This is a genomic window from Streptacidiphilus sp. ASG 303, from assembly GCF_020991365.1.
Taxonomy (GTDB): Bacteria; Actinomycetota; Actinomycetes; order Streptomycetales; family Streptomycetaceae; genus Peterkaempfera.
In genome coordinates this window covers 1-46877 of record NZ_JAJLRA010000036.1, presented here as the reverse complement: position 1 = coordinate 46877, position 46877 = coordinate 1, and the positions used below count along the sequence as shown (strand labels likewise).

General features: G+C 77.8%; 42 protein-coding genes. 23 read left to right on the top strand and 19 right to left on the bottom strand.

Translation table 11 applies throughout. The features are described from left to right. The first annotated feature begins 153 nt into the window (after positions 1 to 153). Together LO771_RS27545 and LO771_RS27540 are read left to right on the top strand one after the other, a co-directional pair. Positions 154 to 1134 carry an ATP-binding cassette domain-containing protein gene (locus LO771_RS27545; protein WP_230747497.1) on the top strand — a complete coding sequence of 327 codons (981 nt, stop codon included), beginning with the start codon at positions 154 to 156 and terminating at the stop codon, positions 1132 to 1134. Next, the gene (locus tag LO771_RS27540) at positions 1131 to 1907 is read left to right on the top strand and encodes an ABC transporter permease (RefSeq protein WP_230747496.1); all 777 of its coding nucleotides are present in this window, start codon (positions 1131 to 1133) and stop codon (positions 1905 to 1907) included. The genes LO771_RS27545 and LO771_RS27540 overlap by 4 nt, the downstream gene beginning before the upstream one ends. A gap of 234 nt (positions 1908 to 2141) precedes the next feature. On the opposite strand, the gene LO771_RS27535 is transcribed toward LO771_RS27540, so the two are convergent. The 3 genes from LO771_RS27535 to LO771_RS27525 form a co-directional block, all read right to left on the bottom strand. Beyond that, positions 2142 to 2927: a crotonase/enoyl-CoA hydratase family protein gene (locus LO771_RS27535; RefSeq protein ID WP_230747495.1), complete on the bottom strand. Its 786-nt coding sequence runs from the start codon at positions 2925 to 2927 to the stop codon at positions 2142 to 2144. 243 nt (positions 2928 to 3170) lie between these two features. Continuing rightward, complete coding sequence (locus LO771_RS27530) at positions 3171 to 4061, bottom strand: deoxyribonuclease IV (protein WP_230747500.1); 891 nt, start codon at positions 4059 to 4061, stop codon at positions 3171 to 3173. A 154-nt stretch (positions 4062 to 4215) separates the two neighbouring features. Then, positions 4216 to 4674, bottom strand: coding sequence for a VOC family protein (locus tag LO771_RS27525; protein WP_230747493.1), 459 nt, complete (start codon positions 4672 to 4674; stop codon positions 4216 to 4218). A gap of 70 nt (positions 4675 to 4744) precedes the next feature. Here LO771_RS27525 and LO771_RS27520 point away from each other — a divergent pair, with 70 nt between their 5' ends. Both LO771_RS27520 and LO771_RS27515 read left to right on the top strand, forming a co-directional pair. Then, positions 4745 to 5407, top strand: coding sequence for an ABATE domain-containing protein (locus LO771_RS27520; RefSeq protein WP_230747491.1), 663 nt, complete (start codon positions 4745 to 4747; stop codon positions 5405 to 5407). Beyond that, positions 5404 to 5856, top strand: coding sequence for an SRPBCC domain-containing protein (locus LO771_RS27515; protein ID WP_230747489.1), 453 nt, complete (start codon positions 5404 to 5406; stop codon positions 5854 to 5856). Before LO771_RS27520 ends, LO771_RS27515 begins: the two co-directional genes overlap by 4 nt. A gap of 186 nt (positions 5857 to 6042) precedes the next feature. On the opposite strand, the gene LO771_RS27510 is transcribed toward LO771_RS27515, so the two are convergent. Beyond that, positions 6043 to 7758 (bottom strand): MFS transporter, encoded by a 1716-nt coding sequence (locus LO771_RS27510; RefSeq protein ID WP_230747487.1) that lies wholly within the window; start codon positions 7756 to 7758, stop codon positions 6043 to 6045. A 171-nt stretch (positions 7759 to 7929) separates the two neighbouring features. Here LO771_RS27510 and LO771_RS27505 point away from each other — a divergent pair, with 171 nt between their 5' ends. Next, positions 7930 to 8796, top strand: coding sequence for a TetR/AcrR family transcriptional regulator (locus LO771_RS27505; protein WP_230747486.1), 867 nt, complete (start codon positions 7930 to 7932; stop codon positions 8794 to 8796). A gap of 7 nt (positions 8797 to 8803) precedes the next feature. Here the strand turns inward: LO771_RS27505 and LO771_RS27500 are convergent, their stop codons facing one another. Then, on the bottom strand, positions 8804 to 10033 hold the full coding sequence (locus LO771_RS27500) for a cysteine desulfurase-like protein (protein ID WP_230747485.1): 1230 nt from the start codon (positions 10031 to 10033) through the stop codon (positions 8804 to 8806). A 317-nt stretch (positions 10034 to 10350) separates the two neighbouring features. Between LO771_RS27500 and LO771_RS27495 the strand changes: the two genes are divergently transcribed. Both LO771_RS27495 and LO771_RS27490 read left to right on the top strand, forming a co-directional pair. Beyond that, the gene (locus tag LO771_RS27495) at positions 10351 to 11214 is read left to right on the top strand and encodes a universal stress protein (protein WP_230747484.1); all 864 of its coding nucleotides are present in this window, start codon (positions 10351 to 10353) and stop codon (positions 11212 to 11214) included. Positions 11215 to 11425: 211 nt separating this feature from the next. Beyond that, on the top strand, positions 11426 to 11932 hold the full coding sequence (locus LO771_RS27490) for a hypothetical protein (RefSeq protein ID WP_230747483.1): 507 nt from the start codon (positions 11426 to 11428) through the stop codon (positions 11930 to 11932). Here the strand turns inward: LO771_RS27490 and LO771_RS27485 are convergent. The 3 genes from LO771_RS27485 to LO771_RS27475 form a co-directional block, all read right to left on the bottom strand. Next, positions 11905 to 12219, bottom strand: a complete 315-nt coding sequence (locus LO771_RS27485; protein WP_230747482.1) for a hypothetical protein — start codon at positions 12217 to 12219, stop codon at positions 11905 to 11907. The two genes, LO771_RS27490 and LO771_RS27485, sit on opposite strands and share 28 nt — an antisense overlap. An 85-nt stretch (positions 12220 to 12304) precedes the next feature. After that, the gene (locus LO771_RS27480; RefSeq protein ID WP_230747481.1) at positions 12305 to 12802 is read right to left on the bottom strand and encodes a DMT family transporter; all 498 of its coding nucleotides are present in this window, start codon (positions 12800 to 12802) and stop codon (positions 12305 to 12307) included. Between the two features lie 77 nt (positions 12803 to 12879). Then, complete coding sequence (locus LO771_RS27475) at positions 12880 to 13383, bottom strand: FBP domain-containing protein (RefSeq protein ID WP_230747480.1); 504 nt, start codon at positions 13381 to 13383, stop codon at positions 12880 to 12882. Between the two features lie 172 nt (positions 13384 to 13555). Here LO771_RS27475 and LO771_RS27470 point away from each other — a divergent pair, with 172 nt between their 5' ends. Both LO771_RS27470 and LO771_RS27465 read left to right on the top strand, forming a co-directional pair. Further along, positions 13556 to 14524 (top strand): pseudouridine synthase, encoded by a 969-nt coding sequence (locus LO771_RS27470; RefSeq protein WP_230747479.1) that lies wholly within the window; start codon positions 13556 to 13558, stop codon positions 14522 to 14524. 89 nt (positions 14525 to 14613) lie between these two features. Then, complete coding sequence (locus tag LO771_RS27465; protein ID WP_230747478.1) at positions 14614 to 14838, top strand: hypothetical protein; 225 nt, start codon at positions 14614 to 14616, stop codon at positions 14836 to 14838. A gap of 69 nt (positions 14839 to 14907) precedes the next feature. Here LO771_RS27465 and LO771_RS27460 read toward each other — a convergent pair whose 3' ends face one another. The 3 genes from LO771_RS27460 to LO771_RS27450 are packed head-to-tail and all read right to left on the bottom strand — an operon-like array spanning position 14908 to position 19281. Continuing rightward, on the bottom strand, positions 14908 to 16296 hold the full coding sequence (locus tag LO771_RS27460; protein ID WP_230747475.1) for an extracellular solute-binding protein: 1389 nt from the start codon (positions 16294 to 16296) through the stop codon (positions 14908 to 14910). Further along, positions 16293 to 18875: a caspase family protein gene (locus LO771_RS27455; protein ID WP_230747474.1), complete on the bottom strand. Its 2583-nt coding sequence runs from the start codon at positions 18873 to 18875 to the stop codon at positions 16293 to 16295. The genes LO771_RS27460 and LO771_RS27455 overlap by 4 nt, the downstream gene beginning before the upstream one ends. A 7-nt stretch (positions 18876 to 18882) precedes the next feature. Beyond that, complete coding sequence (locus tag LO771_RS27450) at positions 18883 to 19281, bottom strand: hypothetical protein (protein ID WP_230747473.1); 399 nt, start codon at positions 19279 to 19281, stop codon at positions 18883 to 18885. Positions 19282 to 19662: 381 nt separating this feature from the next. Here LO771_RS27450 and LO771_RS27445 point away from each other — a divergent pair, with 381 nt between their 5' ends. Then, on the top strand, positions 19663 to 20406 hold the full coding sequence (locus tag LO771_RS27445) for an HAD family phosphatase (protein ID WP_230747472.1): 744 nt from the start codon (positions 19663 to 19665) through the stop codon (positions 20404 to 20406). Next, positions 20403 to 22748 carry a glycoside hydrolase family 65 protein gene (locus LO771_RS27440; RefSeq protein WP_230747467.1) on the top strand — a complete coding sequence of 782 codons (2346 nt, stop codon included), beginning with the start codon at positions 20403 to 20405 and terminating at the stop codon, positions 22746 to 22748. Before LO771_RS27445 ends, LO771_RS27440 begins: the two co-directional genes overlap by 4 nt. An 87-nt stretch (positions 22749 to 22835) precedes the next feature. Here LO771_RS27440 and LO771_RS27435 read toward each other — a convergent pair whose 3' ends face one another. Both LO771_RS27435 and LO771_RS27430 read right to left on the bottom strand, forming a co-directional pair. Continuing rightward, positions 22836 to 24083: a DUF4032 domain-containing protein gene (locus tag LO771_RS27435; protein ID WP_230747465.1), complete on the bottom strand. Its 1248-nt coding sequence runs from the start codon at positions 24081 to 24083 to the stop codon at positions 22836 to 22838. 106 nt (positions 24084 to 24189) lie between these two features. Next, entirely contained in the window at positions 24190 to 26544 is a 2355-nt protein-coding gene (locus LO771_RS27430; protein ID WP_230747463.1) for an FUSC family protein, read from the bottom strand. A gap of 293 nt (positions 26545 to 26837) precedes the next feature. On the opposite strand from LO771_RS27430, the gene LO771_RS27425 reads away from it, so the two are divergent. From LO771_RS27425 to LO771_RS27400, 6 genes are all read left to right on the top strand, one after another. Beyond that, positions 26838 to 27521, top strand: coding sequence for an alpha-ketoglutarate-dependent dioxygenase AlkB (locus LO771_RS27425; protein ID WP_230747460.1), 684 nt, complete (start codon positions 26838 to 26840; stop codon positions 27519 to 27521). 261 nt (positions 27522 to 27782) lie between these two features. Next, the gene (locus LO771_RS27420; protein WP_230747458.1) at positions 27783 to 29324 is read left to right on the top strand and encodes a M28 family metallopeptidase; all 1542 of its coding nucleotides are present in this window, start codon (positions 27783 to 27785) and stop codon (positions 29322 to 29324) included. Positions 29325 to 29504: 180 nt separating this feature from the next. Then, on the top strand, positions 29505 to 29942 hold the full coding sequence (locus LO771_RS27415) for a YchJ family protein (protein WP_230747456.1): 438 nt from the start codon (positions 29505 to 29507) through the stop codon (positions 29940 to 29942). Positions 29943 to 30060: 118 nt separating this feature from the next. Further along, positions 30061 to 31092 carry a metallophosphoesterase gene (locus LO771_RS27410; RefSeq protein ID WP_230747454.1) on the top strand — a complete coding sequence of 344 codons (1032 nt, stop codon included), beginning with the start codon at positions 30061 to 30063 and terminating at the stop codon, positions 31090 to 31092. A gap of 190 nt (positions 31093 to 31282) precedes the next feature. Then, positions 31283 to 31702 (top strand): CBS domain-containing protein, encoded by a 420-nt coding sequence (locus tag LO771_RS27405; protein ID WP_230747452.1) that lies wholly within the window; start codon positions 31283 to 31285, stop codon positions 31700 to 31702. 208 nt (positions 31703 to 31910) lie between these two features. Next, on the top strand, positions 31911 to 32354 hold the full coding sequence (locus LO771_RS27400) for a VOC family protein (protein ID WP_230747449.1): 444 nt from the start codon (positions 31911 to 31913) through the stop codon (positions 32352 to 32354). Positions 32355 to 32692: 338 nt separating this feature from the next. Here the strand turns inward: LO771_RS27400 and LO771_RS27395 are convergent, their stop codons facing one another. The 3 genes from LO771_RS27395 to LO771_RS27385 all read right to left on the bottom strand — a co-directional run bounded on the left by LO771_RS27395 (position 32693) and on the right by LO771_RS27385 (position 35283). Continuing rightward, complete coding sequence (locus tag LO771_RS27395; RefSeq protein WP_230747447.1) at positions 32693 to 33082, bottom strand: avidin/streptavidin family protein; 390 nt, start codon at positions 33080 to 33082, stop codon at positions 32693 to 32695. 253 nt (positions 33083 to 33335) lie between these two features. Beyond that, the gene (locus LO771_RS27390) at positions 33336 to 33836 is read right to left on the bottom strand and encodes a methylated-DNA--[protein]-cysteine S-methyltransferase (RefSeq protein ID WP_230747445.1); all 501 of its coding nucleotides are present in this window, start codon (positions 33834 to 33836) and stop codon (positions 33336 to 33338) included. 124 nt (positions 33837 to 33960) lie between these two features. Further along, on the bottom strand, positions 33961 to 35283 hold the full coding sequence (locus tag LO771_RS27385) for a serine/threonine-protein kinase (RefSeq protein WP_308189018.1): 1323 nt from the start codon (positions 35281 to 35283) through the stop codon (positions 33961 to 33963). 497 nt (positions 35284 to 35780) lie between these two features. On the opposite strand from LO771_RS27385, the gene LO771_RS27380 reads away from it, so the two are divergent. Continuing rightward, complete coding sequence (locus tag LO771_RS27380) at positions 35781 to 36017, top strand: hypothetical protein (protein WP_230747443.1); 237 nt, start codon at positions 35781 to 35783, stop codon at positions 36015 to 36017. Positions 36018 to 36119: 102 nt separating this feature from the next. On the opposite strand, the gene LO771_RS27375 is transcribed toward LO771_RS27380, so the two are convergent. Next, positions 36120 to 37331: a methyltransferase gene (locus LO771_RS27375; RefSeq protein ID WP_230747442.1), complete on the bottom strand. Its 1212-nt coding sequence runs from the start codon at positions 37329 to 37331 to the stop codon at positions 36120 to 36122. Positions 37332 to 37583: 252 nt separating this feature from the next. Further along, complete coding sequence (locus LO771_RS27370; RefSeq protein ID WP_230747441.1) at positions 37584 to 38582, bottom strand: ADP-ribosylglycohydrolase family protein; 999 nt, start codon at positions 38580 to 38582, stop codon at positions 37584 to 37586. Between the two features lie 192 nt (positions 38583 to 38774). Here LO771_RS27370 and LO771_RS27365 point away from each other — a divergent pair, with 192 nt between their 5' ends. Next, positions 38775 to 40328: a hypothetical protein gene (locus LO771_RS27365; protein ID WP_230747440.1), complete on the top strand. Its 1554-nt coding sequence runs from the start codon at positions 38775 to 38777 to the stop codon at positions 40326 to 40328. A gap of 122 nt (positions 40329 to 40450) precedes the next feature. Here LO771_RS27365 and LO771_RS31175 read toward each other — a convergent pair whose 3' ends face one another. Beyond that, positions 40451 to 41467, bottom strand: a complete 1017-nt coding sequence (locus LO771_RS31175) for a PHB depolymerase family esterase (protein WP_304944874.1) — start codon at positions 41465 to 41467, stop codon at positions 40451 to 40453. 522 nt (positions 41468 to 41989) lie between these two features. Between LO771_RS31175 and LO771_RS27355 the strand changes: the two genes are divergently transcribed. The 4 genes from LO771_RS27355 (at position 41990) to LO771_RS27340 (ending at position 46595) form a co-directional block, all read left to right on the top strand. Continuing rightward, complete coding sequence (locus tag LO771_RS27355) at positions 41990 to 42733, top strand: TetR/AcrR family transcriptional regulator (protein WP_230747439.1); 744 nt, start codon at positions 41990 to 41992, stop codon at positions 42731 to 42733. A 129-nt stretch (positions 42734 to 42862) separates the two neighbouring features. Continuing rightward, positions 42863 to 44356, top strand: a complete 1494-nt coding sequence (locus LO771_RS27350) for a carboxylesterase/lipase family protein (RefSeq protein ID WP_230747438.1) — start codon at positions 42863 to 42865, stop codon at positions 44354 to 44356. 153 nt (positions 44357 to 44509) lie between these two features. Then, positions 44510 to 45223, top strand: coding sequence for an HAD-IA family hydrolase (locus LO771_RS27345; protein ID WP_230747437.1), 714 nt, complete (start codon positions 44510 to 44512; stop codon positions 45221 to 45223). A 421-nt stretch (positions 45224 to 45644) separates the two neighbouring features. After that, positions 45645 to 46595, top strand: a complete 951-nt coding sequence (locus LO771_RS27340; RefSeq protein ID WP_230747436.1) for an HAD family hydrolase — start codon at positions 45645 to 45647, stop codon at positions 46593 to 46595. The last annotated feature ends 282 nt before the right edge of the window (positions 46596 to 46877 follow it).

Here is a 46877-nt window from a genome sequence, read left to right as displayed (position 1 = left end):
GGCCGCCCTCGACGCCGGCACCGGCCACGGCCGCATCAGCAACGCCCTGAGGAACGACGGCACCACCGCACTCGACATCCGCGCCACCACCGACCACGGCGACATCACCGCCCGCAGCCTCTGACCGCCCGCGGCCCCTGAAGGAGCACCCTCATGACCAACCTGGCCATCGCGGCGAACGGGCTGCGGAAGTCCTACGGCGACAAGGTCGTGCTCGACGGCGTCGACCTGGCCGTCCCCGAGGGAACGGTCTTCTCCCTGCTCGGCCCGAACGGCGCCGGCAAGACCACCGTCGTCAAAATCCTCTCGACCCTCGTCCCCGCCGACCCGGGCACCGGCGCCGTCCACGTCGGCGGCCACGACCTGGCTGCCGAGCCCCAGGCGGTACGCGCCGCGATCGGCGTCACCGGCCAGTTCTCCGCCGTCGACAACCTGATCACCGGTGAGGAGAACATGCTCCTCATGGCGGACCTCCACCACCTGCCCCGGTCCGAGGGGCGGCGGGTCGCCGCCGGGCTGCTGGAGCGCTTCGACCTGGCCGAGGCCGCGAGGAAGCCCGCCTCCACCTACTCCGGCGGCATGAAACGCCGCCTCGACATCGCCATGACCCTGGTCGGCTCCCCCCGGATCATCTTCCTCGACGAGCCGACCACCGGCCTCGACCCGCGCAGCCGCCACACCATGTGGCAGATCATCCGCGAGCTCGTCGCAGGCGGGGTCACCGTCTTCCTCACCACCCAGTACCTCGAGGAGGCCGACCAGCTCGCCGACCGCATCGCCGTACTCCACGACGGCAGGATCGCCGCGCAGGGCACCGCCGGGGAGCTCAAGCGGCTCGTCCCCGGCGGGCACGTCCGGCTCCGCTTCACCGACCCGGCCGCCCACCGGTCCGCCGCCCTCGCGCTGCCCGGCGCCGCGCGGGACGACGAGGCGCTGGCGCTGCAGATCCCCAGCGACGGCACCCAGCGCGAGCTGCGCTCCGTCCTCGACCGGCTCGACGCCGCCGGCGTCGAGGCGGACGAGCTGACCGTGCACACCCCCGACCTCGACGACGTGTTCTTCGCCCTGACCGACAGCGGCAGCGCGCCCGACCTGCCGAACCAGCCGAACCGGTCCACGGAGGCCCTGCGATGAGCTCCCTCTCCCTCGCCGTGCGCGACTCGTCCACCATGCTGCGCCGCAACCTGCTGCACGCCCGGCGCTACCCCTCCCTCACGCTGAACCTGCTGCTCACCCCGGTCATGCTGCTGCTGCTCTTCGTCTACGTCTTCGGCAACGCGATGAGCGGCGGCGCGGGCCGCGCGGCCTACATCGCCTACGTCGTGCCGGGCATCCTGCTGCTGACCGTCGGCTCCACCGTGGTCGGCACCGCGGTCTCCGTCTCCACCGACATGGCGGAGGGCATCATCGCCCGCTTCCGCACCATGGCCATCCACCGCCCGTCGGTGCTCGTCGGACACGTCGTCGGCAGCGTCCTGCAGTCGGTCGCCGGCGTGGTCCTCGTCGGCGCCGTCGCCGTGGCGATCGGCTTCCGCTCCGTCGGTGCGACCGCCCCGGAATGGCTCGCGGCGTTCGGGCTGGTCGTCCTGTTCGCCCTGGCGCTCACCTGGATCGCGGTCGGCATGGGCCTGGTCAGCCCGAACGCGGAGGCCGCAAGCAACAACGCGATGCCGCTGATCCTGCTGCCCCTGATCTCCAGCGCCTTCGTCCCGCTGCACTCCATGCCGGGCTGGTTCCAGCCCGTCGCCCGGTACCAGCCCTTCACGCCCGTCATCGAGACCCTGCGCGGGCTCCTCCTCGGCACCCCCGTCGGCAGCAACGGGTGGATCGCCCTGGCCTGGTGCCTCGGCCTCAGCGTGCTCGGCTACCGCTGGTCGGCCTCGACGTTCGACCGGGACGCGCGGTAACGCCCCGCCGGGGGCGGGCCGCCTCCCGCGGCCCCGCACCACCGCACCCGCGTTCCGCCCGGGGCGGCGCACACCGGCACCGCGCCGGCGTGCGCCGCCCCGCCGGCGCTCCCGGCCGCCGCACCGCGGCCCGGCGGACGGCGGCCCGGCGGACGGCGGCCCGGCGGACGGCGGCCCCGAGGCCAGGCGGGCGGCGGCGGACGCTCCGCCGCAGCAGCCGGGCGGGGCCCGCCCTCAGGCGCCGCCCGCACCGTCGAAGGAGCCGCCGCGCCCGGCGCCGGCGGCGAAGCGCGCCGCCCCGGCGCGCGTGTCGGCGGCCAGGGACCGCAGCCCGTGCCGCCACTCCCCGGCCAGGGCCTCCGCCTCGGGCAGTCCCTCCTGCTCCAGGAGGGAGAGCCGGTCCTCGCGCAGGCAGGTCTGCGGGAAGCGGGCGAGGCCGGCCGCCAGCTCCTCCGCCGCCTCCCGCTCGCGGCCCACGGGCACCACGCGGTTGGCCAGTCCGATGCGGTACGCCTCGGCCGCGTCGACGGGGCGGCCGGTGAGCACCATGTCCATCGCGACGCCCGCGCCCACGATCCGGGGCAGCCGCACCGTGCCGCCGTCGATGAGGGGCACGCCCCAGCGGCGGCAGAAGACGCCGAAGACCGCGTCCTCGGCGGCCACCCGCAGGTCGCACCAGAGGGCGAGCTCCAGGCCGCCGGCCACGGCGTGCCCGGCCACGGCGGCGACGACGGGCTTGCCGAGCCGCAGGCGGGTGGGGCCCATCGGGCCGCGGCCGCCGGCCTCCAGGCGGTTGCCGCGCGGGGTGCCCACGGCCTTGAGGTCCGCCCCGGCGCAGAAGGTGCCGCCCTCGCCCCACAGCACCGCGGCCGAGGCCGAGGGGTCCGCGTCGAAGTCCTCGAACGCCTCGGCCAGTGCCTGCGCGGTGGGGCCGTCCACCGCGTTGCGCGCGGCGGGCCGGGAGAGGACGACGGTGGTGACCGGCCCGGCCCGCTCGGTGCGGACGGCCGGCGCGCTCACCGGGCGGCCCCGCGGACGGGACGCGGGCGCGCGGAGGGCCCGTGTGCGGACGGGGGGACGGTACCGCCGCCCCTCCCGCGCTGCTCCCGCCGCCCCGCGGATCCGGGTCCGGGTCCCGGTCCCGGTCCCGGTCCCGGTCCTGGTCCTGGTCCTGGTCCTGGCACGACGGGCAGCGTAGGGCGGCGCCCGCCCCGCGTACAGGGGTGCGGGGGCCGGGGGCCGCCGGGCGGTGCGGCGCGCCGGTCAGCCGCGGTCCCGCAGCTCCTTGAGCCGGGCGACGTCGGCCGCGTGCCCGGCCCCGCCGCCCTCGTGGTCGGGGGTCTCGACGACGAGCGGCACGCCCGCGGTCGCCGGGTGGGCGAACAGCTCGCGGAAGGGCTCGGCGCCGATGTGCCCGCTGCCGATGTTGGCGTGCCGGTCCTTGCGGGCGCCCGCGACGTCCTTCGAGTCGTTGGCGTGGACCAGCCGCAGCCGCCCCTCGCCCGCGGCCGCCGTCAGCAGGTCCAGCGCCTCCTTCATCCCGCCGGGCGCGGCCAGGTCGTGCCCGGCGGCGAAGGCGTGGCAGGTGTCGAGGCAGACGCCGACCCTCGGGTGGCGGTCGAGCGCGTCCGCGTACGCGGCCAGGTGCTCCATGCGGGAGCAGAGCGAGCGGCCCTGGCCGGCGGTGGGCTCCAGCAGCAGCCACGGGGCGTCGTCGCCGAGGCCGTCCAGCTCGTCCAGCAGCGGGCGCACGTCCGCCCGGACCTGCGCCATCGCCTCCGCGTACCGGGAGCCGCCGCCCGGGGCGGTCCCGACGGCCGAGCCGGTGTGGACCACGACGCCGCGCGCCCCGATGGCGTGGGCGCGCAGCAGCGAGTGGCGCAGGGAGGCGGTGGAGCGCTCGCGGGTCGCCGCGTTGTCCGAGCCGAAGTTGATCAGATAGGGGGCGTGGACGAAGGCGGGGATGCCGTCCCGGGCGCAGGCGTCCCGGAAGGCGGCGTCGTGCCCGGGGTCGCCCGGCGGGGTGGCCCAGCCGCGCGGGTTGGCGACGAAGACCTGCACCGCCTCGGCGCCGATCCGGCGCGCGTAGGCCAGTCCGGTCCCGACCAGCCCCCGGCCGGCGACCGGCACGTGGGCGCCGACGGGGTTGCGCAGGGCGGCGGGGCCGCGGTCGGCGGGCGGGGCGGGGGCCGGGAGGGGGCCGCGGTCGGCGGGCGGGGCGGGGGCCGGGTCGGGCGGGGCGTGCATGCCCCCGAGCCTGCCACGTCCTGCGGGGCGCGCCGCCGCCGAGGCGGCGGCCGGCCCGGGTTCACTGCACGCAGAACTCGTTGCCCTCCGGATCGGCGAGGACGACGTGGCTGCCGGACACCTCGTCGACGACTCTGAGGACGGCGGCGCCGAGCCCCTTCAGGCGCTCCACCTCGGCGTCGCGACGCGCGGCCCCGACGTGCAGGTCGAGGTGGAGCCGGTTCTTGGCCCGCTTGTCCTCCCGGGCCTCGGGGACGGCCTGGAAGAGCAGGCGGCGGCCGAGTCCGGTGCCGGTGGCGGGATCGACGGGGTCCTCGGCGTGGCGCACGGCGGCGGCGTGCCGCCACGCTCGGCGGCCGTCGACGAGGACGGTCTGCTCCTCGCCGACGACGCCGGAGGCGAGCAGCCGCTTGACGAGGGCGCTGTTGTCCTCGCGCTCGTAGCCGAGGGCCTCGGCCCAGAAGGCGGCCTGGGCGAGGGGGTCGGCGCAGTCGACGACGAGCTTCCAGTGCACGGCCATGCGGTCCTCCGGCGTCCTGCGGGTCCCGGGATCCTGTCCACCCGACGGTGCAACCACTTATACTGGTGACATGACGGCGGCGGCAAGCACCGGCCTGGTCCTCCGCTCCCCCGAGGGCACCCGGTACCTCTTCGACCCCGGCGCGCTGTGCCTGGAGCTCCTCACCACCGGCGGTCCGGGACCTCTGGCCCGCCACGAGGTGCTGCACGCGCCGGAGGACCTGTCCCGCTGGCTGACCCTGTCCCGGCTCGGTGTCGGCCCCGGCGACGTCCGCGTCTCCCCGGGGGAGCTCGCAACGGCCCGGCGGCTGCGCGACGCCCTGTGGCGGCTGGCCCGCGCCGCGGCGGGCGGCGGCCCCTGGGGACCCGGGGACCTGGCGGAGGTCAACCGCGCCGCGGCCGCCCCGCCGCTCGCCCCGTGCATCGGCGCCGACCGCACCCGCGTCTGGGAGCTGCCCGCCGACGGGACCGGTGCGCTGTCGACCGTCGCCCGCGACGCGGTCGACCTGTTCACCGGTCCGCTCGCCGACCGGATCCGCGAGTGCGCGGCCCACGACTGCTTCCTCGTCTTCGTGGACGCCTCCCGGCCGGGGCGGCGGCGCTGGTGCGCCATGGAGCGCTGCGGGAACCGCAGCAAGACGCGGGCGCTGCGCGCCCGCCGCGCCACCGGGGGGACGGCGGCACCGGCCGGCCCCGCGTCCGAGGACACCGCCGACGGAAGGACCGGACCGTGATCCGCCCCACCGGACCGACCCGCCCCACCGGACTGACCCGGGACGCCGGATTTCAGATCGGCGTCTCCCGCACGCTCCCCCTCCCCCCGGAGGCCGTCTGGCGGTTCCTCGTCTCCCCCGAGGGGACGGCCCTGTGGCTCGGCCACGGGGCCGTCCTCCCCTCGGAGCGCGGGGCGGCGTGGACGGCGGCCGACGGCACGTCAGGCGAACTCCGCTCCCGGCACGAGGGATCGCGTGTCCGCCTCACCCGGCGCCCCGCCGGGCCGGGCGCCGAGTCCACGGTCCAGGTCACCGTCACCCCCCGCGGGGAGGGCGCGACGGTCCGCTTCCACCAGGAGCGCCTCGCCGACGCCGCCGGACGCGAGGAGCGGCGGCGGCACTGGCGGTCCGTCATGGACGCCCTCGAGCAGGCCCTGTCCCCTGCGGCGGACCGGCCGCCCCGCGGCTGACCGGCCGCCCCGCCCCCGGCCCCGGCGGGGCCGGCCTCCGGCAGCGCGGCGGGGCCGGCCTCCGGCAGCGCGGCGGGGCCGGCCTCCGGCAGCGCGGCGGGGCCGGGACACCCTGCGGCGTCCCGGCCCCGCCCTCCGTGCCCGGCCCCGCCATCCGTGCCCGTCCGCGCCCGCCCGCGCCGGCCGTCAGTGGCCGGCCCCCTCGCCGTCCTCGCGGGCCTTCCTCGGCAGCAGGAAGGCGACGAGGAAGGTCAGCAGCAGCATCCCGTCCACGACCCACAGGACCGTCTTCATCGCCGTGCCGAAGCCGACCTGGAAGGCGGACCTGCCGGTGTCCTGCAGGGCCCGGGCGACCGCGGCGCCGGCCTGCGGGGAGGCGGCGGCCGCCCGGGCGTCGCGCTCCAGCCGGGCGCAGGAGGCGGGCGCGGCCTCGGGGTCCTTGGCGGTGGCCCGGTCGCGGCCGCAGTCGTGCAGGCCCCGGACGAGGGCGTCCTGCGCGGCGCCGGTGACCTGGGCCGCGGCCAGCCGCGCCCGCAGGGCGGGCGCGGCGTCGTCGGCGGCCGAGGCGACGCCGCCGCCCAGCAGGCCGAAGAAGACGGTGCCGAGCAGGGCCACGCCGAACGCGCTGCCGAGCTGCTGCATCGCCGTCATGGTGCCCGCCGCGGAGCCGGTCTCGTGCTGCTCCACCCCGGCCAGCACGATGTCGAAGAACGGCGCCATCAGCAGGCCCATGCCGATGCCGGTGACCACCAGGGCGGGGGTGAGCTGCCAGGGGGTGACGCCGGCGCCGGCGCGGTCCAGGGTGAACCAGACGCCGAGGACGCCGAGCGCCATGACGAGTGCGCCGCCGTGCAGGACGCGGCGGCCGAACCGCTGGACCGCCTGGGCCAGCCCGAAGCCGACCACCATGCCGCCCGACCAGGGCACCATGGCGAGTCCGGCGCGGAGCGTGGAGTAGCCGAGGCCCATCTGGGTGTAGAGGCTGAAGACCAGCATGAAGCCGTTCATGGCGGAGAAGAAGACGAGCCCGACGGCCATGCCGCCGCTGAAGCCCCGCTTGCGGAAGAGGGTCGGCACGACCAGGGGGTCGCCGCCGGCCCGGCTGCGCCGGGACTCGTACCGGCCGAAGAGGACGAAGACCGCCGCGGAGGCCGCCAGCATCGCGAACGCCCAGAGCGGCCAGTCGTGCTCGCGCCCCTGGACCAGGGGGAAGACGAGCAGGAAGGCGGCCAGTGAGGCCAGCAGCATGCCGGGGATGTCCAGCCCGGGGGCCTGCGGGGAGCGGCCGCGCGGGAGGAAGCGGAGCGCGCCGAGGAGGGCGGCGGCGCCGAGCGGCAGGTTGATCAGGAAGATCATCCGCCAGCCGGTGCCGGCGTAGTCGGCCTCGACGAGCCAGCCCGCGAGGATGGGGCCGCCGACCGCCGACAGGCCCATGACCGGCCCGAACAGGCCGAACGCGGCCTGCATCTCCTTCGGCGGGAACATCTCCTTGATCATGCCGAGGCCCTGCGGGAGCATCACCGCCCCGAAGAGGCCCTGCACGACGCGGGCGCCGATCAGCATCCCGGGCGACTGCGCGACGGCGCAGAGCAGCGAGCCGGCGGTGAAGCCCGCGGCGCCGACCAGGAACATCAGGCGGCGGCCGTGGATGTCGCCGAGCCGCCCGCCGGTGATGAGCCCGACGGCCATGGCGAGGGTGTAGGCGGCGCCCAGCCACTGGACGGTGCTCGCGCCGCCGCCGAGGTCGGCGCGCATGGAGGGGCCGGCGATGTTGGTGACCACGGCGTCGAGGAGGTCCATCACCTCGGCGGCCAGGATCACGAAGAGGGCTGCCCAGCGCCACCGGTACGGCGCGGGCTGGGTGGCCGGGGCGCTGTCGAGCGCGACACCGGTACTGGTCATGGGGACTCCCCGAGTCGGTGAACGACGTTCACCATAGCCGATCGCTGTTCATTCGGCGAACAACGTTCTCCACGATATAGCGTGACGTGCGCACCAGACAAGATATATCGCTTCTCGGACCGGTGTTCTCCCGCTCCGATCACCGTTCACCGCGCGTCCTACACTGGACCGATGAGCACCGGCCCGGCCAGCGACGACACCCTCCCCGCCACCCCCTGGGAGCGGTCGCCCCGCAGGCGGCCGGCGGCGCGGGTCCCGCTCACCCCCGAGCGCGTCGTCGACGCCGCCTACGAGGTCCTCGACCGCGAGGGCCTCGACGGACTGACCATGCGCCGGGTCGCCGCCGAGCTCGGCACCGCCGTGTCCGCCCTCTACGCCCACGTCAGCAGCAAGGACGAGCTGCTGGAGCTGATGTACCAGCGGATGTTCGCGGGCCTGGAGATCCCCGACCCCGACCCCGACCGGTGGCAGGAGCAGATCAAGGAGTTCGCCCGCGCGGGACGCGCCCGGCTGCTCGCCCACCGCGACATGGCGCGCATCTCCATGGCCCACGTCCCCTTCACCGCCGGCCTGCTCCCCCAGCTGGAGCGGATGCTGGCCCTCTTCCGGAACGCCGGCCTCCCCGACCGGATCACCGCGGTCGTGGGCGACATGCTCTCCACCTACCTGGAGGGCTTCACCCTGGAGGAGGAGATGTGGGCCGCGCGCCTGGCCGCGCAGGACGGCGGGGACGGCACGGCCGCCTGGGAGCGGATGCGGGCCGAGATGGAGGCGTACTTCGCCTCGCTGCCGCCGGACCGCTTCCCCCACCTCACCGCGCTCTCCGGCGTGATGGCCGACGAGGACCAGGACCAGCGCTTCGAGGCCGGCTTGGAGATCATCGTCCGCGGCCTGGCGACCTACCTCGACGAGGACGGCGCCCGCCCGGCCGCCCCCCGGGGCGCGGCGGACACGGCGGACACGGCGGACCGGGGCGCGGGCCCCGGGCGCACGGCGGGCGGGACCGGGCACGGCCGCCCGGCCCCGCCGCAGGACTGACGGGCCGTCAACCGGCCAGTCGCGCCACGCCCTCGACGAGGCGGTCCACGTCCTCCGCGCAGGTGTAGGCCGCGAGGCCGGCCCGGACGGCGCCCGCGTCGCCGAGCCCGGCGTGCCGGGCCGCCTCGACGGCGTAGAAGCTGCCGGCCGGGGCGTTCACCCCCAGCCCGGCCAGGTGCTCGGACACCTGCCGGGGCGCGTGCCCGGCGACGGAGAAGAGCGCGGTGGGGGTGCGCCGCTTCGGCGCGCCGTGCAGCGTGACGCCGGGGAGCGCCGCGAGGCCGTCGAGGAGGCGGCCGAAGAGCTCCTCCTCGTGGGCCTCGACCTGCCGCATCGACTCCAGCACCCGGGCCCGGCGGGACCTGCCGGACTCCCCCGGCTCCCCGGACCCGCCCGCCGGCCCGGCCAGGTCCGCGACGAAGTCGACGGCGGCGGCCGTCCCGGCCAGCAGCTCGTAGGGGAGCGTGCCGAGCTCGAACCGCTCGGGCACGGCGTCGCTGGACGGCAGCAGCTTGTCCGGGCGCACGGTCTCCAGCAGTCCGGGGTCGGCCGCCAGCAGGCCGTGGTGCGGGCCGAAGAACTTGTACGGCGAGCAGGCGTAGAAGTCGGCCCCCAGCTCCGCCGTCGAGACCGCCGCGTGCGGCGTCAGGTGGACGCCGTCCACGTACACCAGCGCGCCGACCGCGTGCGCCGCCTCCGCGATCGCCGGGACGTCCGGGCGGGTGCCGAACAGGTTGGACGCGGCCGTGACGGCCACCAGCCGGGTGCGCGGGGAGAGGACGGCCGCCACGTCGTCCACCGTGAGACCGCCCGTCGCCGGGTCGAAGTCCGCCCACCGCAGGATCGCGCCGCTCGCCTCGGCGGCGGCCTGCCAGGGGCGGATGTTGGCGTCGTGGTCCAGCCGCGTCACCACGACCTCGTCGCCCGCACGCCACTGCCGGGACAGCGCCCGGGCCATGTCGTACGTCGCCTGCGTCATGGACCGCGCGAAGACCACGCCCTCGGCCCGGCAGCCCAGCAGATCGGCGACGGCGGCGCGGGCCCCGGCCACCACGGCCTCGGTGCGCCGCTCGGCGGCGGTGACGGTGCCGCGGTTGGCGAGGCCGCCGCAGAGCGTGTCCGCCACCGCCTGCGCCACCTGCCGGGGGACCTGGGAGCCGCCGGGGCCGTCGAAGTGGGCGGTGCCGGACGCGAGGGCGGGGAAGCAGGCGCGGACGCGGTCGATGTCGAGGCTCATGGGCCCATCCTGCCGGGCCCGCCCCCGCCGTCAAGGGCACGGCCGGTCCGGGCCCGCGGGGGTCCGGCAGGCCCGCGAGGGGGCGGGCAGGCAGGGACGGACGGCCCTGGCGCGGGCAGGTGGGGCGGGTGAGGCTGGAGGGAGCAGGGCGGGACCGGCCACGAGGCGGAGGACGGGATCATGCAGCTGCAGACCGGAGCGCAGGACGGACGACGGGCCGGGCGGCGGACCCCGCAGCGGACCCGGCGGCGGACCGGGCGGGCCGGGCCCGCAGACCGCACCGCGGCCCGCACCGCGACGGCGGCCGGGGGCCGGCCGTGACGGGCGTGGTGGTGGGGGCGGACGGCTCGGCGTGCGGCCTGCAGGCGGTGGCGGTCGCGGCCCGCGAGGCGCTGCTGCGGCACTGCCCGCTGCGCGTGGTGCACGGCTTCCTCTGGCCGTACTTCCCGGTGTCGCTCAGCCCGTCGGCGGTCGGGCCGCCGGAGGGCGGGCTGCGCAACGAGGCGCGGCGCATCGTCGGCGAGGCCCTGGAGCACGCGCGGAAGGCCGCGCCCGGTGTGGAGGCCACCGGCGAGGTGGTGACGGGCTCGGCGGACGCGGTGCTGGTGGAGGAGTCGCGCGGGGCGGACCTGGCGGTGGTCGGCGACCGGGGGCTGGGCGGGTTCGGCGGGCTGCTGCTGGGGTCGACCGGGGTGCAGCTGTCGGCCCACGCGGGCTGCCCGGTCCTCGTGGTCCGCGGACGGCCGGAACCCGACGGTCCGGTCCTGCTCGGTGTGGACGGGTCGCCGGCGAGCGCCCCGGCGGTGGACTTCGCGTTCGCCGAGGCCGAGCTGCGCGGCGTGCCGCTGGTCGCGCTGCACGCCTGGACGGGGCCGGTCTCCGGCGGGCCGGGCGACATGCTGCCGCTGGCGTTCGACGCCGACCTGGTGGCCGCGGAGGAGGAGCGGCTGATGGCGGAGGCCCTGGCGGGCGCCCGGGCGGACCGGCCGGGGGTGGCGGTGGAGGAGCGGCTGCTGCGGACCAGGACGCGCCCGGCGCTGATCGAGGCGTCGCGGGAGGCGCAGCTGCTGGTGGTGGGGGCGCGGGGACGCGGCGGGTTCACGGGGCTGCTGCTCGGGGCGGTGAGCCAGGCGGTCCTGCACCACGCGGAGTGCCCGGTGGCGGTCGTCCACAAGCGGTAGTCCCGGTTCCGGGGGTGTTTTCCGGCCGTTCCGCGGGCGGGGTCGAGCAGGGGTTCCGGGGCCGTGCCCGGTGGGGGGCGGCAGGGGCCCGGCCGGTTCTTGCGCAACTTTCTGCAAGTTGCTGCAAGAAATTGCAGAGCGGCCTAGGGTCGTCGTGACGCCGGGGGACCACCGGCGGACCGGGCACGACCGACCCAGGAGGAGCACTCCCATGCGCAGCTCGACCGCACGACGTTTCGCGGGCCTCGCGGCAGCCGCAGCAGTCACCGCGGCCGCAGCCCTCACCGCCGCACCGGCGCAGGCCGCCCCGGCGGAGACCGTCACCGCGGAGCCGACCCCCGTGCAGAGCGCCACCGCGGCGCCCACGCCGACGCAGGGCGCCACCGCGGAGCCGTCCCCGGACCCGACCGCCACGGCGGAGCCCACGCCCGCGCCGACCGCCACCGCCACCGCCACCGCTACCGCGGAGCCGACGCAGACGCAGACGCCGACCGCGGAGCCGACGCCGACCGCGACCCGGGCTCCGTCCTGCGTGACCTGGGCCGAGAGCTGGCGGTACACCCTCGTCACCAACGGCTGCGCGGAGCACCACACCCTGAAGATCGAGCAGACCGACGGCACGGTGAGCCCCTGCCGGGAGGCCGATCCGGGCGACGTCATCACCTTCGCGGGCTACGGCTTCAACGCCAACTACGTGGTGGCCGTCGAGCTCTGCTGAGCCGCACCCGGCTGCGCACCGCCGCGGACGAGCGGCGGGCGGTCCAGGACGGCGATCCCCGCCACGGCCGGCGCGGCGCCCAGCCCCTGGACGGCGAGGAAGGCCGCCGAGGGAGCCGGCCGCTCGTGGAGGACGGCCGCGCCGACCAGCACGCTGCCGACCGGCTCCAGGGTGTCGACCACGGGCAGGGCGAGGGCCGGCGAACCGGCCTGGAAGGAGCTCCGGGCGAGCAGCAGCCCGAGGACGCCGACGGGGAGCAGCGCGTACGGCTGCCAGCGGCCCAGCACCCAGGGGCCCTCGTCGCGTGCCGGGACCGCGGTGCTCCTCGTGAGGCCGTTCAGCAGGGCGGAGCAGAGCCCGGCCCGCCGCCGCCTACAGGAGGGTGCGCGCCCGGCCGCCGCCGCGCAGCCCGGCGGCGACGAGCACCGCCGCCAGCGCGGTGGCGGCGGCGGCCGGCGGCAGCCAGGCGGACGCGGGGGGCACCCGGGCCGGCCCGGGTGACGGCAGGACGGCGAGGAAGGCCGCCACGCCGGCCGCCGTGCAGACCGCGCCCACCGCGTCGGTCCGGGTCAGCAGCATCCGGTGGCGCCACGCGACCAGCGGAAGGGCGAAGAGGAGGTCGGTGGCGGCCAGCGGCTGGACGAGCACCAGCGGTCCGAAGGCCAGCGCCGCCCCCTGGATCCCGTAGGAGAGGGCGGCCACGGCGATCCCGGCCAGCCAGAGGGGGCGGCGCGCCAGCCGCAGCAGCAGCCGGGGCCGCAGCGACTCCGCCCCGGGCTCGGCGCCTGCGGCCTCCTGCTGGAGCACGGCCGCCACGGCGAAGCAGAGGGCGGCCAGGAGCGCGGTCAGCACGACGAAGCCGGTGGCCATGGCCCCAGCATGCCGCCGCGCCGCCCGCGCGCCTGGCCCGGCGCGCGGGCGGCGCGGCGGGTCGGGCGCGGCCGGCGCTACGCCGCGGCGAGGACCTGGTCGAGGAAGGCGTGCAGGTTGTCCGTCATGCGGGCGACCTGCTCCTCCACGGTCAGCGTCTCCTCGTACCGGGCGCCCAGGCCGGTCCGCCGCTTCCCCCGCACGTAGAGGGGGCAGGCGAGGTCGGCGCAGAGGTACGTGCCGACGGTGTTGCCCTGGCGGCCCGCGGCACCGGCCCGGGGCGCGGCGAAGAGGGAGACGCCGGAGCCGGGGTGGGCGGTGACGCAGACCGAGCAGACGGTGGTCCTCAGCAGGCTCCGGCGGGCGCCCTGCGGGGCGCGCAGCACGACGCCGGTGAGGACCCCGCGGTGTTCGGCGGCCAGGTAGCCGCGGTCGGGGGCGCCGGGGTCGCGCCAGCCGAGGAAGTCCAGGTCGGCCCAGGGCAGGGACGCCAGGTCGCGGGGCACCCACAGCCTGCGCGCCTCGCCCTTGGAGCAGTTGACGAAGGATCCTCGGAGGTCGTTCTCGTCGAGCGGGGTCATGGGGTCGGAACCTAACACCGGGCGGCGCCGGTGTCGCCCGGATATCGGACGGCCCGTGCCGGCCGGCACCGGTCGGACACCGGCCGGCCCGGGTGTCCGGGCGGGGCTCCCGGCCCGGGCGCCCGGGCGGCAACGCGCCCTCCGGTCCGGGGCCCGTAGGCTTGCGGGCGAGATGAGACGCAAGCCCCGGGTGCCGCAGGCACCGCTGCCGCAGCGCGACGGGATCGACCCCGTGCGGCTGCGGCTGCCCGCCGAGGGCCCGTGGGCCACGGTCCGCGACCACCTGGTGGACCGGCTGCCCGCGGTGGCGCCGGGGCGGATCGACGCGATGCTGCGCGAGCGGGCCTTCGTCGGCGTGGACGGGCCGCTGGCCCCGGACGCGCCGTTCGTGCCGGAGGCGTACGTCTGGTTCCACCGGGAGCTGCCCGCCGAGGTGCCGGTGCCCTTCCCCGTCGAGGTCCTGCACCGGGACGACGCCCTGGTGGTGGCCGACAAGCCGCACTTCCTCGCCACCACGCCGCGCGGCCGCCACGTGACCGAGACCGCGCTGGCCCGGCTCCGCCGCGACCTGGGACTGCCGCTGCTCAGCCCGGCGCACCGGCTGGACCGGCTCACGGCGGGGCTCGCCCTGTTCGTGGTGCGGCCGGAGCTGCGCGGCGCGTACCAGGCGCTCTTCCGCGACCGCCTGGTGCACAAGGAGTACGAGGCGGTGGCCCCGTACGACGCGGGGCTGGCGCTGCCGCGGACGGTGCGCAGCCGGATCGTGAAGGAGCGCGGCGTGATCGCGGCCTACGAGGTCCCCGGCGAGCCCGACAGCGAGAGCCGGGTCGAGCTGCTGGACCGCCGCGGCGGCCTCGCCCGGTACCGGCTGCTGCCCGCGACCGGCCGCACCCACCAGCTGCGGCTGCACATGAGCGGCCTGGGCGTGCCGATCCTGGGCGACCCGGTGTATCCGGTGGTGCTGCCCGAGCCCGCGCCGGACGACTTCACCCGGCCGCTGCAGCTGCTGGCCCGGGTCCTGGAGTTCACCGACCCGCTGACGGGGGTGCGGCGCCGCTTCGAGAGCCGGCGGACGCTGGAGGCGTGGGAGGCGTACGGGACGTGGGCGGCCGGTCGCGGCGGGGCGGGCGCCCCCGCGTGACCCACCGCGCCCCCGCGGATGCGGCGGCGCCCCTGGACGAGCGGCCGGACGCCCGTGACCGATCGGCCGTCCGGGGCGTTGAGCGGGGCATGAAGAAGCGCAGCATGCTCGCCGTCGCGTCCCTCGCCGTCGGCGTGGTCGCCTCCCTGACCGCCCCGAGCGCCGCCCACGCGGCGGAGCGGACCGGCCCCGCCGGGGGGCCGGACGCCCGCACCGCCGCCGACGTCCTGGAGGGCGTCCTCGGCCACGGGGCCCCCTCCGGGCCCACCAGCAGCGCCGGCGGCCTCACCGTCACCCCGCCGGCCGGCCGCTGACGCACCGGCCCGCGGCGCCGCGCGGGACGGGTCGTGCCCCGTCCCGCCGGTCCGCCCGGCGGCACCGGCTCAGTGGCCGGAGAGCGACCTGCGGAGCCGGTCGGCGAGGACCGTGGCGGCCGGTGCGGCGGGGGCGGTCCCGCGCAGCACCGCCGCGACGGTGTCCTGCACGTCCCGGGTGAAGGCCGCGTAGTAGGGCGTGGCGGGGCGGGCCCTGGCCCGGTCGAGGGAGTCCCTCAGCGCCGCCGTGTAGGCGGGGTCGGGGGCGGGGTCGCCGGGGCGGCACCGGCCGGTGAGGGCGGAGGGGCGGGCGGGGGCGAAGCCGCCAGCGAAGAGGCAGCGCTCCGCCTGCGGGCCGGTCAGGTCGGCGACGAGCTGCTCGGCGAGGGCACGGTGGGCGCTGCCGGCGGCGACGGCGAGGTTCTGGCCGCCGAGGGCGGAGGCCCACGGCAGCCGCAGGACGCCGTAGTCGGCGCGTCCGGCCGCCGAGCGGTCCTCCGGCTTGTCCCGGGCGTCCTTCAGCTGCCCGTACGCGTAGGGCCAGTTCCGCAGGTAGAGGGACTCCCCGGCGAGGAAGCGGCGGAGGCTCGCGGACTCGTCGGCCCGCAGCGAGTCGGCGCCCAGCAGCGGCAGGCCGCCGCCGCCGTCGCGCCGGGCGTACAGGAGGCTGTCGAGGCCCGCCTGGGCGGCGGCGCTGCCGACGGCGACCCGGCCGCGGTCGTCGACGACCCGGCCGCCGCCCCGCCAGACGGCCTCCAGGGTGTTGACGGTGAGCCCCTCGTACTCCTTGAGCTGGGTGAGCAGGCCCGCCCTGACGTGCTGCCCGGCGGGGAGGGCGCGCTCGGGCGAGCGGGCGAAGCGGGCGGTGGCGGCGGCCAGGTCGTCCCAGCTCCGGGGCGGGGGGTAGCGGTCGGGGGGGAGCAGGTCGCGGCGGTAGTAGAGCAGGCCGACGTCGGTGTTCCACGGCACGGCCCAGATGCGGCCGCCGCGGCGGGCGGTGCCGGCGACGGCGGGCCAGGTGTCGTGGTCGAGGAGGTCGGCGAAGCCGCTGCCGTGCAGCGGCTGGATGAGTCCGCCGTCGGCGAACTCGGCGGTCCAGGTGACGTCGAGGTTGACCACGTCGTAGCGGCCGGTCCGGGACTGCAGGGCGGCGACGAGCTGGCTGCGCTGGCGGTCGGCGTCGTCGGAGAGCCGGACGATCCGCACCCGGACGCGGTTGCGGGCGGCCCAGTCCAGGATGAGCCGTCGGCGCACGCCGGTGCCGGAGAGGTCGCTGCCGGTGGCGACGGTGAGGGTCCGGTCCGCGGCGTCCGGCCCGGGCGCCGCGGGACCGGCCGGCGGCGTGCCGGTGCAGGAGGCGGCGGCGGGCAGGACGGCGAGGGCGAGCAGGGCGGCGGCGGCCCGCCGCCAGGGACCGGGGCGGGGCCGGGTGCGTCCGGGGGCGGTGCTGCGGGTCACGGTCCCACCCTTCCCTTGGTCAGCCCCGCGACCATCCGCGGCAGCGCGGCGGCGAGGGAGCCGGAGGCGGCGCAGCCGCCGCCGGTGGAGGCCGCCGCGATCGCCTGGGCCTCGCGGGCGCAGCCGTAGGGGCGCATGGCGGCGACGATCACGGGGACGTCCTCCCGGGCGAGCCGCTCCTCCAGGCCGCGCAGTGCGGCGGCGCGCCCGGCCGCGGGCCGGTCGGGGAGCCAGTCGCCGTCGGTGACGAGCAGGACGGCGTTCTGCCGGTCACCGCCCGCGTCGTGGAGGGTGTCGAGCGCGCCGCCGAGGGCGCGGTAGAGGTCGGTGGTGCGGATCCCGGCGAGCCGCAGGCGGGGCAGCGCCCAGGAGGGCGTGTCCGGGACGGCGGCCCCGAGGGCCCGGACGTCGCGGACGCGGTCGGGGCCGTCCCCGGTGGGGAAGGTCCGCAGGCCGTAGACGTCGCCGGGGGCAAGGCGGCGCAGGGCGGACTCCACGGCACGGGCGGCCTCCTGCAGCCGCCCGGCCTCGCCCATCGAGTCGGACACGTCGAAGAGGACCAGCAGCCGCAGGTCGGGGTGGGCCCGGCGGTACCGGTCGACGCGCACGTCGACGCCGTACGCGCTGAGCTCGCCGGGCGGTCCGGCGGGGGCGCCGTAGCCGGCCTGCGCCGTCCGGGCGCGCCCGTCCGGGCCGGTGAGCCAGGCGCGGAAGCGGTCGGCGGTGTCGCGGCGGCGCTCCGCGTCGGCGGCGCCGGGCCAGGTGACGGGGACGAGGGGGTAGTCCAGGGCGGGGACGCCGCGCAGCGGGTGGCGGTCGAGGCGGCGGCCGGGCTCGCGGGCGGCGGACGGCACGGCGTCCGGGCAGCCGTCGCCGAGGGGCGCGCCCGCGTCCATGGCGTCGAGCTCCCGGGCGGAGACGAGGGCGGCGGTGTCGCCGTAGCCGCCGCGGGCGGGGTCGTAGCCGCGGCGGAGCTCGCACAGGGCCCAGTACCCGTCCTGTGCGGAGCGGCCCTGCCCGATGACGGTGCGCTCCAGGTCGTTGATCCGCCGGTCGGGCAGGAGGCGCTCGTCGTCGGAGACGGGGAGCGCGCCGGGGTCGCCGGCCGGGGCGCGGTAGAGGCCGAGGGTGTGGACGAGGCCGGTGCCGGAGACGGTGGGGTTGGGACGCAGCAGCACGGGCGTCTCCCTCCGCGCGGCCCGCAGGCCGAGCCAGCGGTCGATCAGGCCCGGCCAGGAGGCGGGCGTGCCGTCCGGGCCGAGGCCGAGGGCGCGCCGGGCGCGGTCGGGGACGGCGAGGAGGAGGGGGCTGCCGGCGACGGACCGCCCGGTGCCGAGCAGGCCGCCGTAGCCCGCGGGCACCCGCCGCGCGACGTACTGCAGTTCGGCCGAGGACTGCGGGATCCACAGGTCGGGCTGGGGGCCGACCTCGGTGAGGGTGTCGCGGTCGGGGCTGTCCCAGGCCGCGGGGTCGGCGAAGGCCCGGGCGACCGCGTCGAGTCCGGCTCCGTAGACGGTGAGGTGGGCGGTGCGGCAGTCGCGGGCGTCGCCGGTGTCGCGGTGGTTGGCGGGCGAGCGCTCGTAGGCGTCGGCGACGCCGGACAGGGGGCCGGTCTCCTCCGGGGCGGTGAGGACGCGCATCTCCAGCGGCGGCGGGCACGGTCCGGGGCGCAGGGCGGAGCGGGCGGCGGCCCCGCCGGCGGCGAGCAGGCAGAGCGCGAGGGCGATGCCGAGCACGCGGCGGTACCGGGGCCGGCCGCGGCCGAAGAACCACTGCCAGGCGGAGGCGAGGTGGCCGGTGGCCCGCCGCAGCAGGCCGTGCAGGGTGGTGAGGGCGCGTCCCAGGTCGCCGGAGGGGCCGCGGGCGAGGGAGAGCACGGTGTCGCCGGCCTGGTGGGAGACCTCGGTGGGCGCCCAGGGGTAGACGGTGTCCGGCGGCTGGTGGACGCGGGAGAGGGCCTCCAGCTCCCGGCCGACGGCCTGGACGGTGGCGTGGCCGCGGGGTTCGGAGACGCCGTGGCGCAGCACGTGGACCAGCTGCTCGGTGAAGGGGGTCAGGCGGCCGTGGCCGGTGGAGACCTCCCGGTTGTGCGGGGAGGAGGTGAGCACGGCGAAGGGGCGGCGGGCGGGCAGGGGGCCGTCGAGGAGGTTGCCGGAGAAGCAGCAGTCGAGGATGAGGACGAACCGCTCGACGCGGGCGTCGGCGAGCTTCTCCAGCAGGTCGGAGCAGCGCACGGCGCTGTGGCGGGCGGTGTCCTTCGTGGAGCCGCCCACGGCGAGGAAGAGCTCGCCGTCGGCGTCGACGTAGCCGTGGCCGACGTAGTAGACGAGCAGCAGCTCCGAGGTGTCGGCGGCGGCCCGGTGGACGGCGGCGAAGACGTCGCCGGGCAGCTCGGGGTCGGACAGGACGGTGACGCGGCGCGGCAGGAGCAGGGCGTGCTCGCCGTCGCCGAGGGCGGAGCGGAGCTCGGCGAGGTCCTCCGCGGCCTGGGGCAGGTCGGGGAAGCCCTTGGCCGGGTAGGCGCCCGCGCCGATCAGGAGCGCGCGCGAGTCGGCGGGGGACGGGAGCCAGCCCGGCATGCCGCCGCTATCCGGGTCGGCCGTCCGCGTCCAGGCCCTGCAGGATCCGCAGGGCCATCGCCTCGAACTGCCCCTGGTCCATGTCCCGGCCGGTCAGGGTGACCGCTCCACCGTCGCGGAGACGGACGGTGAGGGTGCGGTCGGGGTCGGGCTGGTTGCGCAGGTGGCTGTGGAGGGAGCGGAGGAGGACGCCGACGAGGCCGGTCGCGGCGCCGGTGCCGAGGTTGACGGCGATGTCGGCGAGCAGGCCCTGGACGGGCTCGCCGTCGTCCCGCGGCACGGTCCGGCGGGGCCGGTCGCCGAGGCCCTGTTCGCGCTCGCCGGCGAGCCACGCGTCCAGCGCCCCGACGGCGTCGGCGTTCGCTCCCGCCCCCTCGACGGAGATCAGCACCTCACCGGACTCCATCGCCCCTCCCCCCTCAGGCAGCGGGGCCATCGTACGCTGACGTACCGTCAACCTCCAGGGCGTGCGCGGACCGTGCGTCCCGCCGCCGCCCGCGCTCCCCCGCCGCCCGGCCCGCCCCCGGCCTCCCGTCCCCCGTCCCCGGTGCGGGCGGGCACCGCCCCGGGCGGGCGGATCGCGGGGAGGGCCGGCCGGGGGACGGGCACGGCCGGTGCGCGGACCGGCGGGGCGCGGACGCCCGGCGCGTCCCCTGCCCCGGTTGCCGGGGGCCGGGGTCCACCGAACCATGGGAGGGTGAGCCGCTCCCGCGCCCCCCGCCCGGACGGCGGACCGCCGCCCGGTCCGCCCGGCATGCGGTGCGCCCTGTCCGGGGAGGGGTGAGGCATGACGAAGCTGGGTCTCCCGGACGGCATCCGGGCCTGCCTGTTCGACCTCGACGGGGTGCTGACCAAGACCGCCGTCGTGCACGCGGCGGCGTGGAAGGAGATGTTCGACGACTTCCTGCGGCGGCGCGACGGCGACGGCTTCCGGCCGTTCGACGCGGTCGCCGACTACGACGAGTACGTCGACGGGAGGCCGCGCGCCGACGGGGTGCGCTCCTTCCTCGCCTCCCGCGGCATCGGGCTGCCGGAGGGCTCGGAGGACGACCCGCCGGAGAAGGACACCGTGCAGGGGCTCGGCCGGCGCAAGAACGACCTGGTGCTGGAGCGGATCCGCAAGGACGGCGTGGAGGCCTACCCCGGCTCGGTGCGGTTCGCGGAGGCGGTGCGGGCCGCGGGCCTGCGCACCGCCGTGGTCTCCTCCAGCGCCAACTGCCGCGACGTGCTGGTCGCGGCCGGCATCGAGCACCTCTTCGAGGTGCGGGTCGACGGCGTGGTGGCCAAGGAGAAGGGGCTGCCGGGCAAGCCGCACCCCGACACGTTCCTGGAGGGCGCCCGCGAGCTGGGCGTGGAGCCGGACGGGGCGGCCGTCTTCGAGGACGCGCTGGCCGGCATGGACGCGGGCCGCGCCGGGCGGTTCGGGTACGTGGTGGGCGTGGACCGGGTCGGCCAGGCGGACGCGCTGCGGAAGCACGGCGCGGACACCGTCGTCCAGGACCTCGCCGAGCTGCTGGAGGACCGGCGGTGATCACCCATCCCTCCTACGCCGTCGAGCCGTGGAGCCTGCGGGAGACCGAGCTCAACCTGGACGTGCTGCCGCAGAGCGAGTCGGTCTTCGCCCTCTCCAACGGCCACGTCGGCTGGCGCGGCAACCTCGACGAGGGCGAGCCGCACGGCCTGCCCGGCTCCTACCTCAACGGCGTCTTCGAGCTGCGGCCGCTGCCGTACGCGGAGGCGGGCTTCGGCTACCCGGAGTCCGGCCAGACCGTCATCAACGTCACCAACGGCAAGGTCATCCGGCTGCTGGTCGACGACGAGCCGTTCGACCTGCGGTACGGGCGGCTGCGCTCCCACGAGCGGGTGCTGGACCTGCGCTCCGGCCTGCTGCACCGCACCGTCGTGTGGACCTCGCCCGCCGGGCGGACCGTGCAGGTCCGCTCGACGCGGCTGGTCTCCTTCACCCAGCGGTCGATCGCCGCGATCGGCTACGAGGTGGAGCCGCTGGACTCCGAGGTGCGGGTGGTCCTGCAGTCCGAGCTGGTCGCCAACGAGGAGCTGCCGGACACCGGCGGCGACCCGCGGGTCTCGGCGGCCCTGAGGTCGCCGCTGCGGCACGAGGAGGACTTCGCCAAGGAGCTGCGGCTGCGGCTGCTGCACCGCACGGAGAACAGCGGCCTGCGGGTGGCCTGCGCCGCCGACCACGTCGTCAACGGGCCGGACACCACCCGCACCTCCGGCGAGAGCGGCCCGGACGTGGCCCGGCTCACCGTGACCTCGGTGCTGAAGCCGGGGCAGGCGCTGCGGGTGGAGAAGTTCGTCTCCTACGGCTGGTCGAAGGTCCGCTCGCGGCCCGCCGTCCGCGACCAGGTGGACGCGGCGCTCGCCGCCGCCCGCAGCACCGGCTGGCAGGGGCTGGTGGACCAGCAGCGCGGCTACCTCGACGACTTCTGGGCCCGGTCCGACGTGGAGGTGGAGGGCGACGCGGAGATCCAGCAGGCCGTCCGGTTCGCCCTGTTCCACGTGCTGCAGGCCGGTGCCCGCGCCGAGGAGCGGGCCATCCCCGCCAAGGGCCTGACCGGCTCCGGCTACGACGGGCACTCCTTCTGGGACACCGAGACGTTCGTGCTGCCGCTGCTCACCTACACCTCGCCCGACGCCGTGGCCGAGGCGCTGCGCTGGCGCCAGTCCACGCTGCCCGCCGCCCGGCAGCGGGCCCGCCAGCTGGGCCTGAAGGGCGCCACCTTCCCGTGGCGGACCGTCGACGGGCAGGAGTGCTCCGCGTACTGGCCGGCCGGGACCGCCGCCTTCCACGTCAACGCCGACGTGGCCGACGCGGTGGTGCGCTACGTCTCCTCCACCGGCGACGAGGACTTCGAGCGGGAGACCGGCGTGGAGCTGCTCGTGGAGACCGCGCGGCTGTGGCGGTCCCTGGGCCACCACGACCACCACGGCCGGTTCCACATCGACGGGGTGACCGGCCCGGACGAGTACAGCGCGGTCGCGGACGACAACACGTACACCAACCTGATGGCGCAGGCGAACCTGCGGGCCGCCGCCGACGCCGTGGAGCGCCACACCGAGCGGGCGGCGGCGATGGGCGTGGACGACGAGGAGACCGCCGCGTGGCGGGACGCCGCCGAGTCCATGACGGTGCCGTACGACGGGGCGCTCGGCGTGCACGAGCAGTCCGCGGGCTACACCGGCCACCAGGTATGGGACTTCGCCGCCACGAAGCCGGACCAGTACCCGCTGATGCTGCACTTCCCGTACTTCGACATCTACCGCAAGCAGGTGGTCAAGCAGGCCGACCTGGTGCTGGCCATGTACCTGCGCGGCGACGCCTTCGACGACGAGCAGAAGGCGCGGAACTTCGCCTACTACGAGGCGCTGACCGTGCGGGACTCCTCGCTCTCGGCCTGCTGCCAGGCCGTGATGGCGGCCGAGGTCGGCCACCTGCGGCTCGCCTGGGACTACCTGGGCGAGGCGGCGCTGATGGACCTCAAGGACCTGGAGAACAACACCCGCGACGGCCTGCACATCGCCTCGCTCGCGGGCACCTGGATCGCGCTGGTGGCGGGCTTCGGCGGCATGCGGCACCGGGAGGGCGTGCTGTCGTTCGCGCCGAGCCTCCCGGAGAAGCTGGCGCGGCTGGCCTTCACGGTGATGGTGCGGGGGCGGCGGCTGCGGGTGGAGATCACCGACTCGGTCACCACCTACACGATGGTCGAGGGGGCGCCGCTGGAGGTGAACCACTACGGGCGGCCGGTCACCGTCTCGGACAAGGCGCCGCAGACGCTGCCGGTGCCCGCCCCGGCGGCCCGGCCGGAGCCGAAGCAGCCCCCGGGGCGGCGGCCGGGCCGCCGGGCCTGAGGCCGCGGCACCGGGCGGCGGACGGCCGGGCGGAGGGCGGGCCCGGCGGCGCACGCCGGGCCGGCGGCGGCGGGGCCGGGGGCGGGGTCACCCGTCCGCGGCGGCCGCCGCCGCCTGCGCGGCGGGGTCGGGCACGTGGACCAGGACGGTGCGGACGTAGTCGTCCACCGCGCGCTCCAGGCCCACGTCGCCCTCCTCCTGCTCGGAGAGGTACCAGCGGTGCTCCAGGATCTCGTGGTAGAGCTGCGCGGTGTCCATGCGGGCCCGCAGCTCCTTCGGCACCAGCCGCACGGTCGGCCGGAACACCTCCCGCACCCACCGGTGGGCGATCACCTCGCGGCTCGCGCCCAGCGGGTCGCCCGGCGCCCAGTCGTCCTGATGAGCCGTGTAGGTCTCCAGGTCGTTGAGGAGGCTGCGGGCCTGGTTCTCCTCGGCGTCGAGGCCGGTCAGGCGCAGCAGCTGCCGCTGGTGGTGCCCGGCGTCGACGGCCTTGGGGAGGATCGTGACGCGGGCGCCGTCCGCGGAGTGCGCGATCTGCAGCTCGGCGACGTCGAAGCCGAGCTCGTTGAGGCGGCGGATGCGGTCGTCGATGCGGTGGCGGAAGTTGCGCGAGTACACGGAGGCGCGGGTCAGCTCGTGCCACAGGTCGCCGTACCGGGCGGCGAGCGCGTCGCCGAAGGCCACCGGGTCGACCGAGGGGTGCAGCGAGCCGCCCGCCTCCAGGTCCATCAGCTCGCCCGCGACGTTGACCCGGGCGACCTCGATGTCGTACGCCCGCTGCCCGTCGGAGAGCTGCGGCTGGAGCTGGCCGGTCTCGGCGTCGACGAGGTAGGCGGCGTAGGCGCCCGCGTCGCGGCGGAAGAGGGTGTTGGACAGGGAGCAGTCGCCCCAGGCGAAGCCCGCCAGGTGCAGCCGGACCAGCAGGACCGCGAGGGCGTCGAGGAGCCGGTTCACCGTACTGGGGCGCATCGTCGTCTCGAACATCGCCCGGTACGGCATGGAGCCCTTGAGGTGGTGGGTGATGAGCACCGGCTCCAGCGCCTCGCCCGCGTCGTCCGTGCGGCCGGTCACCACCGCGACCGGCTCCACGGCGGGGACGCCGAGCCGGGCCAGGTCGCGCAGCAGGCCGTACTCGCGCACCGCGTTGTACTCCCCCACCTCCTTCACCGCGACCACCTCGCCGCCGGCGCGGGCGAACCGCACCACGTGGCGGGAGATGCCGCGCGGGAGGGAGACGAGGTGCCCGGCCGGCCACTCCTCCAACGGGAGCCGCCAGGGCAGCTCCAGCAGGAGGCCGGGGTGGTCGGGCGAGGCGGCGGTGATCTGGAAGGCCATGCGGACGAGTGTGCGGCATCGGCCCGCCCGCGGGCATCCGCCGCCCGCCTGCCGGGACGCCGCCGGCGGGTGCGCGCTCCCGGGGCGCGGCCGCACGGGCCTCGGTTCAGGCCGGGACGTCCTGCGGGGGGCGGCCCGGGCGGGCCCCGGCGGCGGTGTCCTCCGGGGCGGTGGTGCAGCCGAGCGGCCGGGCCAGGCCGAGGACGCCCTCGTCCAGCCGCTGGAGGTGCCGCAGGACCCGCAGCGCCACCGTGCCGCCCGCCTGCGGGCCCAGGGCGGCGGCGACGTTGGGCCCGCTCTCCAGGGCGGGCGGCCTCCCGCCCGTCCCCTCCATGCGGCGGGCCAGGGCGCGCAGGTTGCGGCTGATGCGCCCGGCGGCCCCGGCGAGCCGCGGGTCGGCGCCGATCCGCAGCTGTCCGGGCACCTGCTCGGCCGTGGCCGCGAGGCTGCGGGCGTGGTACGCGCAGGTCTCCAGCAGGCCCATCACGTACCGGGCGTTGCGGCGGCGGGTCCGCAGCGGGCTGACGGGGTGGGTGAGCGGCATGACGGAGGCCCGCAGGCCGTCGAGGGCGGTGTCCAGGGCGCGGGCGAGGTCGAGCAGGTCGCCGTCCGGGAGGCCGTTCCCCGGGGCCCCCGGGGGGCGGGCGGTCCCGCCGAGCCGCGCCGCGGACGCGGTCAGCACGTCGTCCAGGCGTTCCAGGACCTCCCGCAGCTGCTCGTCGGTGCGGCGGCGGGTGCGGACGGGCAGGACCAGCAGGGCGGCGGCCAGGCCGCAGGCCGCGCCCAGCGCCGTCTCCTCGATCCGCAGGACCAGCACGGCCGCGCTGAAGGTGTGCAGCAGGGTGTAGAGCAGGGCCAGCATCAGCGTGATGAAGAACGACATCAGGGTCTGCGACAGCGGCGCGGTGAAGGACGTGCCGAAGATGCAGACGACCACCAGGGCGAAGGTCGGCCACGGCTCGCCGCCCAGCGGGACGGCGAGGGCGAGGCCGGCGACGACGCCGACGGCGGTGCCGAACAGCCGCCGGGAGCCCTTGACCAGGATCTCGCCGGTGGAGGAGGTGTTGACGAAGACCACCCAGCAGGTGAGGACGGCCCAGTACCAGCGCTGCGGCGACAGCAGTTCGCCGCCGAGCATGGCGAGGGCGGACCCCGCGGAGACCTGGAAGGCGGCCCGGGTGGAGGGGCGGTCGAGCCCGCGCGGCTCCTCCTCCGCCGCCTCCGCCTCCTCGGCCGCGGACAGGCTGACGTCCTCGGCCTCCAGCTCCTCCCGGGAGCGGACGGTCTCGGGGCTGTCGTCGGCGGGGTCCTCGGCGTCCTCGGCGAGCGCGAGGTTGAGGCCGAGCACCGCGCGGGAGAGCTCGCCGACGGCGCGGAAGGCGTCCTGCACGGGCGGGGAGGCGTCCTGCGGCAGGCGGGCGTCGTCCCGGTAGCCGAGCAGGCGGTTGCGGACGGCGGCGTGGCCCGTGCCCTGCCGCTCCTCCGCCGTGCGGCCGGCGAGGAGGCGCAGGGCGCGCAGCTCGCGCTCCAGGGTGCCCAGCGCCGCGGCGTCGGCGTCCGGGGGGTGCGGGAGGGTCCGGGCGGCGGCCGGGGACGCGAGGTGGTCGGGCAGGTGGAGGATCAGGGTGTGGTCGGCGCCCCCGCCGCCCGGTTCCAGGGCCCGCAGCAGCAGGACGCCCAGCCGCTCCGCGCCGATCTCGGCCTCCGCGATGCGGCGCTGGACCAGGGAGGCGGCGCACGCGTCGGCGGTGCCGGTCTCCAGGCGGCCCTGGATCATCAGCGCGCACTCATGCAGCCGGGCGATGCTGCGGTGCAGCTCGCCGACGTCGCGCTCGGCGGGCGGCGTGCCGGTGCGGGCCTCGGCGACGAGCTCGGCCTGGGCGCCGAGGACACGGCCGAGCCGGACCCGGAAGGCGCGCCGCAGCCGGTCGAGGGTGCGCTCCGGGGTGACGCGCAGGAGCCCGAACCGCATCACCGCGGCGGCGGCGAAGGCCGCGGTGACCGCGCCGTACAGCGCCGGCAGCTGCGCCGGCCGGACCTGGACGAACTGGGCGACGAAGTAGAGCTGGAAGGCGATGATGCCGGGCCCCGAACCGCGCGGGCCGTACCGGCGCACGTAGACGGCGGCGAAGATCAGCGCGACGAAGACCAGGTCGGCCGCGACCCGGTGGGAGAGGAGCAGCGCGGCCAGGGTGACCGACAGCAGGGCGGCCGGCAGTCCCAGGGCAAGGGTCGCGGCCTGGTCGCGCAGCCGCGGCCCGGTGACGGCGAAGGAGGTCGCCAGCCCGGTGACCGCGGTGACGACCAGCAGCATGACGGGGGCGTGGAGGGCCGCGAGCACGGCGAGGGACAGGACGATCGTGCCGACCGTCTGGAGGGCCGCCAGCAGCCGGATCAGGCCGGGGTCGGAGGCCGTGAAGCGGTCCCGCAGTCCTGTGCACGCCTGCCGTACCCGTCCCATGTCCGCGACCGCGCTCCCCGGAGTCCGCTGTGGTACGCCCGGCGGGCGGTGCGCCGCCGGACGGTGTGACGGGTCCATTCTCGGCCAGGGGCCGGTCCGGCACCCCGCGTGGCCCTTCCGGCGCGTGCCCCGGGCGGCGGGGTGCCATGCCGTGGGCGGGCCGGGGCGGGGCGGCCGAACGGCACGGGTCGGGGGCGGCGGCGCGGGGGCGGGGCGGGTCGGCGGCGCGGGTGGCGGGGGTGGCAGGGTGGACGGGGCAAGCACCGCCCGCCCGGACCGGAGGAGGCCCCGCGGTGACCCTTCCCCTCTTCGGACCGGCCGCCGGGCGTCCGCGGACCCTCGCCCCGGGCGCGGTCCACGTGCCGGGCTGGCTCGGCCCGGACCTGCAGCGCCGGCTCGTGGAGGCCTGCCGCGCGTGGGCCGCCGGACCGGTCCCGCTGCGGCGGGTCCGGCTGCCCCGCGGCGGTGTGATGTCGGTGCGGACCGTCTGCCTGGGCTGGCACTGGAGCCCCTACCGGTACACCCGCACGGCGGTGGACGCGGGCGGCGGCCGGGTGGCGGAGCTGCCCGGCTGGCTGGCGGACCTGGGGCGCGGCGCCCTCGCCGACGCGTACGGGGACCCCGGGGCGGCGGGGCGGTACGCACCCGACACGGCCCTGGTGAACTTCTACGACGAGCACGCCTCGATGGGCATGCACCAGGACCGGGACGAGCGCTCCGGCGCCCCGGTGGTCTCGCTGAGCATCGGCGACACGTGCGTCTTCCGGCTCGGCACCACGGAGGGCCGGGGCCGTCCGTGGACGGACGTCGAGCTGGCCTCGGGCGACCTGCTCGTCCTCGGCGGCCCGTCCCGGCTCGCGTACCACGGCGTGCCGAGGATCCTGCCCGGCACCGGCGACCCGGCCGTGACCGGGATGCGCCGGGGGCGGCTCAACATCACCCTGCGGGAGACCGGGCTCACGGACGACGACGGCTGACGGACGGCGGCGTCCGACGGCCGGCGGCGGTCCGCCGACCGCGGCGGGTGCTCCGCCCTGCGGGGGCGGATGCTCCGGATTCCGTCGAACCGGTGTCCACGGTACGGAACAGCGGATACGTTTCTCCTCACCCGTCGGCACCCCGGGCCGCCCCGCGGCCCCGGGTGCCGGCGCACCACCGCACGGCGCACCACCGCACGTCGTTCAGCCCGTCTCCGCTCAGTACCTCCATCCACCGATGGACCACTGGAAGGACCCGCTTTGAGCGCACGGAACCGCCGTACCGCCATCGCCGCCGCCTCCGCCGCGGTGCTCACCGCACCGCTGCTGATGATCGGCTCCGGAACCGCCTCCGCCCACGGCGACCCCGCGAAGGAGGGCGCCCAGCTCGCCAAGAAGCTGGTGCGCAAGAGCAGCGCCGAGGACGCCCGCCGCCACCTGGAGGCGTTCCAGCGCTTCGCCGACGCCGACGGCGGCACCCGGGTCGCCGGGTCCGAGGGGCACCGGCAGTCCGCCGAGTACGTCGCCGACCTGCTGCGCAGGGCGGGGTACGAGGTGACGCGCAACGAGTTCGACTACCCCTTCACCCAGACGCTGGCGCAGAAGCTGGCCACGGTCTCCCCGCAGCGGCGCGACATCCCGGTGACCGCGATGACGTACTCCGCGAGCACGCCCGTCGGCGGCCTCACCGCGCCGGTCGCCGTGGTGCCCTCCGACGAGGCCACCCCGGGCTGCGACGCCGCGGACTACGCGGCGGGGGCGTTCACCGGGAAGGTCGCGCTGATCAAGCGGGGCGGCTGCACCTTCGCCCAGAAGCAGGCGGCCGCCGCCGGGGCCGGCGCGGTCGGGGCGGTCGTCTGGAACAACACCGACGGCGCCCTCAACGGCACCCTCGGCGACCCCTCGGCCGCCCGGGTGCCCACCGGCGGCGTCACCCGGGCCGACGGCGAGGCGCTGGCCGCCGAGGCCGCGGCGGGCGAGGTCCGGGTGAACCTGGAGATCCGCACCCTGTCGGAGACCCGCCACACCTACAACGTCGTCGCCGAGACACCGGGCGGCGACCCGGACAACGTGGTGATGTTCGGCGCCCACCTGGACTCGGTCGCGGCGGGCCCCGGCATCAACGACAACGGCTCCGGCTCGGCCGGCATCCTCGACGTGGCGCTGGAGCTGGGCAGGCGGCCGGTCGCGAACAAGGTCCGCTTCGCCTGGTGGTCGGCGGAGGAGTTCGGCCTGCTGGGCTCCGAGGCGTACGTCGCCGGGCTCAGCCCGGCCGAGCGGTCGAGGATCGCGCTCTACCTGAACTTCGACATGATCGCCTCGCCCAACCACGCCGAGTTCGTCTACGACGGCGACGACTCCGACAAGGTGGGCGCGGGCCCCGGCCCGGAGGGGTCGGCCCAGCTGGAGCGGGCCATCACCTCGTACCTGGACTCGCGCTCGCTGCCCCACGCGGGCACCGACTTCACCGGCCGCTCCGACTACGGGCCGTTCATCGCGGCGGGCATCCCCGCCGGCGGCACCTTCACCGGGGCCGAGGGCGTCAAGACGGAGGCCGAGGCCGCCCTCTTCGGCGGGACGGCGGGCAGGGCGTACGACTCCTGCTACCACGCGGCCTGCGACACCCTGGCCAACATCGACATGCGGGCCTTCGACACCAACATCGACGTCATCGCCGACGCCGTCGGCCACTACGCCTGGGACACCTCCCCCCTGCACCGGCCGGTGGCGGCCGAGGACACCCGCGGCTCGGCGGGCAGCGGCGGCGGCCTGCACGACGGCCACGGCGAGGCCACCGCGTAGCGGGAGCGCGGCCGCGGACCCGGCGCAGCCGCGCCCGGTGCCGCCGCGCGGGGTGCCGCCGCGCGGGGTGCATGGCCCGCGCGGCGGCACCGTGGGGCGGGGTCGGCGCCGGGGGCGCACCGGGGGCCCGTGCGCGCCGGGCGCGCGGGCCGCGCCCCGCGCGGCGGGGAGAATGGCCGCATGGCACGACGCACCCCACGCCCGCGACCGGACTCCGCCCGCCGCTCCCCCGCCGCACCCGCGGCCTGCCCCTGCGGCCTGCCCGCCCCGTACGCCGACTGCTGCGGCCGGCTGCACCGCGGGGAGGCGGCCGCGGCGACCGCCGAGCAGCTGATGCGGTCCCGCTTCGCCGCGTTCGCCGTCCGCGACGAGGCGTACCTGCTGCGCAGCTGGCACCCCTCGACGCGGCCGCCCGCGGTCGGCCTCGACCCGGCGGTGCGCTGGGTGCGGCTGGAGGTCCTGGACACGGACGGCGGCGGCCCGTTCCACGTCGGGGGCACCGTGGAGTTCCGCGCCCACTGGACCGAGCGCGGCGCGGCCGGGGAGCTCCACGAGCGCAGCCGCTTCGTGCGGCACGACGGGGCCTGGGTCTACCTCGACGGGGACGTCCGCGACTGACCCGGCGTCACCCCGCCCTCCCCGGCGCACCGGGAACTGTTCACCTCCTCCACGGCCGCGGGTCGCCGCGGCGTCACGCGGCCGCTGGAAGGTGTCTCCCACACCCCAGGAGGACACCATGAAGCCGTGGCGCCGCGCCGCCGCCCCCGCCCTGTCCGCCCTCGCCGCGAGCGCCCTCGTGCTGGGCGCCACCGCAGCCCCGGCCCAGGCCGGGAGCGGGGGCCACCGGTTCACCTTCGCCGTGATCGGCGACATCCCCTACGGCGACGCGCAGATCGCCGCGTTCCCCAAGGTGATCGGGCAGATCAACGCCGACCCCGACGTGCGGTTCGTCGACCACCTCGGCGACATCAAGAACGGCTCGACGGTCTGCAGCGACGCGTACTTCCAGCAGATCAAGGCCGACTTCGACACCTTCCGCGACCCGCTGGTCTACACCGTCGGCGACAACGAGTGGACCGACTGCCACCGGCCCAACAACGGCTCGTACAACCCGCTGGAGCGCCTCGACGCGATCCGCCGGGTGTTCTTCCCCCGCCCCGGGTGGACCCTCGGGCAGGACGCGGCGCAGGTGGACTCGCAGGCGGCCCAGGGCTACCCCGAGAACGTCCGCTACCGCCGCGGGGGCGTCTCCTTCGCCGCCGTGCACGTCGTGGGCAGCAACAACAGCCTCGCACCGTGGACCGGCAACACCGGTCCCACGCCGGAGCAGTCCGCCGAGGTCCTCGGCCGCACCGCCGCCGTGCTGGAGAACGTCCGCGACACCTTCCGCGAGGCCCGCAAGCGGCACGACCGGGCCGTGGTCCTGCTGACCCAGGCGGACATGTTCGACCCGACGGTGGCCGACCCCTCCTTCGCCGACTCCTTCGCCTTCCAGCCGATCGTGAAGGCGATCGCCGAGGAGTCCGCCGCCTTCGACGGACCGGTGTACCTCTTCAACGGCGACAGCCACGTCTACAACAGCGACAGGCCCCTGGACGCCGGCTCCCGCTGGCTCTCCTTCTACAAGGTCGCCACCGCCGCCCCCAACCTGCAGCGCATCACGGTCGACGGCTCCACGGGCGTCGACGACTGGCTGAAGGTGACCGTCGACCCCGACGGCGGCGACGGCCGGGTCCTGACCTGGACCCGCGTGCCGTTCACCTCGTGACGCGCCCCGGCCCGCGCCCCGCCCAGGCCCGCGCCCCGGCCCGGCCCGCCGCCCGTACGGGTCGGCGGGCCGGGCCGGGGCCTGCCGACCGGCTGCGGGGGACCTTGGGCCCTTGGCGCGGCGGCGGCCTGCGGGGCGAGCCTGGAGGGAGCGGGAAGCCCCGCCCGCTCCGCCCGGAGGAGAGGCCGCCATGCAGATCAAGTACGCGATGAGCACACCGCCGGCGAGCATCCCCCCGCTGACGACCGTCGGGGACGCCGCCCAGCACATGGCGGACGCGTCGGTGGGCGCGCTGCCCGTGGTCGACGACGGCAAGGTCGTCGGCATCGTCACCGACCGCGACCTGGTGGTGCGGGCGCTGGCCCGGGGCCTGTCCCCGTCGAGCCGGGTGGACGGGGTCATGTCGCGCGGTCCGCTCGTGCTGGACGCCGACGAGGACCTCTCGGTGGCCTACCGCGCCATGCGCACGGGGCACGTCCGGCACCTGCCGGTGATGTCGGAGGGGGCCCTGGTGGGGATGCTGGCCTACGACGACCTGGTGTGGCAGACCACCCAGCTCATGGCCGACCTCGCGGCCACCGTCGGGACGCTGGCGGAGACGACGCCCTAGCGGGCGCGCGGGCCGCCGGCGGACCGGAGGCGGGTCCCGGCCGTCAGGACCGCCCCCGGCCGGGCGCGGGGGCGCCCGGCCGGGGGCACGACCGGCCGTGCTCCGCAGCACCCGTGCACTGCGACGTGCCGGCAGCGCGAGGACTCCGGGCCTCCGACCCGCGCCCACGTGGCCGAGGGCCCACACCGCAGCAAACGGACGGATCACGATGACCACCACCGACCAGCCGCGCTTCTCCTACAGCCTGCACAACGTCACGACGACCGTGAGCGACCTCGACGCCTCCATCGCGTGGTGGAACCGGGTGTTCGGGCTCACGCTGCTGGCGAAGTCCCGCTTCGACGCCATCGGCGCCGACGTGGCCTTCCTGCAGGGTCCCGGCTTCCGGCTCGAACTGCTCCAGCCCGCCGACGGCTTCCGGATCCCCGAGCTGACCGCGGAGCCGCCCGCCCACATCCGGCCGATCGGCACCAAGGCCCTGGTCTTCCGGGTCGAGGACCTGGGCAGTGCCACGGAGGTCCTCCGCGAGCAGGGCGTGACGATCCTCTGGGAGCGGATGGACCTCGGCGACGGAAGCGTCTCCACCGCGATCCGGGACAACGACGGGAACTTCATCAACATCTTCGAGGAGGGCGCGAGCCCGGTCGGTTGAGGCGCCGCCGGTGCCGCGGCGTCCGGGCCGGACCTGCGGACCGTCCCCGCCCGCCGGCAGCACTGCCCCGGCCTGCGAGGCCGCCGGGCGGCCACCGCCGCCGACGCGGGCACCCGGAGCAGGACCCGACACTCCTCCTCCCTCCTCACCCGGACGTGCTCCCTCCCCTGCCGCGCACGGGGCCGTCAGCACGTCCTGCCGTTGCAGGTCGGGAGCACCGCGCGTGCTCCCGGCCGCACCCCGGCCGACCCGTCGCGTGCCGGCGCGAGGCCGGGGCGGCAGCGGCAGCGGCAGCGGCAGCGGGAAGACGGCCGGAGGACCGACGAGGATCCCGGCTTCTAGCCGGACGCGCGGGCCCTGCCCGCGTCGCGGGTGAAGACGTCCTGGCCGACCGTGGTGGACCGCCAGGCGTCGACGGACTCGGCGGAGGTCGTCAGGAGCCAGGAGGCGCAGATCCGCTCCCCGTCGGCGCCGCGGTCGTCGTAGTACTGGCCGCTCCAGCTGGTCACCGAGTTGGCGTCGCCGCGGTCGTTGCGCCAGGTCACCGTCCACCCGAGGACGGTGCCCTGCGACGCGGAGGAGAGCGGGTCCCAGCGTCCGACGAGCGGGTAGGGGCCCACCGCGTGGCCGGTCCCGGAGACGTACGTCCCGCTGACGCCGCCGGACGGGTCGGTCTCCAGGTGCATGCGCGAGCCCAGGCGGCTGTACCAGTCTCCGGAGATGTCCATGGCCTGTCCTGTCCTGAGGGGTGGGCCTGCGGGGGCGGCCCGGAGGGTGCACCCCCCGTCTCCCACCGTCACCCGGGCACCGGGCGGCGGCCAAGGGCCGATCGGCCCCTCGGGGCGGCCCCGCGCGCGGACGGCGGCGGGGCTCCCGGGGGCGCGGGGACGGGGCCCGGCGGCGGCGAGCCGGGCGGGCGGCGGTGGGGCACGGTCCGGACCGACCCGGACCGGGCCGGGGCTCCCCAGCCGCCCCGTGGTGTCAGGCGCGGCGTTCGAGGTCGAGGAGGAGGCGCTTGCGGTCGAGGCCGGCCGCGTACCCGGTCAGCGAGCCGTCCGCGCCGAGGACGCGGTGGCAGGGCCGGAGCACCAGCAGCGGGTTGGCGCCGACCGCGGCGCCCACCGCCCGGACGGCGGCGCGCGGGGCCCCGATCTGCTCGGCGAGGCGGCCGTAGGTGGTCGTGGTGCCGTACGGGAGGGCGTCCAGCGCGTCCCAGACCCGGCGCTGGAAGTCGGTGCCCCGCACGGCGTACTCCAGGTCGAACCGGACGGGGTCGCCGCCGAAGTAGGCCCGCAGCCGGTCCGCGGCCTCGGCGAGGGCCCCGGGGTCGCGCCGCCAGCCGTCGCGGACCACGGCGCCGCGGCGCTGCCCGGGCAGGGTGAGGGATGCCAGGGCGATGCCGCCCGGCGCGGTCGCGGACTCCTCGCCCACGAGGAGGATCTCGCCCACGGGGCTGTCCAGGGTCGTGTAGACCGTCGTCACGGGCCCGTCCTTCCGTCGTCCCCGGCGGGCCGCCGGGCTGTCGTACGCCTCCCAGTCTGCGGGGGGCGGCCGGGGTCCGCTGGCGGGAATCGGACACGGTGTCCCGGCGGTCCCCGCCCTGCTCTCAGCCCTTGTGGTGCTTCCCGTGGGCGGGCCGGCCGTGGGGCTCGGCCTCGCCGCCGCTGCCGGTGTCCCCGCCGTTCCCGACGGCCGCCGGGGACTGCACCGGGGCCGCGGAGGAGCCGGAGGGGTCCGGCGCCGGGGCGGCGCCCGGCGAGGAGGCGGAGGGGCCGGACGGCGTCACGGCGTTGCCGGCCGGGGCGGCCAGGGCCGAGCCGAGCATCGCGGACAGCACGAGGGCCGCGATCCCGGCGGCGCCGATGGTCAGCGCCTTGTGGCGGCGCATGCCCGCGCGCAGCCGCAGGTGCAGCGACCCGGGCTGCGGGGCCGCGGCACGGCGGCCGACGGCCGCGGGGGCGCGGCGGGTCCCGGTGCCCGCCGCCGCGCGCCGGGCACCGGTGCCGGCCGCGGCGGCGCGGCGCGGGCCCGCCGCGGGCGCGGGCGGGGTCCCCGGCAGGGCGTACACGGCGGTCGCGGGCGGCGGGGCGGGGGCGGCCGGTCCCGGCTGCGGGGCGGCGCCCCGCCAGGCCGGGCCGGAGAACCAGTCGGCGACCTCCTGCGCCGCCGGCCGCTCCTCGGGCTGCTTGGCCATCATCCGCAGCAGGTACGCCTCGAACGCGGGCGGGAGCTGGGGGCAGCGCCAGGACGGCGGTGCGGGCTCGGTGGCGACGTGGAGGTGGAGCACCGCGGCGGCGTTGTCCGCCTCGAAGGGCAGCGCGCCGACCAGGAGCTGGTAGAGGACGCAGCCGAGGGCGTACACGTCGGAGGCGGGCCCGGCGGGCCGGCCCAGGGCGCGTTCGGGCGCCAGGTAGAGGCTGGTGCCGATGATCTGGCCGGCGCCGGTGAGCGCGGCGGAGGCGTCGTCGGCGAAGCGGGCGATGCCGAAGTCGGCGATCTTGACGGTGCCGTCGGAGCTCCGCATGAGGTTGCCGGGCTTGATGTCGCGGTGGATCACGCCCTGGCGGTGGGCGGCGGCGAGCCCCGCGGCGGCCTGGGCCGCGATCGCGGCGACGGCCTCGACGGGCCGGGGGCCGTGGGCGTCGAGCTCCTGGGCGAGGCTCGTGCCGTCGACCAGCTCCATCACCAGGTAGAAGCGGTCGTTCCAGGAGCCGAAGTCGAAGACGGTCACCACGTGCGGGTCGTGCAGCCGCGCGGCCGTCTGCGCCTCCAGGCGGAACCGGGCGGCGGCCTCCTCGTCGGCGTCCCCGGCCAGCAGCAGCTTCACCGCCACCGGACGGCCCAGCACCGTGTCCTGGCCGCGCCAGACCTCCCCCATCCCGCCGCGGCCGATCGCCGTGTCCAGCCGGTACCGATCCGCCACCAGCACCCGGGTGCCTCCCTGTCCCACTCCGCTCGGGGCGCGGCTCCCTGCCGCGGCGATCTTCAGCGTACAGACCTTCCGTGGGGCTCATGCACGGCCGCCGCCCCGGCGGGGGCGGCCCGCGGCGGACCGGCCCGCGGGGCCGGGCCGGCCGGGTGCGGCGGCCGGGCGCGGCGGGCACGGACCGTGCCCGCGCGGGCCGGCCGGGGGCAGCAGGGCCGAGGCGCCTCGGGGCGGGGACCTTCGGCCCCACGCGCCGCCGCGCCCCCGGGGCGGAGCCTGGAGGAGGAGGCGCCGCGCGGCGGGCCCGCCGGGCGCCGCACGCGGAGCGGCCGCGCGGAGCGGCCGCGCGGAGCGGCCGCGCGGAGCGGCCGGGGACGCACGCCGGTCCGGGTGCGGGCAGGGCCGCGGACGCGCGGCACGCGGCACGCGGCACGCGGCACGCGGCACGCGGCAGGCGGGTACGCAGCAGTACGGAGTGCACGGAACGGACGGAGCGGACCATGACCGAGTACACCCCCGCGGAGACGGCCGGCCGGGCCACCCCGGTGTCCGTCCAGGGCCGGGAGAGCACGGAGGAGCGGCTGCGGACGCTGGAGTCGCAGGTGCAGACCCTCGCCCAGGCGGTCCGCGCCCTCGCCGAGGGCCTGGAGGAGATCCCGGCGCAGGAGGCCGACCGGGAGCGGACGGCCCGCGGCGCCCGCCGGGCGCACGAGCTGCTGATCGCCGAACGGCTCTGACCGGAGCGGGCCGCAGCGCCCCCGGCCCGGGCCGGCCGGTCCCCGGCGCCCGGGCCGCCCCGGCGCACGCGGCCGGGTGCAGCGGCCGGGCGCCGGCGCCGGTCAGGCCCTGACGGCCCGCAGGACGACGAACTTGGGGTTGCCCGCGACGACCTCGCAGTTGCCGAAGAGCCGCTGCAGCCGGACGTGGTAGCCCAGGTGCCGGTTGCCCACGACCCACAGCTCGCCGCCCGGCCGCAGGGCGTCGCGCGCCCCGGCGAACATGCGGCGGGCCGTCCCGTCCGTCGTCGCCCGGTGGGCGTGGAACGGCGGGTTGTTCAGCACCAGGTCCACCGAACCGGCCGGGATCCCGGCGAGGCCGTCGCCCACCCGGAACTCGGCCCGCGCGTCCGGTCCGGCACCGGCCCGGAAGGTGGCCTCCGCCGAGGCGACGGCCTGGTGGGACTCGTCCACGAAGAGCACCTCGGCGTCGGGGTTGGCCAGGGCCGCCGCCGTCCCGACGACGCCGTTGCCGCAGCCCAGGTCGACGACGCGCTCGGCGCCGGCGCGCCGCGGGAGGTGCTGGAGGAGGAAGCGGGTGCCGATGTCGAGGCGGTCGGCGCAGAAGACCCCGGCGTGGTTGGTCACGGTCCGGCCGGAGACCGGCCCGACACCGTCGGGCAGGGCGTAGCGGAGCGGCCAGGGGCTGGGGGTCCGGGGCAGGGCCGGGTCCGGCACGGCCAGGACGAGCCGGGCCTTGCGGACCGCCAGGGAGGTCCGGGTGGGTCCGATGGTCCGCTCGAAGAGGCGGAGCGTGGAGGTGTGGATCTCCGTGGTCATGCCGGTGCCCGCGACGAGGGTGCCGGCGTGGACGGCGGGGGCGAGGCGGTGGAGCTGGTCCTCCAGGAGCGCGAGGCTCTTGGGGACGCGGACCAGGAGGACGTCGATCCGCTCCGGGGGCGTGTCCCGGGTGGAGAGCAGCCGCACCGCGTCCGGGTCGGCGCCGTTGCGCGCGAGGTTGGCGCGGGTGGCCTGCTGGGCGAGGAACGAGTCGCTGATCTGCACCGGCCGGTGCCCGGCGAGGACCGTGGTCAGCGCCCCCCACCGGTCGCCCACGACGGCCACGGTGCCGGACAGGTCCGCGGGTGCGCCGTCCGCGGCGGCCGGCCGGGCCGCCCCGTCGCCGTCCCGGACGGGGAAGGCCCCGGCGGCGTCGCCGTCGAGGTAACGCAGGAGGTACTCGTCGGCGGCGTCCCAGGCGCGGAGCCGGTCGCGGGGGTCGACGGGGAAGCGGACGAGGTCGACCTCGCCCCGTGACGTGCTCAAACGGTTCATCGCGGCCCCAGGCTAGCCGAGGGCGGGACGGGGCGGCCACCACGGAGCCGCGGGCCGGCCGGTCCGGCCGGGCGCCTGCGCCGCCCCGCCCCCGCGCCGCCGCCCGTGCCCCGGCGGGCGGCCGTTCCCCCCGTCCACGCGTCCGGCAGGGCGGCCGGACGTCACGGGTGCGGCGCCCGCCGCCTCCGGAACGGGCAGGACGCGCCGTGGCCCCGGCGGCCCGGGACGTCCGCGGCCCGGACGGGCCCGCGGTCACCCCCGGGCGTCGGCGGCGGAGCCCCGGGGGCGCGGCGGCGTCCGGTCCTCCCGTGCCCCGCCCCCGTGCACCCAGGCGGGCAGCGGCTCCACCGCGTCCCGCCAGGCGGCCGGGATGCCCCCGGTGCCGACGCGGGCGGCGACGACGCCGCCGACGATGGCGCAGGTGGTGTCCACGTCGCCGCCCGCCGAGGCGGTCGTCCACAGCGCGGCCTCGAAGTCGGCCGGGTGCGTCGCGGCGCACCACAGGGCGAAGGGCACCGTGTCGACGGCGCTGACCTGCCGCCCGTTGCCGAGCCGGTGCGCGGCGAGTTCCGCGTGCGGCTCGCCCAGCAGCCCGCGGGCCTCGGCGACGCCGTCGCGGACGGCGCTGTGCGGGGTGCCGTCGAGGACGGCGTCCAGCAGGTCGGCCCCGGTGAGGGGTGCGGTGCGGGCGCGCGCCGCCCAGCAGGCGGCCAGGGCGACGGCGACCGCGCCGGCCACGGCCTCGGGGTGGGTGTGCGTGACCTCGGCGGAGAGCGCGGCCTGCCGGGCGGCCCGGTCGGGGTCGGCGGCGTGCCACGCGCCGAGCGGCGCGACGCGCATCGCGGCCCCGTTGCCCCACGAGCCCTGCCCGTCGAACAGGCCGGCGGCCAGGCGCCGCCAGTCGTCGCCCTGGCGGACCAGCCGCAGCAGCCGGTTCATGGCGGGGCCGTAGCCGCGGTCGAAGTCGTGGCGCCCGGCGAAGGACCGGGCCAGTGCGTCCTGGTCCACCTCCCCGTGCTCCGCCAGGACCAGGTGGACCGAGCACGCCATCTCGGAGTCGTCGGTCCACGGCCAGACCGGGGGCGGCAGCCGGCGCGCGCGCAGGGCCGGGAGGTGGTCGGGGACGAAGAACTGGGCGCCGAAGGCGTCGCCGGTGGCGAGGCCGTTCAGGGCGTCCCGGGAGACGGCGGACGGGTCGGTGGGGAGGTCCGGGGAGGGGGCGGGGCCGGCAGGCCCGAGGTCGGAGGTCATCGCCGGACAGCCTGCCCGCTCCGGCCGGCCCCCTGTCAACGCCTCTGCCGCGGGGAGTTCCGGCGGCCCGCCACGTCCTCGGCCGGTCCCCGACGCGGCGGGCGGCGGATGTCCGCACCGCGCAGGCACTACGGTGGCGGCCGCCGGGCCCCGCGCCGAGGGGGCGCGGACGGGACGGGAGGGAGGACCGACGTGGCAGGAGAACAGGCCGCCGGTGGCACACGGGCCCTGCACGCGGACGCACTGCGGGCCCTCGCCGACGCCTCCGGCCACGGGACGGGGACGGCCGCCGACGCGGCCCGTGCCCTGGAGGCGCTGGGTACGCAGGCGTGGACGCTGCCGGGCGGCTGGTGGCTCGAGTTCGACCGGCTCGCCCGCTCCGCCGGCCTGCTCCGGTACCGCCCGGGCCGCGGCTTCGCGGACGGCGCGCTTCCCGAGCCGTGGCGCTGGGCGCTGGAGGTCTGCGCCGCCGACGGGCGCACCCGGGAGGCGGTCCTGGAGCTGCCCGCCCTCCCCCGCAGGCATCCGGTGCTGCTCCCCCTCCTGGTCGTGCGCTGCTCCGACTGGGTGGCGCCCGTGCGCGAGCGCGCCGCCGCCGCGCTGGCCGAGGTCCTCGACGGGGCCCCGGCGCGGGAGACGGCCCAGGCGTGCGCCGCGGCGTGGGCCTGCGGGTCGCGCTCGCGCGGCGGTACGGCCGAGGGCGTCGCGGCGGCCCGGCTGGACGCAGCCGACGGCGCGGTGTGGCGGGAGCTGTCCGCGTGGCCCGACCGTCCGACCCGGCGCCGCGCCCTCGCCGAGGCGTTGCAGCGGCAGGCCCTGACGGCGGACGAGGTGGTCGACCTGGTGCTCGCCGACCCGGACGTCGTGGTCGGGCTGCGGGGCGCGGAGTACGTCCTGCTCCGAGCGGTCCCGCCGGAGGGCTCCGCCGGCCCGTCGGCACCCCCTGCCCTGGTGGACCGGCTGCTCACGTGCCGGACCCCGCAGGTCCGCGCCGCCGCCGTGACCGTGCTGCACCGCGCCGGGCGGCCCGGTGCCGCGGCCCCCTTCCTCGCGGACCGGTCGGCCGCGGTGCGGCAGTGCGCCCGCTGGGTGCTGCGCGGCGACGGCCGGGGCCCGGCGGCCCTGTGCCGCGAGCAGTTCGACCGTCCCGGCCGCCCGGTCACGCCGGGCGCCGTGAGCGGCCTGGCCGAGTGCGGGGACCGCGCCGACGCACCCCGGCTGCGGGCCCTGCTGGCACACCCGGGGGCGAAGGTCCGCGCCGCGGCGCTGCGCGGGCTGGCCGCCCTGGACCCGCTGCCGCCCGACGAGCTGGCCGACGTGGTCGACCGGGACGCCTCCCCCGCCGTCCTGCGGGCGGCGGTGCAGGCGCTCCTGCCCGACGCGCACCGCGTCCCCCGGGCCCGCCTCGACGGGTGGCTCGCCCCCGGCCGGCCGGGGCGGCTGCGGCGGCACGCCGCCGCGCTGCTGCGCGCCCGCGGCTCCTGGGACCGCCTGGAGGCCGGCCTGCGGCTGGTGCACGACGCGGATCCGGGCCTGGCCCGCGAGGCCCTGGAGGACCTGCGCGCCTGGGCCGCCGGGGCGGCGACCGGGTACCGGCGGGTCGCCGCCGGGCAGCTCGCGCTGCTCGGCGGCCTGCTCGACGCGGCCGGCGGCTCGGGCGAGGACGGTGCGGGCGGCGGCCCCCTGGACGGGCCGACCGTCCGCGTCCTGCGCGGCGCCCTCGCCGCGGCCCGGCCGAGCGGCTGACCCCGCACGCCGGGAGCGGCCGGGGGACGGCCGGTCCCGGACGCGGACGGGACGGCGGGGGCGGCGGGGGCGCACCGGCGGACTCCGGCGGACTCCGGCGGTGCGTGCCCGCCGGCCGGACGTCAGCCGCCGAGCGCGTGGACCATGGCGGTGATCGCCCGCATCTGCGGGGCGCTCCTGACGGCGAAGTCCGGTCCGTTGTAGCCGAACCAGTCCCAGCAGCCCTGCGGGTTGACGGGGAGGGTGGTGGCGATCGCCTGCGGGTAGAGCACGACGAGGTCGTTGGTGTCGGCATAGGTGTCGAGGTTGCCGAGCTCGGCGAACGCGGTGCCCAGCAGGTACTGGCCGGAGAGGCAGCCGTGCAGGGCCACGACGAGCCGGCACGGGGCCCCGGCGGCGCAGGACGGCGGGACGTAGAGCTGTCCGGTGGTGTCCATGGCGCGCAGGGGGCCGTAGCCGCCGGGCACGTAGGCGTTCTGGTCGAAGCGGGTCAGCGTGCCGCGCGGCGTGCCGGTGTTCGGCGGGTTCACGCCGCCGAACCAGGCGGTGAGCATCTCGCCCTCGGGGTCGTCGCCGCAGTCGTTGAGGAACGGGGGCGAGGTGAGCGGGCAGGCGACCGGGCCGAGGGGGGTGGGCCAGGAGTGCCCGGCGGGGTCCTGGTCGTGGTAGGTGGTGACCGCGCCGAAGTGCCGGTAGAAGTCGACGCCGGCGTCGGAGATCTCGTCGTTGACGACCGGGTCGAGGGTGCCGTGGTAGGTGTACACCGGCTTGCCGAGCAGGCCGGAGACCGGGTCGATCCTCCCCTGCCGGGCCCAGGTGACGGCCTGCTGCTCCAGGACGGGCAGGCCGATGCCGAGGGTGCACGCCTCGAAGCCGACGACGTTGCCCTGGCCGCAGTCGTAGGGGCCGGCGGCGACGATCCCGGCCCCCTTGAAGGTCGCCGAGTAGGCGACCTGGAGCTGGGTGGCCATGAAGCCGCCGGAGGAGACACCGGTGACGTAGGTGCCGGTGATGTCGAGGCGCGGCAGGGGCGGGGCCGACGCGCGGGCGGGGGCGGCGGTGCCGACGGCGGCCAGGACGGCGGCGGCGAGGGCGGCGGCGGTCTTCGCCGCCCTGCGGCGCAGGGAGCGGAATCGCATGGGGCACACTCCGGAGCGGGTGGGTGGCCGGGCCGCCGGGGCGGCGGTCCGGGTGGAGGTGCGCGCTGTTCCTCGGGCCCGTACGGCCGGGGCGGTACAGGCGGCGGGGCGGTGCGGGGCGGAGGGCGGAAGGGGCGGCCGCGCCGGTGGGGACCGCGGCGGGGTTTGCCCCGGGGCTGGCCACGGCGGGGCCCTTCGGCGGGGCCGGACGGGGTGCGGCGAGGACGGGACGGGTGGGCCGGAGAGGGCGGGGCGGCGCCGCGGCGGACGGGCCCGCACCGCCGACCAATCGATCGGTTGGCGGGAGACTGCCAGACACCATCGGGCCTCCGCGTCCCGCTGTCAACCGTTCGGACGGGGCCGGCGGCCGCCGCTCCCCGTGGCGGGGGGCGCAGGACGGCCGGGGGCCTGACGCCCGTTCACCGGACGGTTGCCAGAGCGGCGGGAGCGCCGTACGGTCTCACCACCCCGCGCCCACCGATCGATCGGTGGGCGGCCCCGGCGCGCCCTGAGGAGAGGCCCGTGGAGGTTCCGGCAGCAGGCGTCCCGGCGGAGGGGCGCGCCCCCGCCGACCCGGCCGGCGGCGCGGCGGCGGCCGTCCCGGCCCGCGGCGTACCGGCCCGCGGCGCCCCGACGTGGGAGCCCCGGCGGCTGGCCGCCGTCTCCGCGGTGCTGCCCGAGGGCGTGACGCCGCCCGGCACCCGGGGCCGGATCCTGGAGGCCGCCCTGTCGCTGTTCGCCGAGTGCGGGTTCGCCGGGGGCTCGATCCGGCAGATCGCCGCCGTCGTCGGCATCAACTCGGCGACCCTGTACGCGCACTACCCGTCCAAGGAGCACGTGCTGGCCGCCCTCGTGCGGATCGGCCACGAGGAGACGCACACCCGCCTCGCCGACGCACTGGCCACCTCGCCGGGCGGGGCACCGCAGCGGCTGGCGGCCCTGGTCCGGGCGCACGTCCTGGTCCACACCGACCACCCCCTGCTGGCCGTCGTCACCAACGACGAGCTGCACGCGCTCTCCCCCGGACTCGCGGCACCGGCGTTGGAGCTGCGCGACGCCTGCCGCCGGATGCTGCTCGACGTCCTCGAACGGGGCGCGCGGGAGGGGGCGTTCAGCGTCCCGGACCCCGTCCTGGCCGCGACCGCGATCGGCGCGATGGGGCTGCGGGTCGCCTACTGGTTCGGGCCCGACCAGCCCTACACGCGCGAGCAGGTCGCCGACGCCTTCGCCGACTTCGCCCTGCGGGTCGCCGGCGCGGCCCGCTGACCGCGCTCCGCCGCACCGCGCCCCACCGCACCCCGCCCCGCCGCACCCCGCCCCGCCGCACCGCGCCCCACCGCACGCCGTCCGCCCCCCCTGCGCCCGCCCACCCGCCGCACTCCCCCTGGAGCCCCCATGCGACCGGTCGTCACCACCCCCCACGGCGCCGTCCGGGGCGTGCTCACCGAGGCGGGCGTCGCCGCCTTCAAGGGCATCCCCTACGCCGCCGCCCCGTACGGTCCCCTGCGCTTCCGCGAGCCGCAGCCGCCGGCCCCCTGGGAGGGGGTGCGCGACGCCGCCGACCACGGGCCCACCGCGCCCAAGGCCCCGTACGCGGCGCCCTACGACCGGCTCGTCCCCGAGGTCGACATCCCCGGTGAGGACTGCCTCAACCTCAGCGTCTGGACCCCCGGCACCGACGGCCGGCGCCCGGTCATGGTGTGGCTGCACGGCGGCGCGTTCACCAACGGCTCGGGCTCGGTGCCGGGGTACGACGGCACCCGCTTCGCCCGCGACGGCGTCGTGTGCGTCACCGTCAACTACCGCCTGGGCGTGGAGGGCTTCCTCCACCTCGGCGAGGGGGACCCCGCCAACCTCGGCCTGCTGGACCAGGTGGCGGCCCTCACCTGGGTCCGCGACACCATCGGCGCCTTCGGCGGCGACCCGGGGCAGGTCACCGTCTTCGGGGAGTCCGCGGGCGCCATGAGCATCGGCACCCTGCTGGCCATGCCGCGGGCCCGCGGGCTGTTCCGGCGCGCCGTGCTGCAGAGCGGCGCCGCCCACCACACCCTCTCCCCCGCCTCCGCCCGGCTGGTCGGCCGCCGCCTGGCCGGACTGCTCGGCGTCGCCCCGACCCGTGACGCCCTCGCCGCCGTCCCCGCGGACCGGGTCGTCGCCGCCCAGCAGCAGCTGCGGGCGGAGGTGGCTGCCCGGCCCGATCCGGAGCTGTGGGGCGAGGCGGCCCGCAACCTGATGCCCTTCGAGCCGGTCGTCGACGGGCTGACCGTGCCGCGCCCGCCCGCCGACGCGGCCGCCGACGGGGCGGGGGCCGAGGTCGACCTGCTGATCGGCACCAACCGGGACGAGTTCCGGTTCTTCCTCCTCCCCACCGGGCTCGTCGACGCGGTCTCCGAACCGCTGCTGCGGCGGACCGCGGCCGGGTACGGCCTGGACCCCGAGGAGGCGGTCGGCGTCTACCGCGGACTGCGGCCGGACGCGACACCCGGCGACCTCATGGCCGCGATCGCGACCGACTGGTTCTACCGCATCCCCGCCGTCCGGCTCGCCGAGGCCCACGCCCGGCACCGCCCGGGCGGGACGTTCCTGTACGAGTTCGCCTGGCAGCCGCCCGTCCTCGGCGGGCGCCTCGGCGCCTGCCACGCCGTCGAACTCCCCTTCGTCTTCGACAACCTGCACGACAAGGCCTTCGCCGGCCTCGTCGGCGACGAACCGCCGCAGCAGCTCGCCGACACGGTGCACGCCGCCTGGGTCTCCTTCGCCGCCACCGGCGACCCGGGGTGGCCCGCGTACGACGCCGAGCGGCGGGCCACCATGTGCTTCGACCTGCCCTCCGGGGTCCGGGACGACCCGCGGCCGCACGAGCGGACCCTGTGGGACGGGCGCCGCTGACCCCCTCCCGCACGCCCGGCGGCCCGCGGCCGGGCCGGGTACCGCCGCCCCGGACGCCGCCGGGCGCCCCGGACTGCCCACGGGCACCCGGACCGACCGGCGCACCGACGAATCTGCGCGCCGACGCACCGAGGAGCTCCGACCGTGCCTGACATGCCCGACAGTGCAGCGCCACGCGGCGCACGGCTCCACCCCGCCGTCGCGGGCGGTACGGTTCCGTCCGACGCCGCTCCGTACGACGCCGTGCTCTGCGACATCGACGGCGTCCTGAGGCACTGGCCCGCCACCGGCGGCCTCGATGCGGAGTACGGCCTGCCGCCGGGCGCCCTCGCTGCGGCCGCCTTCGCGCCGGTCCGCCTGCACCCCGCGATCACGGGGGAGGTCACCGACGGGGAGTGGCGGGCGGCGGTGGCCGCGGACCTCGCCGAGATCTGCGGCTCGGCGGACCGGGCGCGTGCCGCCGTCGCCGCCTGGTCCGCACTGGTCCCCCTCGTCGACCGGGAGGCCGTCGCCCTCCTCACCCGGGCGCGCGGGGTCGTGTCCGTGGCCCTGGTCTCCAACGCGACCACCCGGCTGGAGCAGGACCTCGCCCGGCAGGGGCTGGACGGTCTCGCCGACACCGTCGTCAACACCGCCCGCATCGGCGTGGCGAAACCCGACCCACGGGTCTACCGCATCGCCGCCGGGCGGGTCGGAACGCTGCCGCACCGCTGCCTCTTCGTCGACGACACCGCCGCCAACGTCACGGCGGCGCGCGCGGCAGGGATGACCGCCGTCCACTACCGCGGGCCCGAGGACCTGCGCGCCGCCCTCGCGCCGCTGCTCTCCGGGACCGCCGGGCCCGAGCCGCGGGCGGCAGCCACCTGAGAGGGCCGTCCCGGGGCCGGCGCGGGAATCCTCGGTGGGCGCCTGCGGACCGCCGGTCGGCCGGCAGGCGGAGCCGCGAGACCGCAGCCGCCGGGGAGGGGCCGCCCTGCGTACGGCGGACGGGCGTCTGGCAGGGTGGACGGCCGGCACGCCCGCCCGGAGGAGGGAACGCATGTCCGACGCGACGGCCCGCGGCCCGGGCCGTGCCCGGGGGCCCTCCGACGCCGGGTCCGCCGGGCACGTCCGGCGTCCGGCCGCCGGGGGCCCGGCGGCCGGAGGGGTTCGGCGCACCTCCCGTGGCCGCGCTCCGGCCGGGTCCTGCCGTGCCGGGGCCCGCGGCTGAACCCCGCCGCCCCGCCGCCCGTACTGACGGCCGCCGGACCACGACCGGCCGCCACTCCCCCTGAAGAAAGGTTTCTCCATGCACCGCACCGCCTCGCCGGCGGACACCGCCGCCCGCCCTGCGGCGGACTCCCCGACAGGCGTCCCGGCAGACGCCCCCGCCGCGACCGGCGGCCGCAGCCGGGAGCAGGAGCCCCTCCCCCCGGTCGCCCTGGTGGCCACCGACCTCGACGGGACGCTCCTGCGCAGCGACGCCACCGTCTCGCCCCGCACCCTGGGGACCCTGCGCCGCCTCACCGGGCGGGGCGTGCACCACGTCGTCGTCACCGGCCGCCCGGCCTCCGGGTGCCGTCCCTTCTTCGACGCCCTCGGCTACCGGGGGCTGGCCGTCTGCGGCCAGGGAGCGCAGGTCTACGACGCGGGACGCGGCGCTCTCCTGTCGAGCGCGGGCCTGGACCACGGCGCCGCCCTGGCGGTCCTGGAGCGGATCACCGCCCTGACCGGCCCCCTCGACCTCGCGGTCGTCACCTCGGGGCTGCACGGGGAGTTCGTGGTCACCCCGGGGTTCGCCGACGGCGACGAGCGGGCGCTCGCGCCCTTCCGCAGCGCGCCGGCCGAACGGCTCTGGGACCTGCCCGTCGACAAGGTGCTGATCCGCCACCCCTCGCTGTCGGACGGCGACCTGGTGGCCGCCGCCGCGCGGTGCTGCACCCCCGGCCTGACCGTCACCCACGCGGGCCCGCGGATGGTGGAGCTGCTGCCCACCGGCTTCGACAAGGCGACCGGGCTCGCCCGGGTGGCCGGCGCCCTGGGTGTGGCGCGCGAGGCCGTCATCGCCTTCGGGGACATGCCGAACGACCTGCCGATGCTCGCCTGGGCCGGCTACGCGGTGGCGATGGGCAACGGCCACCCCGAGCTCAAGGCGGTCGCCGACGAGGTGGCGCCGCACCACGACGAGGACGGCGTCGCCGCGGTCCTCGACCGGATCCTCGACACGGGCGTCCTGCCCGCACGGGCAGCCGCGCGCTGACCCGCGCCCGCCGCGGGGAGGCCCCGGCGGGCGGACCGGCGTCCCCGTCCGCCCGTGGTGGTGCGGTTGCTGCGGGCTGTCCGGGGGGGGCGGGTGGGTGTTGCGTTCCGCCGGTGCGGTCCGGTGCGGTCCGGTGCGGTCCGGTCCGGTGCGGTGGGTGGGGGTGGTGGGGTCAGGTGAGGGGGAGGTGGGCGTGGAGGCGTTTGCCGGGGGGGGTGGTCTCGGTGTGGAGGCGGGTGCAGAGGGCGAGGACGATCTCGAGGCCGTGGCCGCCGATGCGGG

Excerpts from the sequence above, each read along its gene's own strand:
- LO771_RS27545 (WP_230747497.1), top strand. The coding sequence starts at position 154 with ATGACCAACCTGGCCATCGCGGCGAACGGGCTGCGGAAGTCCTACGGC.
- LO771_RS27540 (WP_230747496.1), top strand. The coding sequence starts at position 1,131 with ATGAGCTCCCTCTCCCTCGCCGTGCGCGACTCGTCCACCATGCTGCGC.
- LO771_RS27525 (WP_230747493.1), bottom strand. The coding sequence starts at position 4,674 with ATGGCCGTGCACTGGAAGCTCGTCGTCGACTGCGCCGACCCCCTCGCC.
- LO771_RS27520 (WP_230747491.1), top strand. The coding sequence starts at position 4,745 with ATGACGGCGGCGGCAAGCACCGGCCTGGTCCTCCGCTCCCCCGAGGGC.
- LO771_RS27510 (WP_230747487.1), bottom strand. The coding sequence starts at position 7,758 with ATGACCAGTACCGGTGTCGCGCTCGACAGCGCCCCGGCCACCCAGCCC.
- LO771_RS27505 (WP_230747486.1), top strand. The coding sequence starts at position 7,930 with ATGAGCACCGGCCCGGCCAGCGACGACACCCTCCCCGCCACCCCCTGG.
- LO771_RS27500 (WP_230747485.1), bottom strand. The coding sequence starts at position 10,033 with ATGAGCCTCGACATCGACCGCGTCCGCGCCTGCTTCCCCGCCCTCGCG.
- LO771_RS27490 (WP_230747483.1), top strand. The coding sequence starts at position 11,426 with ATGCGCAGCTCGACCGCACGACGTTTCGCGGGCCTCGCGGCAGCCGCA.
- LO771_RS27480 (WP_230747481.1), bottom strand. The coding sequence starts at position 12,802 with ATGGCCACCGGCTTCGTCGTGCTGACCGCGCTCCTGGCCGCCCTCTGC.
- LO771_RS27475 (WP_230747480.1), bottom strand. The coding sequence starts at position 13,383 with ATGACCCCGCTCGACGAGAACGACCTCCGAGGATCCTTCGTCAACTGC.
- LO771_RS27470 (WP_230747479.1), top strand. The coding sequence starts at position 13,556 with ATGAGACGCAAGCCCCGGGTGCCGCAGGCACCGCTGCCGCAGCGCGAC.
- LO771_RS27465 (WP_230747478.1), top strand. The coding sequence starts at position 14,614 with ATGAAGAAGCGCAGCATGCTCGCCGTCGCGTCCCTCGCCGTCGGCGTG.
- LO771_RS27455 (WP_230747474.1), bottom strand. The coding sequence starts at position 18,875 with ATGCCGGGCTGGCTCCCGTCCCCCGCCGACTCGCGCGCGCTCCTGATC.
- LO771_RS27450 (WP_230747473.1), bottom strand. The coding sequence starts at position 19,281 with ATGGAGTCCGGTGAGGTGCTGATCTCCGTCGAGGGGGCGGGAGCGAAC.
- LO771_RS27445 (WP_230747472.1), top strand. The coding sequence starts at position 19,663 with ATGACGAAGCTGGGTCTCCCGGACGGCATCCGGGCCTGCCTGTTCGAC.
- LO771_RS27435 (WP_230747465.1), bottom strand. The coding sequence starts at position 24,083 with ATGGCCTTCCAGATCACCGCCGCCTCGCCCGACCACCCCGGCCTCCTG.
- LO771_RS27430 (WP_230747463.1), bottom strand. The coding sequence starts at position 26,544 with ATGGGACGGGTACGGCAGGCGTGCACAGGACTGCGGGACCGCTTCACG.
- LO771_RS27415 (WP_230747456.1), top strand. The coding sequence starts at position 29,505 with ATGGCACGACGCACCCCACGCCCGCGACCGGACTCCGCCCGCCGCTCC.
- LO771_RS27410 (WP_230747454.1), top strand. The coding sequence starts at position 30,061 with ATGAAGCCGTGGCGCCGCGCCGCCGCCCCCGCCCTGTCCGCCCTCGCC.
- LO771_RS27405 (WP_230747452.1), top strand. The coding sequence starts at position 31,283 with ATGCAGATCAAGTACGCGATGAGCACACCGCCGGCGAGCATCCCCCCG.
- LO771_RS27400 (WP_230747449.1), top strand. The coding sequence starts at position 31,911 with ATGACCACCACCGACCAGCCGCGCTTCTCCTACAGCCTGCACAACGTC.
- LO771_RS27395 (WP_230747447.1), bottom strand. The coding sequence starts at position 33,082 with ATGGACATCTCCGGAGACTGGTACAGCCGCCTGGGCTCGCGCATGCAC.
- LO771_RS27380 (WP_230747443.1), top strand. The coding sequence starts at position 35,781 with ATGACCGAGTACACCCCCGCGGAGACGGCCGGCCGGGCCACCCCGGTG.
- LO771_RS27375 (WP_230747442.1), bottom strand. The coding sequence starts at position 37,331 with ATGAACCGTTTGAGCACGTCACGGGGCGAGGTCGACCTCGTCCGCTTC.
- LO771_RS27370 (WP_230747441.1), bottom strand. The coding sequence starts at position 38,582 with ATGACCTCCGACCTCGGGCCTGCCGGCCCCGCCCCCTCCCCGGACCTC.
- LO771_RS31175 (WP_304944874.1), bottom strand. The coding sequence starts at position 41,467 with ATGCGATTCCGCTCCCTGCGCCGCAGGGCGGCGAAGACCGCCGCCGCC.
- LO771_RS27350 (WP_230747438.1), top strand. The coding sequence starts at position 42,863 with ATGCGACCGGTCGTCACCACCCCCCACGGCGCCGTCCGGGGCGTGCTC.
- LO771_RS27345 (WP_230747437.1), top strand. The coding sequence starts at position 44,510 with ATGCCCGACAGTGCAGCGCCACGCGGCGCACGGCTCCACCCCGCCGTC.
- LO771_RS27340 (WP_230747436.1), top strand. The coding sequence starts at position 45,645 with ATGCACCGCACCGCCTCGCCGGCGGACACCGCCGCCCGCCCTGCGGCG.